The following is a 56,253-nucleotide window of genomic DNA, read 5'->3' as shown; positions in this document are numbered from 1 at the left end:
GGTGGTTTCCGGGTCGAGGTCGTGCACCGAGCTTTCCGTATTGTCTTCGTTGATGGAGAGCGCGAGCGGCATGCCATGCATATTGCCGGAAGGCGTCGTATAGGGAGTATGCAGGTCGGCGTGCGCGTCGATCCAGATCACGCCCAGCTTGGCCTTTGGCTTTGCCATGCGGATGCCCGCAATCGTGGCGCCGGCAATGCTGTGGTCGCCGCTGAGCACCACGGGAAAGAAGTTGCTCTTCATGGTATCGCACACCGCCTTGCTCACCTTGTCGTACATCGATGCAATCCCCTTGATGCGCTTGGCGTAGGGCGATTCGATGGGCTCGTACAAAAGTTTATTTTCTACCGGGATCCGGTCGGAAGGAAAATGAATAAAGAAGTTGCTCATGAAGTCGAGCGCGGCAATCTTGATCGCTTCAATGCCCAGCGATGCGCCGCGCGTACCCGCCCCGATCTCGGACGGAACTTCAATCAGCTTAATGTTTTTCATGCAATCGTTTTTCGTCAGATCATGCGCACAGGGTCCGTTTCAGCGCACCGAAAATACAGATAGGATCTCAGATCTCGGATCTCTGATCGCTGATTTGATACACGGTAAACAAAAATGTCTGATCGGCATCAGCCAGATCAGACATCAGAGAGATCGAGATCCGAGATATTATTCGTGTGCTGCCAGCACCGGCACCGTGCTGCTGAACACCAGCTTCTTGGTGTGGTTGGGGTTGAACAGCTTGTCGATAAAGGAGTGCGAGCGCGGGATCGTGATCACCATATCGATCTGCTTGTCGGAAACGAACTGGTTGATCGTTTCGTGGAAATCGTAGGTGCCGATGAAGTAGAACTCGGGATTGAACTCGTTGAAGAGCGCCTTCATCCGCGACTTCTGCTCGAGGTAGTGCTCGTCGAGCGATACATAATGCTCGCTGTTTACGTTCACAATGTGGAGCGCCGGGCGGAACAGCTCCAGCACCTGGCGGATGGGCCCCACGGGTGTGCTGAGGTCAACATCCCGGAAGTCGGAGGTGAGGGCCACATTACGGATCTGCTTGAACTCGGCCTGCGGCGGAATCACCATAACGGGGCAGGGGTTCTTATCCACGAGCTTCAGTGTATTGCTGGTGAGGAAGATCTGCTCCAGCTTGCTTTTACCGGTAAGCCCCATTACAATCAGCGAGGCCGCCCAATGGCGGGCAAAGCGGGAAAGCGACTCAGGGAAATCCGAGCCGGGCTCGGCATGACAGGCGAGGGTGATTGCGCCGGCGGCGTCGAGCTCACTCTTCATTTGCTCGAGACGGAAATAGGCTTCTTCTTCCTCGCTGGCCTTCTCGTACATGTGGTAGAGCACCAGGCTTACTCCGGAAATGCCCGAAAGCATGTTGATGGCGTAGCGGGCGGTGGCAAGGGCGTTGTCGGAAAAATCGACAGGGACGATCACGGTTTTCATGTGCAGCATATTTGGTAGGTCGTAAAGTATAAAAAGATAGGCAAAATTCGCAAAAGTTCGCGAGGTACTTATCATTTTTTATTTACATATAACAGTATTCTGGCTACCTGTTTTGTTTCCGCCGGGAAGACCGGTCTCCGGCGGCGCTCCACATACCATGAAAAATGCCCGCGGCTGCGGGCATTTTTGCAAAACGGTGGAAAGACACAATACAAGGTGGCTGAATAGCCGGTTGTTTCCGGCCGGCTATTCGTGCGCTGTCACTACCGGGACCGTGCTGTTCAGCGCCAGCTTCTTGGCGCTGTTGTGGTGAAACAGCTTCGACACGCCCGTATGCTTGTGCGGGATGATGATCACCATGTCGATGGCATGGTCGGTCACGAACTGGTTGATCGACTCATTGAATTCGTACAGGTTCATAAAGTGAAATTCCGGGTCGAAATCCCCGAAAAGCTCCTCCATTCTTTGCTTTTGCTTCTGTACTTCCTCGTCAACGGTGATATACATGTCGCTGTTTACATTGACCACGTGCAGCCGGGCCTGGAACAGTTCCAGCACCTGGCGGATCGGCCCGAAAGGCACCGTCACGTCCACGTTATGAAAGTCCGATGTGAGCGCGATATTATAGATCCGGTGAAATTCCATTCCGGGAGGAAGGATCATTACCGGGCAGGCATTATTGTCGACCACATCGAGGATGTTGCCGGTCAGCAGCAGCTTCTGCTTCCGCTCGGGACCGGTAAAGCCCATGATGATGAGACTGGCCGAACAGTGACGCGCAAAACGGGTGAGCGCCTCCGGAAAATTGGAGCCCGGCTCGGTATGGCAGCCGACCTTCAACCCGCTTTGTTCCGCAATTTCAGCCTTGAGTGTGTCCAGCAGCACCTCCGGTGTTTCGTGGGTGCCGGGATGTAACATATGATACAAAGTGATGGTTACCCCAGGCAATCCCGAAAATAATCGGGCAGAGTAACGCGCCGTTTCGTACGATGTCTCCGAGAAGTCTATCGGAATTAGAATGTTTTTCATGATTGGCTTTTTTGATTGGATTTTTGACAGGTTTTTTTGCTTTCAAGTTACAACATCATAATGGCGAGCAAATGTTATAATTAAGCGTTTACACTTACTGCTGAGCGGTATTTTGAGACGGGCGGCAAGCCCATCCGTGGGAATATAGATTAGAGGCGCTCTAATGTCGGCGAAAACGTGGCGGGCGGCAGGGACAAACGGCCCGTTTGGCCCCGTTCCGTTATATTTGTCAACTTAATTTGCTGAAGAGTGCGACTAAAATCCCTGGAAATCAAAGGATTCAAATCCTTTGCGGATAAGACGATTGTCAATTTTGACGAGAACATCACCGGCATTGTCGGGCCAAACGGCTGCGGCAAATCCAATATCGTGGACTCGATCCGCTGGGTGATCGGCGAGCAGAAGATCTCGCACCTTCGTTCCGAAAACCTCGAGGCCCTGGTGTTCAACGGCTCCAAGACGCGCTCGGCTTCCGGCCTTGCCGAAGTGAGCCTCACCTTCGAAAACACGAAGAACCTGCTCCCGACCGAGTTCAACACCGTTACCATCACCCGTAAATTCTACAAAAGCGGCGAGAGCGAATACCGCCTCAATGATGTTTCCTGCCGCCTGAAGGATATCCAGAACCTGTTCATGGACACGGGCGTCTCCACCGACTCCTACGCCATCATCGAGCTCGGCATGGTGGACGACCTGATCAAGGACAAGGACAACTCACGCCGCCGCATGCTCGAGCAGGCCGCCGGCATTTCGATCTATAAGACCCGTAAGAAGGAAGCCAAACAAAAGCTGGACGCCACCGAGCAGGATCTCAACCGCATTGAAGACCTCCTGTTCGAGATCAACAACCAGTTGAAGACCCTGGAAAACCAGGCGAAAAAGGCCGAAAAATATTACGAGATCAAGAAAGACTACCGCGAGCTTTCGGTGGAGCTGGCCAAGGCCGCCCTCGAAGGCTTTAACCTGGCCTTCCGCGACCTCAACGAAAAGCACGAGGCCGAAACCGACAAGCGCATCGCCCTCGAAGCCGACATCGCCACCCGCGAAGCCGGCCTGGAGCAGGAGCGCGTAGACTTCATCGAGCGCGAGCGCGAGCTGCACAGCCTCCAGCAGCAATTCAACGAGCTGGTGCAGCAGGTGCGGACCAAGGAGAACGAAAAGAACCTGTCGGCACAGCGCCTTGAGCACCTGCGCGAGCGCGCCACCGGCCTGGAAAGCTTCCTGCAGCGTGCCGGCGGGCAGATATCCGGCATCGAGGAAAGCATCCAGTTTACCACCCGGCAGATCGGCGACGAAGAGGAGGCCCTGCAGAACCTGGCAGCCCAGCTCGAAGAATACCGGACAAGCGTGGACGCGAGCCGTGGCATCCTCGATGAAAAACGAGCTGCCCTCAACAACCTGCGCACGGCCTACCAGCAGGTGCAGCGCTCGCAGTTTGACGCGGAGAAAAAAGTCGCCATCGCCGATACCTCCATCCAGAACCTCCAGCGCGCTATTTACCAGCTTGAGGAAGAGCGCGCCGGCCGCGACGAACAGATCGCCCAGCTGGAAGGGGAGAAGGAGCAGCGCCAGAAGGAGCTTGACCAGCGCAAAGCCGACCTGGAGGGCCTGCAGCAGCATCATAACAATACCAAGGAGCAGATCCTGAAAACCCAGCAGGTGCTGGAAGGCCTGCGCAGCGAACTCGCCGAAGAGCAGCGCAAGCTGGACTCGAAAAAGAACGAGCACGCCCTGCTGAAGAGCCTCATCGACTCGATGGAAGGCTATCCCGAAAGCATCAAGTTCCTGCACAAAAATCCCAACTGGAACCACAGCGCACCCATTCTTTCCGATATCATTTACGTAAAAGAAGAATACCGCGCCGCCGTGGAAAACGTGCTGGAGCCCTACCTCAACTACTATGTCGTAAACGACCTGCAGGAAGGCCTCCAGGCCGTGCACCTGCTCGACAACAATAAGAAAGGAAAGGCCAACTTCTTCCTGCTCGACCGCGTAAATGAATCCGGCGGAACGGGCCACGGTGCGCCCGCCGGCACCATCCCGGCCATGGATGTGATCGAGGTGGACGCGCAATACCGCGCACTGGCCGCACACCTGCTGGGCAATGTCTTCATCGCTTCCGACGAGTCGGCCCTGGAGCAAAGCAACGGTTCGGTCATCCTCGAGAAATCGGGTAAATACGTAAAAGGAAAATTCACGCTCACCGGCGGATCGGTAGGTCTTTTTGAAGGCAAGAAGATCGGCCGCGCCAAGAACCTCGAGAAACTCGCCAAGGACATCGTGGCCCAGCAGGCTGTGGTGGACGGCCTCCGGGCACAGATCCAGGAACGCCAGAACGAGGTGGTGGCCTTCAATGCCGATCTCCGCGAAAACGTGATCCGCGATACGGAGCGGGAGATCCAGCAGCTAACCAACCAATTGTTTGCCGTGCAGAACCGCCTTGAGAACACGCAGCACGCGCAAAGCACCAGCCGCGTGCGTCTCGAAGACCTGCAGGGGCAGCTCGACACCACCCACCAATCCGTTGACGGCGTGCGTAACGAACTTGCCGAGCTCAATGAGCACATGTCGGACTACGCCAACCAGCTCCAGGAAGCGGAAACGGCGTACCGCGATATCGAGAACGAATACAACAACGTCAACACCCAGTATAACAACGCCAACCTCAACGTCACGCGCCAGCAGAGCAAGATCTCGGCCCTGAAGCAGGAGCTGCAGTTCAAGAGCAACCAGCTGCAGGACCTGCATACGCAGGTGCAGAACAGCACGACGCAGCTTGCCGAAACCACCGGCCAGCTGACCGGGCTGGAAACGAGCCTCAAAGACACCGAGGAAACACTATACGAGCTGATGCGCCGCCGCGAGGCCGAAGAGCAATCGCTCAACGAAAAAGACCAGGCTTATTACAATATCCGCAACCAGCTGTCGGCAAAGGAGAGCGAGCTTCGGAGCATCGTAAAGGAAAAAGAGCAGATCGAGCAGCTGCTGAGCGCCATGAAGGACAAGCTCACCGATGTGAAGCTGCAGCTGGCAGGGATGAAGGAGCGCCTCAACGTCGAATTCCGCATCAACCTCGAAGATATCATTGACGAGCCGCGCAGCACCGAAACACCCGTGGAGGAGCTGCAGGAAAAGGCCGACCGCATGAAGAAGCGTCTCGAGAACCTTGGCGAGGTAAACCCCACGGCCATTGAGGCTTTTGACGAGATGAAAAAGCGCTACGATTTTATCGTGGAGCAAAAAGACGACCTCGTGAGCGCGAAGGACAGCCTGCTGCAAACGATCGCCGAGGTAGAGACGACGGCCAACCAGAAGTTCCTCGACACTTTCAACATGGTACGCGAGAACTTCATCCGCGTGTTCAAAACACTCTTTACTGAAGACGACCAGTGCGACCTCATCCTGGAAAACCCCGACAACCTCGCGGAGACGGGCATCGACATCATGGCAAAGCCCAAAGGCAAGCGCCCGAGCTCGATCGGCCAGCTGTCGGGCGGTGAGCGGACGCTCACGGCGACGGCGCTGCTCTTTGCCATCTACCTGATCAAGCCGGCGCCCTTCTGTATCCTCGATGAGGTGGACGCCCCGCTCGACGATGCCAACGTGGGCAAGTTCACCAACATGATCCGCGAGTTCTCCAACAACTCGCAGTTCATCATCGTAACGCACAACAAGACCACCATGAGCACCGTGGACGTGATCTACGGCGTAACGATGCAGGAGCCCGGCGTGAGCAAGCTGGTGCCGGTAGACTTCCGCAGTGTGGCCGCCGTCACAAATTAATTATCCAGGCGATTTTGAATCCAGGGCGCCCCGCATTCGCGGGGCGTTTTGTATTTTTCAGGTTACCAAAGCCCAACGCATGAAAAAGTTATTGCCGCTCCTGTTGCTCTTTGTTGCCGGAAAAGCCCGTGCGCAAATGCCCGATAACGCCGGCTGGTGCCCGCCCGGCGCCACCTGGACCTATCAATACAATTCAATGCAGCTGGCGAACTACTATGTATTCCGCTACGTGGGTGATACCACCATCGAGGGGCTTTTATCCAAGGTGCTGTCGGTAACGAATGTGGCGTACGGATACCTGGGTCCCAACGGGCAGGGGTATGTAAGCGGCGCCTCCTACAAGGGCAGCGAATACTACCGTCAGTCTGGCGATTCCATTTTCTGGTGGGCGGGCGGACAGTTCCGGCTGATCTACCGGCTTCATTCCCAGCCGGGCGAATCCTGGGTAACCCGAAACCCGAGGGAGACCTGTACCGGCTACCCGCAATACCCGGCGCAGGATACGATCAAGGTGCGGTCGGTGCGCAAAGACACGATCAACGGGCGCATTTACGACGTGGCCACAATGCGCAGTGATTCCGGATATTATATTCTCGGTTATGGAGGCCGCACTCCGGACCAGTTTCGTGGCGAAATCAACAGTGGTATCGGCTCGCTCCAAACCCCTTACCCGATGCTGAGTGAAGAAAAGTGCGCGATGCTGGCGACAGGCGGCGGCCCCATTACCGACGCAGCCAAGTTTTTACGCCTTACCTGCTATTCGGACAATATCCGCGGAACGGTACCGGTAGTTAACGGCGCCGCACAGGACTGCGCCTATATCGCCGCACTGGCAACTTCTGTTTCGTCCGTTACCCTGAAGGAGCTCGGGATCCGCAGCTGGCCCAACCCGGCAGGCGACGCGGTGTACCTCCAGGGCGTTCCAACGCGCGCAAATTATTACCTGGTGACTATCGACGGTAGAACGGTCCGTTCCGGCACGCTCCAAAACGGTCCGCTTCAGCTCATTGGACTTGCGCCCGGCGTCTACCTGCTGCAGGTGCAGGCCCGCGACAAACGAGCCGTGCTGAAGCTGGTTAAGCGATAAATTCGCGCATGCGCACCATCGCCCTGCTCTTCTTCTCGAACATCTTCATGACCTTTGCCTGGTATTATCACCTGAAAGACCGCGGTATGCCGCTCTGGAAGGCCATCCTGATCAGCTGGGGTATCGCTTTCTTTGAATATTGCCTCACCGTGCCCGCCAACCGGATGGGGGCGGGCGACGGCATCAACCTGTTTCAGCTCAAAATGATCCAGGAGGTCATCACCCTGGTCATCTTCTGCGGCTTTGCGGTTTGGGTAATGAAAGAGCCGTTTCATTGGCGCTACCTGGTTTCTTTTTGCTTCCTGCTGGCAGCTGCCTATTTCATGTTTAAGAAATAGGCTTCGGCTGCGCCCGGCCGGGCCGGTTTTTAGGCCGGCAGTAGCATTGTCATCCTGAGCGCAGCGCAGCCAAACGATGCAACGCTTTGTTAAGAACAGCCCTCTATTTCTTGGCGCCGGGCTTCCGGCTTAAATTTGATTTCCATGAAAATATTCCTCCTGTCTCTATTTGCAGCGATAACGCTTGCCGCCGGCGCCCAGGAGCGTCCCGAAGGCCTCTTCATTAACTCGAAGGCACCGGATATCAGCGGCAAAGACCAGAACGGCAACAACGTCAGCCTGAAAGACCTGCGCAAGAAAGGTCCGGTAGTAGTAGTGTTTTACCGCGGGAACTGGTGCCCGTACTGCAATAAGGAACTGAAAAACCTTCAGGACTCGCTGCAGCTGCTCACGGAGAAAAAAGCGACCGTGATCGCCATTTCACCCGAAGCTTCCGAAGGCGTCCAGGAAACTGTAAAAAAGACCGGCGCCGGTTTTTCCATCCTGAGCGATGCCGATGCGAAGCTGGCAAAGGCTTACCAGGTGGCCTACACCGTAGATGAGCGCATGGTGAAGCGTCTTCAGGCCTCGCAGATCGATCTCGTAAAGATCAACAACACCAAAGAAGCGCCGGTGCTCCCGGTTCCAGCAGTATATATCATCAACCGCGACGGCACCATTACATACCGTTATTTCAATGAGAATTACCGCGAGCGCCCGTCGGTGCGCGTATTGCTGGAAAATATCCGATGAGCCGCGAAACGTATTTTAAAGCATCACTCGATACAACCGCTAAGGTGACCACGATACTGGTCACCTTGCTGTTTGCGGCGGTTGCCTGGATCACGCTCGACGTTGTGGGCAGAGCTCAAAAAGCCCCGATGGTGGCGCTGCCCGCACTGGTGCTGGTCTACGGGATCTCATTCGCGCTGAGCCCGCGCGGCTACCTGGTGAGCGAAGATGCCGTGACGGTGTTGCAACGCTTTGGCAAAAAGCGACTGCCGCGTGCTTCAATTGAACGTGCCGAACCCGTTGCCCGGGAAGACCTTCTGTGGACGATCCGGACCTTCGGCGTCGGCGGGCTTTTTGGTTATTATGGAAAGTTTGCCAACCGGAAGCTTGGTTCCATGAGCTGGTACCTCACCCGGCGCGACAAAGCCGTATTATTACGGATGAAGGATGGAAGAAATATCCTCCTGAGTCCCGACGACCAGCAGGAGTTCATCAATGCGATCGCTTACTAGTCTTTTTTCGCCGGAACCAGCTTCCCGATCTTGCCACCACCGCCTGCAAAATAGACCGCTGTTCCTTTCTTTGCTTTGCGGCAAACATGAAATCCTTCTTTCGAAATCCAGGTCCAGTTACGGCCACCGTCGCTCGAATAGTCCACGCCGTTGAGCCCGCAGGTCACCAGGTCCCTTTTCGACAGGTATTCCACGCAGCTGCGGTAGCCGTGGGGAGCTGTTTCGGGCGCCTTCCAGGTCTTTCCGCGGTTCGTGGTGTAAAAGCAGTTGAGCGAATCGGAAGCCGCTTTGGTAAAGTCGCCACCGACGACTACGAAGTTTTTGCCGCCTTTGCGCGTATTGACGTCCTGCACCGCGATCGAGTTGGCACCGGTGCTTTCAAGTCCCTGGGTGATGGGCAGACGAATGGCCTGGTCCCGGATAAAGACCCGCGAGCTGCGGCCTCCGGTGATGAGCACCGCTTCGTCGCGGTCGAGCACGCGCACGTTGGTGCCGGAGGATGCAAACATCGCTTCGCCGCTGTCCACCTCCGGGCGGCCCTGCGCCGGCACTTCCTGCCAGCTGTCGCCTTCGTCGAAGGTGCGCGCCACGAAGAGGCGGCCACCGATCGGGTCGCCCACCACGATGCCGGCCTGCTCGTTCCAGAATTCAAGCGCATCGAGAAACATGCCCTGCCTGTTGCTTTCGTACACGACCTTCCAGGTTTCGCCGCCGTCGATCGTTTTCAGAATATATGCCGGTGAATCCACCGCGATGATGACGGCCTTGGTAATCGAAAAGGCTTCGATATCGCGGAAGTCGCGCTTCTCAAAGCCCTTTACCACCGACCACTTCCAGGTTTTTCCGCCGTCGGTGGTGCGCCCGATGGTACCGCCCGATCCGCTCACCCAGGCAATATTGTCATCCACGACGCTGAGGCCCCGGATCGAGGTTTTGGTTCCTTTCGTCAGCACGTCGACTTTAGGCTGGGCGGAGCACAGGGAGGTCAAACAAAGTGTAAGCAGCAGCAGGGTGAGGATTCGCAACATGCGCTAAAGATAACTTTTTGCGCATGCGTCGGCCGGCTGTGGCCGAATACAATTTCTTTTCGCAACCTTTGCCGCCCAACCACCTGAACGTCAAACTGTGCTTATGAACCCGATGTCCCTTTCCACGCAGTTGCGGCCGCGACCTGCGCAGCTGATTCTCCTGCTGGCCGTGTTGCAGGCCTATTGCGCTACCTTCCTGCTGCAACGCGAAGGCTTTCACCGGATCAACAGCCTGCTGTTTTTCGGTGCCGGCATCGCGATCACCTTCCTGATCCTGAAGGTTCCCGGCATTGCGTATAGCCCGAAGCCGGTGCTCAACCGGGGCCGCGGCCTGCGCTTCCTGGGCCTGGCGCTCCTGCTTCCCGTGTCGGTTTTCGTTGCCCGGAAGATCATGGCGGGAACGCCGGTAAGCATCGAACACGCCGATATGCTTCCGATCATCCAGGTGCAGGGCAACCGTTTCCTGGACGGCAATTTCACGCAGATCTACGACCCGATACCGGAATTCTGGGGCGGCATCCAGCCCATTTACCTGCCAGCATTCTGGATCCCGCACGTTTACGCTACCGTGCTTGGATTCGACATTCGTTGGATCACCTTCACCGGCATCTGGGCCTGTGTTGCACTCTGCCTGTGGCCCGGTCATGCGCGCCGGATCGTTACGAGCGTGGTGCTGGTGTTCGGCCTGCTGATGGTACTCAACTGGCTGCATTTTGAAAAAACGAACAATGTGATCCGGCTCACCGAGGAAGGCGTCGTGTATTTCTACTATACGCTGCTGGCCGTTGCAATTATGCGTGGCAACCCGTACTTCATCGGTTTCTGCGCCGCGCTCTGCTTCCTGAGCCGGTATTCGGCGATCGGCTGGTTTCCTTTCGCAATCATTTACCTCCTGCTGCAGAAGAAATATGATTTCCTCTGGCGTTTCTGCGCCGCAGGCGCCATCACGGCATTTTTCCTGCTTTACCCGGTAGGCTTCAAGCCACTCCTGGTGCACCTGAACCTGCCGGATCAATACGTGAGCCACGCGCAGAACGTATGGAAACAGAATCCCGAATATTTCCAGGGCCTGGGCATGAGCAAGTTTTTTGGTGCCGGTGGCGTCAGCCTCAATCATGCCTTGCTGAAATGGGGCACTTTCCTGGTGCCGCTTGGATTCCTGTTTTATGTACGCCGCCGAAGAATTTCGCACAACATGGCACTCCTGGCGGGACTTCAGCTGAGCATCACCTTCTTTTACAATTTCATCGACGTACCCTATCTCTACCTGTTTTATACACCGGTGTTTGTAAGCCTCGCCATCGGTGCCTGGCTGCACGGCTACGGCACCGACCGGCTCGCCGCCGAGGCGTTGCCTGAAAGCGCCGAATCGCCCAAAAGCCTACATTTGTAGCCTTACCAACCAAGTATATATGGCACCCGTTAACCGCAATATTCTAACGCTCGACGAGTTTACCCTTCAATCGATCCGCACCCTTCCCAATGCCACGGGCGAGCTGTCGACGCTGCTGCGCGACATCGGACTGGCGGCCAAGCGGGTCAACGTGGAGGTAAACAAAGCGGGCCTGGTAGACATCCTCGGCGATGCGGGCGCGGTGAATGTACAGGGCGAAGAAGTAAAGAAGCTGGATGTGTATGCCAACAACCAGTTCTGGGGCGTACTGCAACGCGGCGTTTCCTGCGCGGGCTTTGCCTCCGAGGAGCTCGACGAATTCGTAGCCTTCGACGACGAAGTGAGCATGAACTCGAAATATGTATGCCTTTTCGATCCCCTCGACGGCTCGGGCAATATCGATGTGAATGTTTCCATCGGCACCATCTTCAGCATTTATCGCCGCGTGTCGCCGAAGGGTACGCCGGTGACGCTCGAAGACTTCCTGCAGCCCGGTAACAAGCAGGTGGCGGCCGGCTACGTGGTGTACGGCTCTTCTACGATGCTGGTATACGCCACCCGCCGCGGGGTCAACGGCTTCACACTCGACCCGTCGATCGGCGAGTTTTGCCTCAGCCATCCGGATATCCAATGCCCACCGGTGGGCAAGATCTACTCAGTAAACCACGGCAACTTTTTCCAGTACGACGAGCCGGTGCGCAAGTACATCAACCAGTGCCAGAACAAGACGAAGGATAACGGCGGCCCCTACACCCAGCGCTATATCGGGTCGATGGTAGCCGATGTGCACCGCAACCTGATCAAAGGCGGCATCTTCATGTACCCCGGCACCACCGACAAGCCGAAAGGCAAGCTGCGCCTGCTCTACGAGTGCAACCCCTTTGCCTTCATCACCGAAGTGGCCGGCGGCACCGCCACCAACGGCAAGCAGCGCATACTCGACGTGGTACCCACCGAGCTGCACCAGCGCTCGCCCTTCTTTGTCGGCAGCAAAAGCATGATGGAAGACCTGGAAGCCTGCCTGAGAACGGAAACAGAGAAAGTGGGTTAAGTAGAAGAAGGTTCGGAACCGCGAAGAAAATAAGAAAAGAAGCTGATACGCTAAGAAAGGTTCCCGGGTTCTGGGGTTCTGAGGTTCTGAGGTTGGGTCTAATTGCAAAAGTTAGTCAAATGATTTAGGAAGGTCCCGCTGCAGGCGGGACCTTTTCCATTCTGTTCCTTAGCGAAACGCTTCTTCAACTTCTTTTCTTTGCGGTGAAAAACCTTCTTTTCCTTATCTACCTTTACCCGCATGAACAAGATCATCGAGGTGCGCGACCTGGTAAAGAACTATGGATCCTTCCAGGCGGTGAAGGGCCTTAGTTTCGATGTGTATGAAGGGGAGATCTTCGGGCTCCTGGGGCCGAACGGCGCCGGCAAGAGCACAACCCTCGAGATCATCGAGACCCTGCGCCCGAAGACCTCCGGCACCGTTACCGTGGCGGGCCTGGACCTCGACCGCCAGCCGAACGAGATCAAGAAGATCATCGGGGTGCAGCTGCAAACCAGCGGCTTTTATCCCAACCTCAGTCTCACCAACCTGGTGTCGCTGTTCAACGGGTTGTACAACAAAAGCGTGGACCCGCTGGAGCTGCTTGACAGCGTCAACCTGCGCGACAAGGCAAAGGCGAAATTCAAGGAGCTGAGCGGCGGGCAAAAGCAGCGCTTTTCCATTGCCACCACGCTGATCAACGATCCGAAGATCATTTTTCTCGACGAGCCTACCACCGGCCTCGACCCGCAGGCAAGACGCAACCTCTGGGACCTGGTACGCAGCATCCGCGACCGCGGTACAACCGTGATCCTGACCACGCATTATATGGACGAAGCCGAATACCTCTGCGATCGCGTGGCGATTGTGGAAGCCGGCCAGATCGTGGCCCTTTCCTCACCCGACCAGCTCATCGATCAACTGGTGGAGTCGGGCTTCGAGCGGCAAAAGGAAGTGAAAAAGGCCAACCTGGAGGACGTTTTCATTCACCTCACCGGTCGCTCGCTGCGCGAATGAATCCGGAAATGAAATACTTTTCCGGTCCGCGTTTTACCGGAATTTAAAATCATACATCTAACACCTTTTTTATGAGCTTATTCGATCGCCTGCAGGGCGCCAAATCTGAAAAAATAAACGCCGAGAAAGAAGCCGGCGCAAGCTTCCTGAAAGAAAACAAGCAAAACGAAGGCATCACCGAGCTGCCCTCCGGCATTCAGTACCAGGTGCTGCAGGAAGGCACCGGCAACAAGCCCGAGCTGCGCAGCGAGATCAAGGCGCATTACGCCGGCCGCCTGCTCAGCGGAAAGGAGTTCGACTCATCGTACCGCCGCAACCAGCCCTTCACGGCACGACTGACGCAGCTGATCAAAGGCTGGCAGGAAGTGCTGCCCCTGATGCCGGAAGGCAGCAAATGGCGCCTCTGGATTCCGTCGGATCTCGCATACGGAGACAATGGTGTTCCCGGCATCCCCGGTGGCGCTACCCTTGAGTTCGACGTGGAGTTGCTGCAGATCCTGCGCTGACCGCTTCTTACATTCACCCGTAGTTATACAACAAGCCATGGAAACGAGCACGGACCTTCGCTACCCGGTCGGCAAATACGAGCCGAAGCCTTTCTCGACCAACCAGAAAGAGGAGTGGATCGCAGATATCAAATTCCTGCCCAACCTGCTGGAGGCGGCAATCAGCAATCTCGACGGGGCGCAGCTGCAGACGCCTTACCGCGAAGGCGGCTGGACCGTGCACCAGGTGGTGCATCATGTGGCCGACAGCCATATGAACGCTTATATCCGCTTCAAGCTGGGCATGACCGAGGAAAACCCGACCATCAAGCCTTACGAAGAAAAAGATTGGGCGGTGCTCGAAGACGTGCGCCAGCTGCCGGTGAATATTTCAATTACCCTGCTCTTTGCCCTGCACGAGCGCTGGACCGTATTCCTCAAATCAATTCCGGACGAAGCCTGGGAAACGCGCACCGTGTTTCACCCGGAGCACCAGCAAAAGTTGACCCTTTGGTTCCTGCTGGGCATGTATGCCTGGCACAGCCGGCACCATACAGCGCATATCACCGCGTTGCGGGAACGGATGGGATGGTAGGGAAGAGGTTCCGGGGTTGTTGGAATAGCATTTAAATCTTGTATCCGAATTTTTGAATTGTGCTCATGGAGAAATGGAAAGTACTCGAGTCGACCTATTTGCATAAAGAGCCCTGGCTCACCATCCGCAAGGACCGTTGCGAGACGCCCGGCGGCAAGCCGATACCGGCGTTTTACATAAACGAATATCCCGATTGGGTGAATGCATTCTGCATCACCAAAGAAGGCAAAGTGCTGCTGGTGCAGCAATACCGGCATGGCATCGGCACCATCGAAACCGAGCTGCCTGGAGGTGTTTCCGAAAAAGGCGAATCGATGGAGGAAGCCTGCCGCCGCGAGGTGTTTGAAGAAACAGGCTACACCTTTGAAAGCTGGAAATGCCTGGGCAAGGTGAGCGCCAACCCGTCGACCACCACCAACTTCACGCATTTTTTCCTGGCTACAGGAGGTGTAAAAACCGGCGAGCAAAACCTCGACGAGTCCGAAGAACTGGAAGTGCTGGAGGTGAGCATGGACGAAGTCAAAGCCCTCGTGCGCGGGAACAAAATGATGCAAAGCCTGCACGTCAACGCGGTGTTCTACGCCCTGATGGAGCTCGGGGAGATTAGGTTTTGATCATGCTTTTGTAAAACGTGCGCGGTCTACCTCAGCCACGAGAAAGATGCTCCCGCAAACAAGCACCAGGTCGTCCGGGGCTGCCGCCGACAAAGCGGCTTCGATCGCATCATCGACGTGTTCGAAGGCATCACCCTGCAGCCCTTCCGACGCGGCTGATGCCTGCAGCTCCGATACCGGCAGGGCCCTGGGGATATGCGCCTGCGTGAAATAATACCGGTCCGCGGACGGCAGCAGGGGCAGGATCGTTTCCGCTTCTTTGTCGCGCACCATGCCAAACACCAGGTGCAGGCGGTAATAACGCAGCGTCCGCAACTGGCGGCGCACCTGCTCCAGCCCGTCTTTATTGTGGGCCACGTCAAGCACCAGCAGGGGCTCCTGGCGCAACTGCTCCCAGCGTCCCATTAATCCCGTCAGTCGCTTTACCTGGCTGAAGCCTCCCTGTATCGCTGCATCACTGATCGTGAAGCCCTGTCGCCGCAGCTCCTGCAGCGCTGTCCATGCCGTGCGGGCATTCTCCTCCTGGTAAACCCCGGTGAGATCGAGGCTGAGCGTTGCCACTTCATCGGCGTAGCGGTCATAGATCTCGATATCACGGGTGGCGCCTGCTTCTCCAACCGTGCGCACCCCCCAGCGATGGCCCGCGATCAGGGCCGGTGCCTCCAGCTCACGGGCACGGCCGGCGATCACTTCAGACGACGCGCCCTGCCACTGGCCGATCACCACCGGCACCCCTTTCTTGATAATACCCGCTTTCTCCGCCGCGATGGCTTCAAGCGTATCGCCCAGCAGGTTCATATGATCCCAGCCGATATTGGTAATAACCGAGAGTAAAGGGGTGATAATATTGGTGCTGTCGATACGCCCGCCGAGTCCCACTTCAATCACGGCAATGTCTACCTCCTGCTCCGCAAACCAGCTGAAGGCCATGGCTACAGTGATCTCAAAAAACGACGGCTGTATGGTTTCAATCAGCGAACGAACGCGTTCTGTAAAACCGATCACAAACGGCTCGGATACCATCTCCCCGTTGATACGGATACGCTCGCGGAAGTCGTATAAATGCGGTGATGTGTACAAGCCGGTTTTGTAGCCCGCTTCCTGGAGCACCGCGGCGAGCATATGACTGACCGATCCCTTTCCATTGGTGCCACCGACGTGGATGCTTCGAAACCGGTTCTGCGGGTTGCCGAGCGCGGCGCACAGCGCCAGTGTATTGGTCAGGTCTTTCCGGAAAGCTGCGGGGCCCACCCGGTGAAACATCGGTAATTGCGCAAAAAGATAGTCGAGCGTTTCAGCGTAAGTCATGCTGCCGCTAAGGTAGGAACGTGAAGCGTCAATCCTTTGATGTCGTACGAAGCGACAGCCTTTGGCCGGCATTGCGAGCAGCGCGAAGCAACATCCTGATTCACGCAGGGTGGTCGTAGCCGGCAGAATTTGCGAGTTGAAGTTTTTTCGCGCATGTACCCTTCCTCAGGCCATGGAGTTTGCTTCGCTGCGCCCGCAATGACGCTGCGCGTCGCCTTGCACGCAGTGAATTCCCGATTCCCGAATTAGTTCCCTACCGTAAAACTAAATTGAATATCCTGGCGAAAGCCGCCGTCGATCTTGGGGAAGCGGAGCTCGCGGGCACGCTGCAGGGCGATCTGTGCCTGGCGGCTGGAGCGCGGGAGCGTGGAGCCGCGCGGGTTGTAAACTGCCGACACGAGCTGTCCCGCGGCGCTCACCGTAACATCGAGCACCACCTTTCCGCTTTCGCGGAAGTCGTCCTGCATCGTCTGTGTCGGCATCGAGATCACCTGGGCACCGAGGCGGCGGGGAGTGCCGGTATAGGCTTTGCCGTTCGGGTCTCCGCCGGGGCGGCCCTGGTCGCCGTTGCCACCTGCTATGCCTTCGTTGGAGCCGGGCTTATACGTATCGGCGCCATTGCCCCCGGTGCCGGTGCCACCGGCAATCTGGCCCATCACGGCCTTGGGTCGCGGCGCGGGTGGGGCCGGTGTCGGCTTGATGGCGGGGGTAGGCTTCACAGCATTATCGTCATTGATTTTTGTCGCGTTCGGACGGGCGGCCACCGGGTTTTTGATGACGGGCGCGTCGGAAGGGGCATTGTCATCGGTTTCCACCAGCTTCGCGTCGCTGTTGCTGGCCACTGCCTGCGGGGGGGTATAGGAGGCCGCAGCGGCAGGCGAAGGGTCGCCCGGCAACTGGGGCTGGTCGGTGCCGGAGCCCTGGTCGCCATTACCGAGGTTCACTTCGATATACTCTTCCGCAACCGGCTGGCTGATAGTAGGAATGGGCCAGCGCAGCAGGATGAAAAGTAAAAGCAGGCCGCCGCCGACCCCGAGCGTGAGCAGGAGGGCATTGCGCTTGCGTTGCTGATCGAGTTGAAGGTTCATGGCAAATGCGTTCTGCATACAAATCTATTGCTTGCGGGGTTTGACCGGATAACGGTGGAAAAGTTAACCAAATTGCCCGCGCCCGGAGATTTCGCGCGGGCGTTTTAACAATTAGTAAACGCGCTGGTAAAATTCGTAAAGGAGGTTGCGTACCCAGGCGATTCCTCGCCGCCCGTCACTGCGATGGGGACTCGCAAATTCAAGGACCATCAGGAGGCAACACCGATGAAACTGTGTAACTGAAAGCGCGCATTGGAGCCTTGCCGGGAAACGAAAATGCAAGGTACCGGTACAGATCCGGCTTGCAAGGGTCCGGAAGGTCCTTGCAGGAGTACAAATCCGGCTTGCAAGCTACCGGAAGTGGCTTGCAGGGGTCCGAAAGTCGGTTGCAGGGGCCTTGATCGTGCTTGCAGGCCCCCGAAACTGACATGATGTGGTACAAAACCGCTTTGCAGGCAGGCAAGGCAGACATGTCAGGGGCCGACCGTTGCCGGAAGCCTTGTGAAAATTCGATGTATCAGTCCCGAAAACCCGGTCAGTAATGCGCGAAATCGTTTGAATAGTCGCCTTTTATCCGCTCCATCGGCGGGTTGAAATACCCGTATTTGAGATGCGGGAATTCTTCCTGGATCAATTCCAGCAATTGCTTCACCCCGAGGCATTCGCCGGTATCGCCGGCACCGATCTTACCAAGGTACCAGTCCGGGTCGATATTGAAGGAGCGCCACTGGATCATCTTGAGGCCGGTGTCGCGGATCAGCTTGCGGAGCGCTTCGTATTCAGCAACCGAATCCGTCATGCCCGGGAATACGAAATAGTTGATCGAGGTCCAGCCGCCGAATTCGGTCACGATCTTCAGGCTTTCCACGATATCGTCGAAGTCGTAGTTGTTGGGCCGGTAATAGGGCATATAGATCTCGCGGCGGGCCGAGTTGGTGCTCACGCGGATCGAGTCGAGACCCGCCTCGCAGAGTGCGCGCACCGCCGCCGGCTTCGAGCCGTTGGTATTGATGTTGATCGATCCCTTCTTCGTGTGCTTCCGTATTTCTACAATGGCCGCGCGTATCGTCTCCCACATCAGCAGCGGCTCGCCTTCGCAACCCTGGCCGAAGCTGACGATCGGGAAGGGCGCCGACTCAAGGTGGGGTACTGTAAACTCCACGATCTCTTCTACCGAAGGCTTAAAGGTGAGACGGTCCTGCGGCGAAACGATCGTTTCGTCTTCGGGCTGGAAGGAAATGCAGCCGATACAATTGGCGTTACAGGCGGGCGAAGAGGGGATGGGGCATTCCCAGCGTCCCATAAAATAGTTGCGCGCCGCCGGGCAGCTGTAGGTGAGCGCGCAGTTGTTGGCAAGGTGCGCCACGAGGCGGTTGTGCGGGTAAGCCGCAATCAGGTCGGTCACGCCCTGCTGCACCTTGCTGTCGTCGAAACCACCACATTCCTGGCGGATATCCTGCTCGATGCGCACGGCGGGAACGTAGAATTTCTCATCATGCCAGCCCACAGCCACGTAAGAAAAAAGCGGCAGGGTAGGAGCGTCCGGACCGGTTTCGTAGGCCGCCATATAAAAGGACGTATGCGCCGGCGGCACAAAGGCAGCCACGGCCCAGCCCTTTTCGCAAAGACGCATCTCGCCGGTCCTAACGTCAATACCGATTCCGCGACGGCCGGGCAGCTCGTAGAGCTGGCCGCCTTCCGGCAGCCCGATCCATTCGTCTTCCGGGATCGGCAGGGCGTCCCAGCCGGAGCGACCAACAACGTACAGCGAGGTATCCTCGAAAATGTTACCGTTGCCGTCGGAGTAGAGTATATAAGGCGATGCGTTAAGCGACATGGTCGGCAGGTATTGAATGTTTGCGGATCTGTTCTTTGGCGAAGGCATCGGCATCGGCGATCGATTCCGGCGCCAGGCTTTCTGTTACTTCGAGCTGCACATATTTCTTGTCGTTGCGGAAAAGCGTCACGTAGTCGGCGCGTACAATCATATTCTCGAGCTCCGCCCACGGAAGCACGGGCGGCTTGGGCGAGCCGGGCAGCCCGATGCCATCAGGGCCAAGCTCGATCACCGAAGGCTGGAACAGCACTTTCTCCGAAAAGAGGAGCAGCACTGAAAGGCCGGCCCAGGCAAAAAGTCCGTAGGAGGCGATGCCGCTCTGGCTCGTAGCGAGCAGGCCAAAGCCCATTGCTTCGAGGCCGCGCAGGGCCGAATTATATTTTGCGCGCGGGTCGAGCCTGCGGCGGCGAATGCCGTAAACGATCGCCACCAGCGCGATTGCCAAAAAAGGCAGCGTGCCCGCAACACCCTGGAACTGACGCTGCGTCATCCAGGCGGCGGTAGCGGCAAGCAGGTAAAAGCCGGCCACCACGTGCAGCACGCCCGTCATGCGGCGGCGCTTTTCGAGGCTTTCTATGCGAACCGGTATGTGAAAGCTTGTTTCCAAAAGTTTTCGTGTTTCACCGCCGGGCGCTGCCGGCAGATGCTATTCGTTATTTGATTCTTTATTGCGGGTTCGAAGCCACCAGTAAGTTACACAGTTTGAAAAGTACCCGTGCCCCTACGTTGGCGTCCCAGGCATTTTCGGAAGTGCTCACTTCGTTCAGGTCGAACGAGATGATCTGCTTGCCGGCCTCGCGGATCTTGTTGAACAGGTAATAGACCTGCTCCGTCTCGAAACCGCCTTGAACGGGCGTGCCCGTGTTGGGACAAAGTTTCGGGTCGAGGCCGTCGATATCGAAAGAGATATGCACTTTTTGCGGGAGCTGCGCCACGATGTCCTCGCAGATCGACTTCCAGGTTTCGCCCTCGAACTGGCGGTGGCGGATGTCGCGGTCGAAGAAGGTGCGGATACGCTCCGGGCGCTGTCTGATAAACTCAAGCTCGTCGCCGGAATAGTCGCGGATGCCAACCTGCACGAGTTTCGTCACCTGCGGCACTTCCTGCAGCATATTATACATGATGGAGGCATGCGAGTAGACAAAGTCTTCGTAGGCAATCCGGAGGTCGCAGTGCGCATCGATCTGCAGGATGCCGTATTCGCCATGGGTTTCACCAAGGGCCTTGAAGAAGCCAAGGGGTGTGCTGTGATCGCCGCCGAGCAGGGCCACGAGCTTGCCCTTCTCAAGCAGGCCCTTGGTTTGCTGGTGCACCCAGTTGTTCAGGAAGTAAGAACCCTCGTTGATCTCGCGGAGCGACTTGCACATAAACTGGTTGCGGTCCACGATTTCCCCGTTGGAGATATAGTCGATATAGAGCTCGGCTTCCTTGCGCAGGTAGTCGCTCTTCATGAGGATCTTGCGGTCGGTCTCGCGCATAAAGAAACCTTGCTTCCAGCCTTCCGGCACATCAGGGTCGAAGAGATCGACCTGGAGGGAAGCCTTCATGATCTGCTCCGCGGAACGGGCTGTGCCCGAGCCGAAGGAAACCGTTACTTCCCAGGGAACGGGAAGGATGACAAGGCGCGCATCTTCCTCGGTAAAAGGAAGTCCGAAGACGTTATTGTTCGGATTACCGGCGCTGTTCGGGTCAAACGTGGATAGATCAGTCATATTGAGGCCCGTTGAAAAGGGCGGTGCAAGTTAGCTCCCTTTGGCTCCCCGGCAAAAAATGGTAGCCACAGGGGCCTAAAAGCGGGGTTAAAGTAGTTGACCGGGCGACGAAGGCAGCGGGTGGAGCGCTGATTTATTCCGAAGTATCGCATTCGGAATCCGCCGATTGTCATGCCATCGTCAAAGCGCTGTTAAAGCGCGTGAATTGAGGAAAATCAGGATGGGCCGACCCGGCCATAGGGCGTTTTGCGCTAACTTTGCGGCCGAAGCAAATCGCCATGAAAAAGATCCACATCATCCTCCTGCTCCTTGTTGTCGGCGGCATCGTCGGGATGTCGTTTTTCATCAAGGACCTCACCACCTACGAGACCTTCGCCTCGGCTGCCGGGAAGAAGGACCAGTTTGTGGTGGTAAAGGTGCAGCTCGACAAGAACGCGCCGATCGAGTACGACATGGTAAAGGATCCGAACAAAACCGTTTTCTACGCTGTTGACCAGTCGGGCGCCCGTACCCGCGTGGTGTACAACAACGCCAAGCCCACCGATATGGAGCGCAGCGAAGGCATTGATCTCAACGGCTACATGCGCGGCGATCATTTCGAGTGCACCAAGCTCCAGATGAAGTGTCCTTCGAAATACAAGGACGACATGAAGCAGGCCGAAAAGAACCTGCCCACGGCGCCGGCAGCTACCGGCACCCCCGCGAATTACTAACCGCATACTCACAGAATGGACTTTATCGGAGAGCATCTCTTCCCTGGCCGTCTCGGACATTTTTTTGTAATCCTGTCGCTTGTTGCCTCGCTGGCCGCCACTTACGCGTATTTTGTTGCCACCCGTCGCAAGGACGAAGCAGAAAAGGCGCACTGGCGGCAACTCGCCCGTATCTTTTTCTACGCCGAATGCGTGAGCATCGTAGCGATCTTCAGCATTCTCTTCTATATTATTTCCAACCACCTTTTCGAATTCAAGTATGCCTGGCAGCACAGCAGCCGCTCGCTGGAAGCCAAGTACCTGCTCAGCTGCTTCTGGGAAGGACAGGAAGGCTCCTTCCTGCTCTGGAGCTTCTGGCATTGCGTGCTCGGCCTTGTGGTGATCCGCCGCGAAAAGCAGTTCGAAACCCCGGTGATGACCATCGTATCTTTTGCCCAGGTGCTGCTGGCCACCATGATCGCCGGCATTCACATCTTCGGGTGGAAGATCGGCTCCAACCCCTTTGTGCTGCTGCGCAACGAGCTCGACGCGCCCATTTTCGCCCGGGCCGACTACCTCTCTTTTGTAAAAGACGGCAACGACCTCAACCCGCTGCTGCAGAACTACTGGATGGTGATCCACCCGCCGGTACTGTTTCTTGGCTTTGCCTCCACGCTCATTCCTTTCAGCTATGCCATCGCCGGCCTCTGGACCCGCGACTACAAAGGCTGGACGAAGCCCGCGCTCAGCTGGTCGCTCTTTTCCGCCGGCGTGCTCGGCACCGGGATCATGATGGGCGCCGCCTGGGCCTACGAGTCGCTCAACTTCGGCGGCTACTGGGCCTGGGACCCGGTGGAAAACGCTTCGCTGGTGCCCTGGCTGACCCTGGTGGCCGGCGTGCACACCCTGCTCATCTACCGCCACACGGGCAATGCGCTGCGGTCCTCATTTGTGTTCATCGGGCTTACCTTCCTGCTGATCCTTTACTCTACTTACCTCACCCGCTCCGGCGACCTGCAGGAGACCTCGGTGCACGCCTTTACCGGCGAAGGCATCACCAAATGGCACCTGCGTGCTCTGGTGGCGGTATTCCTTTTCCCGACCATCTTCCTCATGGTGCGCCGCTGGAAGTCGATCCCCCACATTGCGAAGGAAGAAGAAGCTTCGTCGCGCGAGTTCTGGATGTTCATCGGCTCGCTGGTGCTGCTGCTTTCCGCCATCACCATCAGTGTGATGACCTCGCTGCCGGTGCTCAACAAGATCGCAGGGCTCTTCACCGACAAGCAGCTGTTCAAGCCGCTGGCGATGGGAGAGGACTCGGCTTTCGCTTATAACAGGATCCAGGTGTTTGTGGCGATCATCATCGGCCTGCTCACCGCTATTTCGCAATACTTCAAATACAAGAGCACGTCGCGCGATTTCGTGCTGCGCCGCCTTCGGTGGCCCACGGTGACCGCAGTGGTGCTGGCAGGCCTCGTGCTTGCATTCGGCGACATCAACTACCGCGAGTACGGCGCCGGCTATATGGCCGCCATCTGGGTAGCCCTCGTGTGCGGCATCTATGCCGTAGTGGCCAACGCAGCCTTTATCTGGACCGGCGCCAACGGCAAGCTGCGTGCTGCCGGAGGGTCCGTAGCGCACGTTGGCTTCGGCATGCTGCTGGTAGGCATCCTGATCTCGTCTTCCAAAAAAGAAGTGCTCTCGCACAACACCACGGGCATCTTTGTTCCGTTGGGTGAGGGTGGCAAGGAGAAGCCTGGAGAGAACCTGACGCTCGTGAAGGACCTGCGCACCGATATGGGTAAGTATTGGGTTACCTACAACCAGGACTCAATGCATCCCCAGAAGCCGCTTGCTTTTTATAACCTGGCCTTCACCAGCAAAGATGGCAAGGAAAGCTTCAACCTGAAACCGAATGCCTTTGTGAATTATAAGGGTAACGCAGGGCTGATGGCAAATCCTGACGCAAAGCATTACTGGAACTACGACGTCTTTACCTATATCACTTCGCTCTCAAATGATCCGGGCAAAGCCCCCGAAGACACCAGCAGCTTCAAGCCCGCTACATTGGGTGTAGGCGATACGGCCTGGTACGGCAAAGGCTTTATCGTGCTCGAGAGCCTGCAGTCGCGCAACAACCTGCCGGGCGGCAACTTCGCGCCCCAGGACAGCGCCACGGTGGCCAACCTGAAGGTGTATGCAAAAACCTCTTCCATCTATACCCTGCAGCCCCTGCTGATCAAAAAGGGAGGCGTGGCAATGCCTTACCCCGACACGGCCACCGCCGAAGGACTGGTGGTGCAGGTGCAGGCGCTGAAGGGCAACCGGGTGGAGCTCGGGCTCAAGGAGTCGGACGCCGTGCTGCGCTATATCACCCTGAAGGCGTATAAGTTTCCGTTCATCAACCTCGTATGGCTCGGCACGCTGGTAATGGTAGCCGGTTTCTTCATGAGCGCGGTGCGCCGCCGCCAGTTGAACCGGGTGGGCGCACTGAAAATGGAGACCTCCAAACTTTAAGATTTTCGAAACAGCGGAACACGTAGTTTCATGGTCTGTTTGCCGGGAGGGCAAACAGTTTCCTTCAGGACCATGAACCGCACCGTTCGCAAATATCTTGTTCTGATGATGGCGCTGGCAGCCACCGCGGTGGCAAATGCCCAGCCGGCTGATTCCGCGCACGCGCAGGCCAAACCTACCTGGGGGGAACGCGATACCATCATCGTGTCGGTGATCAACTACGAAGGCGAGCTGCTGCCTTACCGCGAGCTCGACAATGTTTATGTGTCGCGGATGTCGCCGGAGCGCCTCGCCAAGGCCATCGCGGCTTATAACCGCCTCCGCAACGCGGTTTATGTTACCTATCCTTATGCCCGCACCGCCGGCGTTACCCTCAACGATGTGGCCGCTCACCTTGAAGGCGTAGACAGCCGGGGCGACCGGAAGGCCTATATCAAATCCCGCGAGGCCGAGCTGCGTAAACAGTTCTCCGATCCGCTCGAGAACCTGTCGGTATACCAGGGCAAGGTGCTGATGAAGCTCATTAACCGCCAGACCGGCAATAACTGCTACGAGATCATTAAAGAATACAAAGGCGGACTCAATGCGCGGTTATACCAGACCGTTGCCTTCTTTTTCGGTTCCAGCCTCAAACAGGATTACGATCTTAACGATGCCACCGACCGACAGATCGAGGCGATCGTGAAAGAGATCGACGGTTCCTGGTACAACAACCGCTACCGCCCAGTGGCGAGCAGCCAAAAACCCTGAGGAAATTTTCGATATCCGATGTCCGATGTCGGAATTGTTCCTGCCTGACGGCACGAATGGCCAAACTCATCACAAAAGAGGCTCCTGAACGCCAAGGGATTGACAAAACTCAGCTCAATTCATACGGGTCGGGGTTGCCTGATGCCCTTGGGAGACGTATCTTGCAGCCTCAACAGACAATCGCATTGCTTAAATTAGACATTCTGGCCATCGGCGCCCATCCCGATGATGTAGAGCTCGGCTGTTCGGGCGTACTCATCAGCGAGGCGCAAAAGGGTAAAAAGACCGGCGTCCTCGACCTTACCGAAGGCGAGCTCGGCACCCGCGGAACCGTGGTGACGCGTTATGCGGAAGCGGCCGACGCAGCCCGCATCATGGGGCTCTCCGTGCGCGAAAACCTGAAAATGCGCGACGGCTTTTTTGTCAACGACGAAGCCCACCAGCTACGGCTCGTCAGCGCGCTGCGGAAATACCGCCCGGATATCGTGATCGGAAACATCATGGAAGACCGCCATCCGGATCACGGCCGCGCCGGCAACCTGATCTACGACTCCTGTTTTTTATCGGGCCTCCGCCAGGTAAAGACCACCGACGAGTCGGGTAACGAGCAGGCGCACTGGCGTCCCCGTTACGTGCTGCAATACATCCAGGACCGCTTCTATGAGCCAGACCTCCTTGTGGACGTGAGCCACGTGTGGGAGGCGCGCATGGAATCGATCAAAGCATATAAAACGCAATTTTTCACACCGGGCGAAGAAGGACCGCAGACGTACATCTCGAGCCCCGGCTTCATGGAAGCCGTGATTGCAAGGGCCCGCCTGCTGGGCAAGCGAATTGGTGTGCCTTTTGCGGAAGGCTTCCTATCCAAGAAAAATATTGGAATCAGAAGCCTGGACGCGCTCATTCTCGAAGAGACCTGAGCCTTCCATCCAAGGACAATCTTATCAACTCATTAAAGGCTTATCGATTCATGGAAATTCCAAAGTTCGTCAACAACAACCCCGGCTTCCGGAAAGAGCTCAAACGACGTGTAGAAGCGTACTTTCAGCAAACCGGCAAAAAAATGACCGGCGGCCTGCCGCTCTTTACCAAGGCAGCCATCCTCACGACAATGTTCGTGTTCCTGTTTACCCACCTGGTATTCTTTACGCCGGGGGTGCTCGTTTCTGTTCTTGAATGCATCCTCCTGGGCTGCGTGGTGGCCGGCATCGGCTTCAACATCATGCACGACGGCGCCCACGGCTCATTCAGCCGCTATGGCTGGGTGAACACGCTGGCGGCCTTCTCGCTCAACGTGCTCGGCGGATCGCATTTCATGTGGAATATGAAACACAATGTGATTCACCATGCCTACACGAATGTCGACGGTGTAGATGATGACATCGACATCAAGCCCTGGATGCGGATGAGCGAGTCGCAGCCCAAATACGTTATTCACCGCTACCAGCACATTTATTTCTGGTTCCTTTATTCCCTGCTCTACGTGCTCTGGATCTTCCTGCTCGACTACCAGAAATACTTTAAGCGCCGTATCGGCGCCATGCCGCTCAAACAAATGAGCGTCGGCGATCACCTCATCTTCTGGGGCTTTAAGCTTGTGAATGTCGGGCTTTACGTAGTGCTGCCCATTTATATGGTGGGCTTCATTCCCTGGGTGATCGGCTTCTCGATCTTTTCCCTGGTAGCCGGCTTCGTGCTGTCGATCGTTTTCCAGCTGGCGCATACCGTGGAGCATACGCACTTCCCGGTACCGGACGCCGTTACCAACAAGCTGCAGGACGAATGGGCGATCCACCAGCTGAAGACCACCGCCAACTTCGCCCCGCACAACAAGGTGATCAATTGGTTTGTGGGCGGCCTCAACTTCCAGGTGGAGCACCACCTCTTTCCGAAGATCTCGCACGTGCACTACCCGGCCATCTCGCGCATCATCAAGCAAACCTGCCAGGAGTACAATGTGCCCTATATTGAATATCCCAAGATGCGCCACGCCGTGGCTGCCCACGTTTCGTTTCTGAAGCAGATGGGACGCGGTAATAAGGCGGCGTAAGGTGAAGAAGCGTTTTTCACCGCTAAGAAAGAAGTTGAAAAAGCGTTTCGCTAAGGAATACATCAGAAAGGTCCCGCCTCAGGCGGGACCTTTTGCATAAAAGCTTAGCGTATCAACTTCTTTTCTTATTCTCTTTGCGGTGAAAAACTCTTCGTATCCTTCAATTCCTTCTTACGCCCTCAGAGCGACCGGTACATAATGTGATGCGGTATCCCTACTTCAAAGAACTGCTCGCCTCGCACCGTGTAGCCGCATTTGGAATAGAAATCGAGCACCGCATCACGGGCATGCATGAACAGCTCGGAGAAGCCGCGCTCGCGGGCGATGCCTTCCGCAAAAGCCACGATCTGCGCGCCGACGCCTTTACCCTGCACCACTGTGTCTACCGCCATTTGGCGCAATTGTAACCGCTGTGCGTCTACCGGCGTGAGCACACAGCAGCCGATCATCCGGCCGTCTTCAAAAGCACCAACCAGCAGCTCCTTCGCTTCCCGCTCAGGGTCGATATAGGTCTCCGGGACGCCGATGGGACGCAGCAACACCTCGAGGCGGAGCCGCTTCATCTGCTCGTATTCCGGTGTGTCTACTTCGATAAGGTGTATTTCCATTTACCTATTTTGTGGGGGCAAAACTAATCAAGGAATGAATACCCGATTGACGCCCGAAGCGGTAATGGCCCGTGTGCAAACCGGCAGGCCCTATGTATTGCTGTTGCTCAAAGCCGGGCGCGACCCGATGGAAAGCGAGAACTTCCAGGAACTCCAGATGGGACACCTGATGCACCTGTTCGGCCTCGAAGCCGAAGGCAAGGCGCACATCTTCGGCCCGGTGACCACCGAGGGCGACCTGAAGGGAATCATCGTTTTCGGTACCGCCGACAAAGACGAGGTCAGCGCCTGGATGCAGGGCGACCCGCTTTGCAACCGCGGCATTTTCGTGTACGAGCTGTACGATTGGTTTTCGATTCCGGGCATGAGCCTGCCCGTTTCGTGAACCGGGAACGGTCATCCGTGAGCCAACCCTACTGACGTTTTACAGTCTCGCGAAGCATTATTGCTGGCCTTCAACAGCGGCATTCGGCCGGCTGAGGGTTCACGGCTCACGGCTCACGTTTCCCTATATTTGCGCCACAATTCTAGCTACATGAACTTTCAATTGAGCGAAGAGCAGCTGATGATCCAGCAGGCTGCCCGCGATTTCGCGCAGAACGAATGCCTTCCCGGCGTCATCGAGCGCGACGAGCTGATGAAGCATCCCACCGAACAAATGGAAAAGCTCGCCGACCTCGGCTTCCTCGGCATGATGGTGAGCCCCGAATACGGCGGCGCCGGACTCGACACCGTGAGCTACGTGCTGGCCATGGAGGAGATCTCCAAGGTTGACGCCTCGGTGAGTGTGGGCATGAGCGTGAACAACTCGCTGGTATGCTACGGACTCGAAGCCTATGGCAGCGAGGAGCAAAAGCGCAAATACCTGACCCCGCTGGCGCAGGGCAAAAAGGATGGCAAACTCTATATCGGCGCCTTCCTGCTCAGCGAGCCCGAGGCCGGCTCCGACGCTACCTCACAGCGCACCACCGCCGAAGACATGGGCGACCATTACCTGCTCAACGGCACCAAGAACTGGATCACCAACGGCAACTCCGCCTCTGTATACCTCGTGATCGCCCAGACGGACCCCGCGAAAGGCTCCAAGGGCATCAACGTGCTTATTGTTGAAAAAGGCTGGCCGGGGGTGGTGGTAGCGGCAAAAGAAAATAAGCTGGGCATCCGTGCCTCCGACACGCATACCATCCTCTTCAACGACGTGAAGGTGCCGAAAGAAAACCGCATCGGCGAAGACGGCTTTGGCTTCAAGTTCGCGATGAAGACCCTCGCCGGCGGCCGTATCGGTATCGCCTCGCAGGCCCTCGGTATCGCCTCGGGTGCATACGAGCTGTCGCTCAAGTATGCCCGGGAGCGCAAGGCCTTCGGCAAGGAGATCGCCAACCACCAGGCCATCGCCTTCAAGCTGGCTGATATGGCTACCCGCATCGAGGCCTCCCGCCTGCTCTGCTTCCAGGCAGCCCTCGACAAGGACGAGAAGAAAGACTATACCCTCAGCTCCTCCATGGCCAAGGTATTCTCGTCTGAAACCGCGATGTGGACCACGGTGGAAGCCGTGCAGATCCATGGCGGTTACGGCTATGTGAAAGAATACCACGTGGAGCGCCTTATGCGCGATGCCAAGATCACCCAGATCTACGAAGGCACGTCGGAGGTGCAACGCATCGTAATCAGCCGCAGCATTCTGAAATAATTGGTCAACCACGATATCAGTTAATTGGTAAGGGTCGTTTCAACACGACCCTTACTTTATTTTTGGGGTATGGCGATCAACGTAGCTGCATATAACCTGATAAGGGAGGAATTAGCTGAAAGCGGAGCCACACTGGTAGCCGTTTCCAAAACAAAGCCGGCGTCCGACATCCAGGCTCTTTACGGTCTCGGCCAGCGCGACTTTGGTGAGAATTACGTGCAGGAACTGGTGGACAAAGTGCCGCAGCTTCCGCAGGATATCCGCTGGCACTTCATCGGACACCTCCAGAGCAATAAGGTGAAATACATTGTTCCCTTTGTGCACCTGATACATGGCATCGACAGTGAGAAGCTGCTCCGGGAGGTGTCGAAACAAGCGGTAAAGAACAACCGCAATATCGATGTACTGCTCCAGGTACATATTGCGCAGGAAGAAACCAAGTTCGGGCTTGACGCGGGTGAGCTCGGTGGGCTGCTCAATAATTTCGAAGCGGAACCGCTTCCCGGCGTCCGCATCCGCGGACTTATGGGGATGGCCTCCTTTTCCGGCAACAAAGATGTGGTAGGAGCGGAGTTCCGTTACCTGCGCTCGCTTTTCGATCAGCATGCCGCCCGCACTTCGGAGGGACTCCTTTTTGACCTCCTGTCGATGGGCATGAGCGGCGATTACCAGCTTGCCCTGGCTGCCGGCAGCAACCTCGTGCGGATCGGATCCCTTCTTTTCGGTGCGCGCAACTGAGCGGTGGCCCCGTTTTTGAAGCTGTGCCGAAAACATTTGTATGAAAAAAATGTATTTGTCCGTGGCGCTGGCATTTATGTCGGCAATGGCCATGGCCCAGGATGGGACGAAAAGCGTGGATGTAAACATCAACACCCATAAGGGCGGCGACGCCTGGTACTCCAACCCGATCGTGTGGATCGTCGGCGCGGCGGTATTTATCCTGCTGCTGGTGGCACTCTCGCGCGGCCGCAGCCGTGACTGATGCTCTGAATCGATACGAAAAAGGCCGAAGCGTTACCGCCTCGGCCTTTTTTCTGGTCAGAAGTGCTCCGCATGGCGGAACCATTTATAGAGACGCTTTCGCGCTGTGCACTACGAGCGGCGGAACCAGGCCTCCTGCAATCTGCGGAGGTGGTTCTTTCCCTGCACCACGATCGAATCTTCCGTGGGCCGGGTGATATAGAGCAAGTAGGAGATCAGTACGAGTAAGAGTATAAAAAACCACACGGGGAACATAACACATCATTTTATACTCAATTGAAATCCAAACACTATTCCAGTCCCGCTGTCGTGGAAAAAAAAGGTACGGAACGTGGTCATCCCGCCGCAACCGATGAGTGAAGTCACTTTTGAGGCGCCTTCCGGAAGCCTGGTTTTGTGGAGTTTGCGGAAAAAGTGGGTAACAAAACGCCCGCTCAGTGTTGCGACAACAGGTAGGTTTCCAGCAGCCCGATGCAGGCTTCATTCAGGGCCGGGTCGGTGGTCGACACCGGGTGCCATTCGTCGTGCTCGCGGCGGAGCAGCACCTCGGGCCCGGCTCCATCGAGCGGGGCGAAATGGTAATCGTTTTCATTAAAGAAAACATCGTAATTCCGGCTCTGGCCTTCGATCGTCAACTGGGTCTTGAACAGGTGCTCCATGATAAATACTTTCTAGTAAGGTTTGTGATCCTGGTCTTCGGCATGCAGCTCCGGGCTGTTGGGGCCTGCGGTGCCGCCTTCTATGGTGCCGTCGCTGCGCTCGAGGGCGCCATCGCCGGCAGCATGGGCATTGGCGACCGTTTCGGAAGGCGGAACGGGCTGCTTTTCAGGCTCTTCCTTGGGATCGGGATACATGCATCAGCATACAAAACAAACATGCCAGCAGGGCAAGAAAAAGCCGGGAGCCGTCCGGCAGGGCTTTAATCACCCGCAGAACCGCTCCCGGCTACCAGAAAAGAGCTGGTGTTTACCGGCGTCCGTCGAAGCTCGTACGCATCACCTTCAGCAGGCCTTCCGCCGACCAGGTGGGCGGTACAATGATCCGGCGCACGGTGTGCAGCGGCTCCAGGGAGTCGCGCTTGGTTGACAGCTGGAAGGCCATGCGGATATCGCGCTTCTTGAGCTCGGGGATGCCTTCCTTGCTCCAGATTCCGAAGGGATAGGCAAAGTAGTGGATTGGCTTGCCGCTGATATCCTCGAGCTTCTTGCGCTGAACGCCAAGCTGCAGGTCCCAGTCGTTTTCTACCATCTTACCCGTGCCTTTGTCGATGTGCGGGGTTGTAAGGTATTTATCTACGCGGTCGTGGCGCCAGGTGTGGCTTTCAACAGCATGCCCCTCGTCGGCCAGCTGGCGGATCTGCTCCTTGGTCATGTAGCGGGGACGGCCGATGGAGATCGTCATAATGAAATAGACGCCTTTAAAGCCATATTTGTCCATCGCGGGTTTGGCGATAGAGAATTGCTCCTCGTCAGTATCATCGAAAGTGAGCATGAAAGGCTTGTCGGGGAGCGGGTCGCCGAAAGCCAGGTAGTTGTAGAGCTGATCCGGCAGTACGCTATGGTAGCCGCTGTCGTGCAGCATTTTCAGCTGATTGCGGAACTCGTTGGCCGTAACGTCGTATTCGCGCGTAGCCTTCGGGACGTCGTAGATATGGTGGTAGCAGAGCACGGGCACCTGCTTGCGCGCCATGATGGTCGCGGCATCGGCAATGGGACGATCAGTGGCGACCACCACCGGCTTGGTGCCGGTAGCGGTGTCGCGCACGGCGGTAGTTCGTGTGCTGTCAGCGGCATTCTTACCGGCATCGGTGCCATTGCAGGCTGCGAGGCCGGCGGCGAGCAGGAGAGCGAGGGAAAGGGATCTGGTCATATGAGTGGGGAATGATAGCCTGCAAAATTGAACGCAAACGCGTCCGCTTTTTCATGATAGGTTAGAAATTTTTTATAAAAATCCGCGGAACACGTCGTAGGCGAAGCGCAACAAGGTGCCGAGTACTACCACCAGGAAGAGCACGCGGATAAAACGGTTTCCTTTTGCTATTGCAAGCCGCGCGCCGAGGTAGCCGCCGCAGGCATTGGCCGCCGCCATCGGGAGGGCGAAAGCCCAAAGGATCTTGCCTTTGATGAGAAAAAGCGTGATGGACCCGAGGTTGGTGGCCAGGTTTGTAAGCTTGGCATGTGCCGAAGCCTGCAGAAAGTCGAAGCCGATGACCAGGATAAAGGCCATGATGAGGAAGGAACCCGTGCCCGGACCGATAAAGCCGTCGTAAAAGCCGAGCAGGAGCGAGCTCAATACCGCCGCCCGTATTTGCACAGGAAAAGGAACATCGCGTGCGGGCCGCTGGCCGAAATCTTTTTTGACAAACGTATAAATCGCAACACCGATGAGCACCACCAACATGATGGGCTTGAAGTGCACATTGGGCACCCGTGTCAGCAGGAGCGACCCGCCGAAGGATGCAAAGAATGCCGTGGCGGTGCTGACAACAGCCAATGGCCAGCGGATGCGCACCTGGCGCAGGTACTGGCGTGTGGCCATCGCGGTTCCGCAGAAAGAGGGAATCTTGACCGTGGCCAGGATCGCCGCCGCCGGTTGGGCGCCGAGTACCACGAAGCTAAGCGGGGTCTGGATAAGACCGCCGCCGCCCACGATCGCATCAATAAAACCTGCGGCAAAGGCGGCCGCACAGAGCAGGATAATCTGAAGGGTAATTTCGTTCAAGCGTTCGGATTGGCTAGTTGTTGCAGGAGCGTATCCAGGAAGGCCACCTGGGCCGGGTTTATGAGCCGCGCGGCTTCTTCATAGAAAAACCAGCCGGCTTTGTCGATCTCGGGCACCGAGATCCACTTGCCGGAGCGCGGCGGCCATTGGGTGCGGAAGGTGTTGGAGCGGATGGCCTCCGGGTCGAGGTCGCCGGCAGCCGCCCAGGCATGCACCAGCTTGCCCGCCTTTTGCCGGATCGTGCCCAGCTCAATAAAAGGCCCGCTGACCTTAAAGCCGGTTTCCTCGAAAAACTCGCGTCTTGCCGCGGCCAGGGGCAGCTCCGGTGCCGTGAACTCACCCTTCGGGATCGTCCAGGCGCCTCCGTCGCGGCCAGCCCAGAGGGGGCCGCCCGGATGCACCAGGAAGAACTCCAGGGCAGCCACGGCGCCACGGTAAAGCAGGATGCCGGCACTGGTACGCATGCCGCAAAATAAGGGCGTGGAATAGTTTTTTGAACAAACGCCATCAATCGCTTTTCATTGAATCCGGATAACAGCGTTAAAATGCAGGCTTCAGGGCAGTCGATCTATGAAGCGTACCCGGGCATGTACGGGTTCCGGCACCTGCATGGTCTGGCGGCGCTGATCCTCGACGGCCGTCTTTCCGAATTTGCTCGCCACCAATACCAACGCTCCGTGCAGCTCAACCTGCCCTTGCTCCGCCACCTTTCAAAATACGGTCCCGGGGAGCTGCTGGCTTTAACCGAAAAATCTTCCGGTGACTTTCTCGGAGCCCTTGCCGCGGGCAAAATATTTGAGTTCCTCAATGCGTCCGTAATGCGCTGGGTAGCCAACGAGTTGAGCATCGTCGACTATAGCGATGTTATTGTAGAAGATATCACGCTACTCAATTTCATCCGGGCAGAAGGGCTCCGCCAATTCATCCCCGATTTCACTTCCGACCTCCGCACCGCGGTGGAAACCGCCGGCGAGATCGACCGGCTCTTCATGGGGTATAACACTTCCTCCATGATCACCTTTATCGACCTGCTGCGGGCCCGCATTTCGCGGCGCGAAGACCAGCTGCTGGAGGCCGAGGCACTTGCCCGGCTCGGCTCTTTCGACTGGGATATCGTGAACGAAGTCAGCGACAGCAGCCCCGAGTTGCGGAAGATCCTGGGGAACGATGCGCAGATGCCCCTTGCCGAATTCATCGAGCGCGTGCATGCCGATGACAGCGGTCTCCTGCGCAACGCGATCGCCGAAGCATTTGTATCGGGCAGCCTGCAATGCGAGTTTCGCTTTCTGCGTCCCGACGGCAGCCAGCGAACGGTGTGGGCCCGCGGCGTGGTGCACAGCGGGCCGAACGGGCCCGAAAGGATGGTAGGCGTCATCCAGGACGTTTCGGAACGCAAGCGGATGGAAGAAACCCTGCTCCTCAAAACACTCGAGCTCGAGCACTCAAACGAAGAGCTCCAGCAATTCGCGTCCGTGGCGTCGCACGATCTGAAGGAGCCGCTACGCAAGATCGTGCTCTACACCGGCCTGCTGGAAAGCGCCCGTGCGGGGGAGTGGTCGGAAGAAGCACGCAGGCACCTCGAGCGCATTATGGATGCTGCCCGCAGGATGCGCCTGCTCATCGAAGATATCCTGGCCTTTTCCTCGCTCAACCAGCAGCAGGAACCGCAGCTGGTGTCGCTGGAACGCATCCTCGACGAGGTACGCGAAGTACTCGAATCGCGGATCCGGGAAACCGGCGCCATGATCAGCTCCGACGGCTTGCCCGAGGCTACGGTGGTACCGTTCCAGTTCCGCCAGCTGTTCCAGAACCTGCTTAGCAATTCTTTGAAATTCGCCCGGCCCGGCGTGCCGCCGGTAATTTCGATCAGCCACCAACACATCGAGGTGCCGATGCCCGGGCGTGCGGCCGGCGTCCTGCCGGCGCTCCAGCTGCTTTTTTCCGACAACGGGATCGGCTTCCCCGCCCATTATTCCGAAAAGATTTTCGGGCTCTTTAACCGTCTGCACAGCCACAAGGATTACGAGGGCACCGGTCTCGGACTGGCCATCTGCCGGAAGGTGGTGGAAAACCACGGAGGCCGGATCGAAGCGTCTTCCGGGCCGGGGCAGGGCGCAACCTTCCGGATCGTGTTGCCGCAATGAAACCGGGGGTTTCCGTCCTGTTTTTATGATCCGGTTCTCCGCGTAAGTGCTGCACGCCGCCCTATTCATTTAATATCCAAAATCCCAACTCGTAAAACCTTTCTGGCATCTTATTTTGTCTATAAGGGCGTATGCTGGCCTACAAAACACCCCAATGAACCTTGTCGACATCATCCTGGTCTTAGTCGTGGCAGCGGCCGTCTGGTCGGGCTTCCAGCGGGGTTTTCTCGTTGGCGCCCTCGAGTTGTTGGGCTGGACGCTCAGCCTTTTTACCGGTTACCTGGCTTACCCGGCGCTGGCAGTGATTCTCGAACGGTTTATTCCGGGTATCGGCATCTGGCTGCAGCCACTGAGCTTTATTATCATTGTGCTGGCCGTTCGCCTCGTGAGCAGCTGGGTCACCAACCGGATCCTGGAGCGGTTCCGGTCCTTCGACCGCAAGCCGGTCAACCGGGCCCTGGGGCTCCTACCGGGGCTGATCAACGGCGCCATTTATGCCACCCTGCTTGCCGGGCTTTTGCTTACGGTACCCATTTCCGAAACCCTGTCGGCAGCCACGCAGAAAAGTAATATTGCCGGCCTTCTCTCAAACGAAGCCGAGTGGGCCAACCGCCGGCTCGCGCCCATCTTCGACGATGCTATCCGCCGCAGCATGACCCATGTGGGTACCGAGGTAGCGCCCAATGAGACCGTGAAGCTGCACTTCACCGTGAAAGACCCGAAGACCCGCACGGACCTGGAGGCACGGATGCTCGAGCTGGTGAACGAGGAGCGGGCAAAGGCCGGATTGGCACCGCTCAAAGCCGATCCCGAAATGACCGCTGTTGCCCGCGCGCATGCCCGCGATATGTTCGCCCGCGGCTATTTCTCGCACTATACTCCCGAGAAAAAAGACCCCTTCGACCGGATGGGGGCGGCCAACGTGCGCTTTCTGACGGCAGGGGAGAACCTCGCCCTGGGCCAGACCCTCCTGATCTGCCACCGCGGCCTCATGAATTCGCCGGGGCACCGGGCCAATATTCTCCATAATGGCTTTGGCCGTGTCGGGATCGGCGTGCTCGACGGCGGCCTCTACGGGTTGATGATCGCACAGGAGTTTCGCGACTAATGCCGGGGAATACCGGCCCGCTTTGCTACCTTCGGTGTTCAACCAAACGCACATGAACACCCGCTCTATTTTTGGCGTACTGCTGCTTTTATCCCTGGTGGCCTGCCAGAAAGAAGTTTTAGATCCGAACCCTACAACGACCAATAACAACCCGGTAGTACCGGTAACGCCTCCCGGTGGCGGCTCCGGCGGTACGGGCGGGAGTGGTGGCAGCGGCGGGTCGGGCGGCACAGGCGGATCGGGCGGCACAGGCGGATCGGGCGGCGGCGGCAGCACGACGGTCACAGATTCGAGCTATATGCCGCTCGTGCTCACCAATACCTGGAAGTTCCGGGATTCAGCGTCAGGTGGCAGCTCCACGCAAACCGTTTCCACCCGTACACGCACGCTCAACGGGTCGACTTTTACGGGTCTGTCGCTTACTTCCACAGTACCCAACCCGACCGGTGTTGATACGCTTTATTACATGCACAACACAACCGACTACCACTACGCCGTATGGGTTCCCAACGTTGGTCCGATGGATTTCTTTTACCTCAAGGATGCACCGGTGGGTACAACGTGGACCTCGGTTGCCGGAACGCCGAACGGGATCACCGGTACCATCAATGGCCAGGTGGTTGCGCGGGATCTTACCATGACCCTCAATGGCATTACCTACCGCCAGGTGATCCATTCCTACTTTGAGCTCAGCTACCCGTTCATCGGGGTTGCCGGCCGCTATAATTTCTTTTCCGCGAAAGGCGTGGGTGTGATCGCGATCCGCTCCAACGCTACTTCCGGCACCCAGGATATCCGTACCAACTCGGAATTACAGAGCTACCAGGTTCATTGATACGGCCGGTGTGAAAAAAGGAAAGCCGCCCCGAAATGGGCGGCTTTCCTTTTTCTATTTAAAGAAATCAGGAACGTTGATTTTCACGGGTGCGGTGGCAAAGCGTTTCCACGGCAAAGCTGAAAGCAAGGGCGAAGGCGATGCTCTCCCAGAGCGACTGCTTTACGGCAAGCGCGATGACGAAACTGATGAAACAGAAAAGGCAAACCATAACCGTCAGCGCATTCTTTTCCGAGAAGTACTTTTTCATGATGCAGGATTTTACACGAGGCATTTAAGCGACGCGCCAAAGTTACGCCGGCCCGGGGTGAGGGGATAATTCTTGTCGGCAAAACGGGAAAAAATATCGGCAAAGGTTTGTTAAGCTGCTTTCGCCCTGTTAGCGCCTCCCACCGGCGGAGGCCACCGGATGGGGTGCGGGTGGCGGCACAGTTTTCGGATTGGTACCGTCAAACACCAAGACATGTATAACCAAGCCCATTATCTTTCCAGCAACGACCGTTTCGGCGTTCCCGGATCCGTAGAATTCCAGATCACCGAGCTTGCCCGTAAATTAAAACTACCTGTTCAGGATGTACTTACCGCCGTGCAGGAAGTCGGCTTCGATCGCGACGAGATCCGCGAATACATCCGTGACCGTTATGACCGCTGTTAGGCTTGAAACGCGAATGCGCAATGCGCGGTTACGACGAAAGGATGCCGATGGCATCCTTTCGTCGTAATCAGGTATCGGCATTTACGATCGACGATTCCCGTTTCCTGAACCTTACTGCGGAGGGATCAGTCCTTTCGCCTCAGTAGCCAGGCAGCGGAACGCCTGTTGCACGATGTCTTTCTGATCTTCGGTGAGGGTGATCACCGTAGCGTTTTTATCGGTACCGAAGGTAAGCGTGGCAATCCGTTGGTCAACCAGCTTGCGCAGGCTGTATTGCGTTTCTGGAGTGTTGCGGAAAATGAGGTGGAAAAAGCCGTCACAGTTCATGGTGCCGCCGTTTTTATAGCTGTTCTTCAGGCGGGTGCCGGTATAGGTGACCGATACCTGCGACTGGTCGTTAAAGCAGGCGCCGGTGCCGGTAAGGTTGATAAACAGGTCGATTTCCTTGGCGCTGGCCTCACCGGTTACCTGGTAATTGCCGATGCGCAACGCGCCGGTGGAGAGGCGTACCTCTTTCGTATAGGGGTCGCGTTCGGTGCGCAGCTTACAGGCAACCGTACTGTCCTGGGCGGCGGCAAAAAGAGGGGCGGAGAGAAGCAACAGGAAAAGTTTTTTCATAGCATGCTTGTTATCATAAAGATAGCGACACCGGGCTTTATCCCAAGATGCGTCCCGGACGCGCTCCGTTGTATCGTTGTTAACTTTTTTTCCACCGCCGGGCGCAAACCCTTCTGAAAGCCGGTTTTTTTTCCCAACTTTAAACCGGATCTAGTGTTGATTGGATTAAAAACTTTTGCTGTATGTATTTTCGTCTGACCGGACTTTTTTCCGCATTTGCCTTACTGCTGCTGACCGCCTGTGGTAACAGCGAACAGCACGACGCCTCTACCGCGGCTCCGCAGGGCCCGGGCATCCGCGAGGAGGCCGTTAACCTGCGCAGCGGAGGCACCACGCTCCATTCCTTTCTTTATTTCGATTCCTCCAAAACCGGGCGCCGGCCGGCCGTTATCGTAGTGCCGGAATGGTGGGGACTCAATGATTATGCACGCGGCCGTGCCCGCCAGCTTGCCGGCCTTGGCTATGCGGCTATCGCTCTTGATATGTACGGCGACGGCAGGATCGCCGCCGACCCGAAGCAGGCCCAGGAACTGGCGATGCCTTTCTATACCAACCCGGCACTGTTTACCGAGCGCCTCGAGGCCGCTGCCACCTACCTGAAAAGCCGCACCGAGACCGATACCGCCCGCCTCGGGGCCATGGGTTACTGCTTCGGCGGATCGGCCGTGTTGCAGGGCGCCCGGGCAGGCATGCCCTTCCGCGGCGTTGTTTCTTTCCACGGCGATTATCCCGAGCCTGGCCAGCCCTGGGCAAAAGATGCCTACAAGGGCGCGGTGCTGATCTGTCAGGGAGCGGCCGACTCCTTTGTGCCGATGGAGAAATACGAAGCCTTCCGCAAACGCCTCGACAGCCTCGGCATCCGGCATACCGACAAGGTATACCCCGACGCCACCCACGCTTTCACCAACCCGGCTGCGACACCTACCGGGCAGAAGTTCAATATGCCGATCCGCTACAACGGGGCCGCCGATACGGCCTCCTGGAACGACATGAAAGCCTTCTGGAACGAAGTATTCCGCTAATTCGATACCCGTTTGTTTTATAGATTCGCTGCTGCAATTATTTGCGGCAGCTTTTTTTTGCCATGACGGTTAATCCTGCACAACGGAAATTATATATTCCGAAATTTGTACATATAACCGTGCGGGTCTTCCTCTCCATATTGATTTTGCTTGCCGGCATAGGCCGGAGCCGCGCCCAGTGGGAAGCGGCCGACCGCCTTGCACTTTCGGTAAGCGGCGCTCCCTCGCCCGACTCGCTGTCGCGCCTGCTCACTGCCGGCCTGCAAAGCGACCGCGAGAAAACGCGCGCCTTTTTCCGTTGGGTTACCGCCAATATCCGCTACCGGCTCCGTTCGCCGCGCCGCGCTGCGTCCCTGCGCGACACAGCCCTCGACGGGCTGGCACTCGACGAGCGGATCGCCTGGCAGGTACTGCGCGACCGGGAGGGGGTGTGCGAAGGCTATGCCCGCCTGTTCAACACGCTTTGCCGCTATGCCGGCATCCGGTCGGTGCTGGTTACCGGCTATGCGCGCAACGAATACGACCGCAGCGACCGGAGCTTCGGCCCGAACCACTCCTGGAATGCCGTATGGGTGGATAGCGCCTGGCAGTTACTCGATGCCACCTGGGGCGCCGGCTATTTCCGCAATGGCTCCGATGAGTTCGTTACGGCTCTTGACGAAACCTATTTCTTTCCCGACCCTGCGCGGTTTATCGGCAGCCATTTTCCGGAAGATCTGCGCTGGTCGCTGCTGCCGCAACCACCCGCCCCCGGAGAGTTCCGGCATGGGCCATTCCGAACGCAGGCGGCGCTGAAGTACCGCATTGCCGCCATCAGCCCGGTAGTGGGCGTGCTGCGTCCCGCACCCGGCGACACGGTGCGCCTGCAGGTGTCGTTGCAAACCGAGCTCGCAGCGGGGATGATCGCTTCCGGCTCCGCACTGGAGCCAGGCCCCGGGTCTACGCGCCTCAACGAAGTTTTCCTCGAACCCCGCGACCGTTACCCGTCGCGGAAGCTCACCTACACCTGGGTGGCCACGCCGGGGGTGGAATGGCTGCACCTCCGCTGCAACGACGACGTGATCCTGCACTACCGGGTAGAGCTGGCACTTCCGTCGGCCCTGCTGTCGCACTGATGCTTATTTTTGAAATGCCTGTAACCGGTCCGACCCGGCTGTAGTCCTAATATCCGAACACGATCGGGAATGGGCTGTAACCCGGGAATGCATGCGGTAGTCCCATTCACAGACGGTCGGAAATCAATAACCCTCAAAAACGATTTTATATGGACCACAACCTGGTGCCTATTACGCTTTTCATCACGACTACTGCTATGGTTTTCGGGATCTTTTACCTGCGTACCCGCGAGAACCTCGCCATCCTCGAAAAGGGCAAGGACCCCCGCTCACCACGCCCATACAATAGCCTGAAGGCAGGCCTGTTCATCATGGGCGCCGGACTGGGCCTGCTGATCGCCTACCTCATCGATACCTACGGAAGTAAGAACATGAACCCCGAGCCGTTGTATTTCTCGCTGATCGCCCTCGGCGGCGGCGGCGGCCTGCTGGCTTCTTACTCGATCGAGAAAAAGGCGATGGATAAGAACCCGGACCTGTTCCGGTGAGTTCGTCAATCGTGAATCCGCGATGCGCGGAAAAAGAAGAAAGGATGCCTTTGGCATCCTTTCTTCGTAGTCAGGCATCAGCATTCACGAATGACGATTCACGACTCACGGCTCAAGCAGCTGCTTTGCCCGTGTCACCACGGGGTCGCCGCTATTGGAGACTTCGTAGAAGCCCTGCGTACGCCAGCGGAGGCGGGCCAGGTAGGCACGGATGCGCCGCTGCACCTCGCGCTTGTCCTTTTCGGGCACCACGCGCAGGTTCACGCTGTCTTTGACGGCATACTCCACCAGACCGCGCCAGGCTTCCTCGCTGCCGGCAAAGCCGCGGGTGAATTCGCCCGGCGTCCGGAACGCCGACAGCTCTTTGCGGTGATCCATATAGTAGAGGTAAACGTAATTATTGAAGCGCCCGTCGAGGTAGAGCTTGGTGATATTCTGGGTGAAAGAGCTCGTATCGATCGGCACAAAAGCATCAGGGGTGATGCCTCCGCCGTTGTAAACGGTTCGCCCGCCCTTGGTTTTGAACACCTCGCTTTTCTTCTGGTGGATCGAATCAGGATTGATCATCTCACCGCTGCGGTAGCGGTCGATGACCTCTTCCATATACACCTTACGGCCTTTGTCGTAGGGGCGCTGTATGCTGCGCCCGAGCGGGGTGAAATAGCGTGCCACCGTAAGGCGGATGGCCGAACCGTCGGAAAGGGGGTATTGCTCCTGCACGAGGCCTTTGCCAAACGTGCGGCGGCCCACAATGGTAGCACGGTCGAGGTCCTGCAGGGCGCCCGCCAGGATCTCGGATGCCGAGGCAGTAAGCTCATCCACCAGTACCACCAGCTTGCCGGTTTCGAAAATGCCGTCCTTAGAGGCCCGGTAGTCGCGCCGGTCGGAGTTGGTGCCCTGGGTATAAACAATGATCTGGTCGCCGGCGATAAACTCATCCGCGATGTTGACGGCCTGCTGCACGAGCCCGCCACCGTTGCCGCGGAGGTCGAGCATGAGGGCTTTCATGCCTTTACCCTGGAGCTCTTCCATGGCCCGCATGAACTCGCGGTAGGTGGTTTCGGAAAACTTGTTGAGGCGGATATAGCCGGTCTGCCCATCGAGCATATAGGCGGCGTCGAGCGAGGGGAGGGGAATGGTGCCGCGCACCACGTAGAAATACTGGATGGTGCCCGCACGCCAAACGGTAAGCTTTACCTTGGTGCCGCCTTCGCCGCGGATCATGCGGCGGATGTCTTCGGAAGGAAGGGTTTTGCTGACGACGCTTTTGTCGTCCACATGCGTGATGCGGTCGCCGATCTGAAGGCCCGCCTTATCGGAAGGACCGCCCGGCACTACGTACAGCACGTTTACGGTGTCTTCAAAAATATTGAACTCAACGCCGATGCCCTGGAAATTCCCGGTGATGTCTTCGTTGGCCTCGGCCACGTCGCGGTTGGGAATATAAACGGAGTGGGGGTCGAGCTGGTTCATCAGCCCGTCCATGGCGTTGTCCTGAAGTGAGTCGATCTTTACCTTGTCGACATACTTATTGCGAATCAGGTCGATGGCTTCCTGCAGGGTGCTGCGCTGCTCGCGGGCGAACAGTCCTTTCGACGAGCCCGTTTGCTGGTGCAGGCGGAACCCGAAAAACATACCGATGATCATCACGATCGAGAAGATCAGCGGCAGCCAGACCTGCAATTTTTTATTCCTCATCTTGTCGGTTACATTTGCTAAACGGTTGCAAATTAGGCCAATTCAGCCCTACTGCGCCGTTGAGTGAAGATTTTACAACAACCTTTAAGCCTCCTACGTCATGGTCACCACCCTTATCGCGGATTGCGGCGCCACCAAGTCGGAATGGAAACTGCTCCACGACGGTAAAACCAAATCGGTGCTCACCCAGGGCATCAGTCCTTATTTCCTCTCCAACGAGGCGCTCGTAGACCTGCTCCGCGGCGAGCTGCTGCCGAAGCTTAAGGGGAAAACGCCCGAGCAGGTTTTTTATTACGGTACGGGCTGCGCCAACCCCGACAATGCCCGCCGGGTAAAGGCCTGCCTGAAGCAGGTATTTGACGGGGCCCGGATCGAGGTGGAAACCGACCTACTGGCCGCGGCACGCGCTGTATGCGGCTCCGGGAAGGGGCTCGCCTGCATCCTCGGCACCGGCTCCAACTCCTGCTTTTACAACGGAAAAAAGATCACCCGCAACAGCCCGGGGCTTGGCTACGTGCTCGGCGACGAGGGCTCGGGCGCCTACCTGGGCCGCAAGGTGCTGCAGTATTTCCTGTACAATACGTTTGACGAAGACCTCCGCTCGCGTTTCGATGCCCGCTTCACCACTACGGCCTCGGAAATCCTCGACCACGTGTACAAACAGCCCATGCCCAACCGCTACCTCGCGTCTTTTGCCATCTTCCTGGCCGAAAACCGCGACCACTACATGATTGAAAACATCATTGAAGACGGACTCAACGATTTCTTTTTCCAGCACCTGAACAAATACCCCGAGATCTGGAAATACCCCGTGGGCTTTGTCGGATCCGTGGCCTGGGGCTTCCGCGACAAGCTGAAAGAACTGTGCGCCTCCTATGAATTCGAACTCGGAACCGTGCTGCAGAAGCCGATGGACGGACTGGTACGGTATCATAAGGAAATGGCATGAAAATGTAATGCGGTAATGTGATAATGTGTTAATGTGGTGATCGGAACGCACAGGGTTTGCGGCCAGTGCGGAACTTTGTACTTGCTTTTACCACATTACCGAATCACCGCATTACCACATTGAACTGATGCACGACATTGAACCATTTTATAATTGGCGGCACATCTACACCAGCGAGGAAGACGAGCGCTCGCCCTTTTACCAGCGGCAATACTCCGAGTTCGAGTTCAGCCAGACGGTGTACAATTACTATATCCACCCACAGTGGGATGAGTTCGGATCGCGCACGCTGTATATGAAAGTGCTGCAGGCCGATTACGAAGAAAATTACGTGGTACTCGAGCTGATCGGCGAATGGAACGACGCGATTGAAAACGACATCATGACTCTTAAGCGGGATGTCATCGACAAGTTCGAGGAAGAAGGTATTTATAAGTTCATCCTCATCGCCGAAAACGTGCTGATGTTTCATAGCGGCGACCGCGACTATTACGAGGAGTGGCATGAGGAGGTAAGCGACGAGAACGGCTGGGTGGTTTGCCTCAACATGCCCGAAGCCACGCAGCACGATTTCAAAAAAGCAAAGATCAACTATTACGTGGAGCTGATGGAAATCTCCAACTGGCGTACCTACAAGCCGTTCCACCTCTTCAAAAAGATCGACGACGAGCTGGAGAAGCGGTTGTCGCTTTGATGAGAGAAAGAACGCTGATTTTTTATGATCCTTATGATTTACGCGGATAACGTTGCCGGCGTCAGCCAATCATAATAAATCATAACCAATCTGCGTATTCCGCTGCGGGATCTGCGTTCTTTCTCTCGGGCGCGCCGCCCCTTTTCGTGTCCCAAATACACATTACTGCACCGATTTCATTTTCACTACGTTCTGTTTTTTTAATGATCGGGGTGTACCTTTGCGCAAATTTTCAATCCCCCTCTGACTGATTATGAAATGGTCGCACTTCTTCACATCTGCTGTAGGTAGGAAATTCGTTATGGCGCTCACGGGGCTTTTCCTCATTTCCTTCCTCGTGGTGCATGTGGGACTCAACGCCTGCATCTTCAACGACCTCAAGTGGTTTAACGAAAACGACAACGGGTCGATGTTCAACCGCGCGGCCTTTTTCATGGGCAATTCGCTCGTGATCCGCATCCTTGAATTCGGTCTTTTTGCCGGTATCATCCTGCACGTTGTTCAGGGTTATATGATCGAGGCGAAGAACCGGGCCCGCCGCAAGCAGGGTTACAACATTGCCCTGGGCAACCGCGGCTCCAAGTGGTACAGCCGCAGCATGGCCATCCTCGGCACACTCATCCTCATTTACCTCGTCATCCACGTGGCCCAGTTCTGGGTGCCTTCGCGCATCACCGGTCTCGAGGAGATATCCTACGAAGGCCATCCCGTGATGGTGCACAACCTGTACGGACGCATGTACGAGGTGTTCCAGCAAGAGTGGGTAGTGATCCTTTATTTGGTGGGCGTTGGCGCACTGGCCTTCCACCTCTTTCACGGATTTCACAGCGCCTTCCGCTCGCTGGGCGTCAACAACAAAAAGTACCTCGCGCTGCTGCGCAGTCTTGGCTACGGCTTTACGGTGATCGTGTGCGTCCTGTTCGCGCTGATGCCGCTCGCCATGTATTTCGGGTGGGTATCGCCTTTCAACTAACCGGTGCTCCGTTGGCGGCGCCCGGCAACGATGCGCTGCAACAAGCACCAGGATTCCCACAAAACGCCCGCCGCAATGAACAAAGCCGCGCGAAGCGTGTAAAATAGAAGAACGAAATTTCGAACCCAGAAATAAGCACTATGCTCGACGCAAAAATCCCTGCCGGCCCCCTCGAGAAGAAATGGGAAGATTATAAAAGCCATGTGAAGCTGGTGAACCCCGCCAACAAGCGCAAGCTGGAGGTGATCGTTGTGGGCACCGGTCTTGCCGGCGCCTCCGCCGCCGCCACCCTCGGCGAGCTGGGTTACAAGGTAAAGGCTTTCTGCTTCCAGGATTCCCCCCGCCGCGCACACTCCATCGCGGCACAGGGTGGTATCAACGCCGCCAAGAACTACCAGAACGACGGCGACTCCGTGTTCCGCCTTTTCTACGACACCATCAAGGGTGGCGACTACCGCGCCCGTGAAGCCAACGTATACCGCCTCGCCGACGTAAGCCGCAACATCATCGACCAGTGTGTGGCCCAGGGCGTTCCCTTTGCCCGCGAATACGGCGGCCTGCTCTCGAACCGCTCCTTCGGTGGCACACAGGTGCAGCGTACCTTCTACGCCGCCGGCCAGACCGGCCAGCAGCTGCTCATCGGCGCCTACCAGGCCCTCGAGCGCCAGGTGGCCCTCGGCAACGTCAAGATGTATACCCGCCATGAGATGCTCGACCTGGTGATGATCGACGGCAAAGCCCGCGGCATCATCGCCCGCGACCTCGTTTCGGGCGAGCTGGAGCGTCACTTCGGCCACGCCGTTCTTCTGTGCAGCGGTGGCTACGGCAACGTTTTCTACCTCTCCACCAACGCCATGGGCTCCAACGTAACGGCAGCCTGGAAAGCACATAAAAAAGGCGCCTTCTTCGGCAACCCCTGCATGACGCAGATTCACCCGACCTGCATCCCCGTAACGGGCGAGCACCAGTCGAAGCTGACGCTCATGTCGGAATCGCTCCGCAACGACGGCCGCATCTGGGTGCCGAAAGCGAAGGGCGACAACCGCAAGGCTTCGGAGATCCCCGAAGAGGAGCGCGACTATTACCTGGAGCGCCGCTACCCGGCCTTCGGTAACCTCGTTCCCCGCGACGTGGCCTCCCGCGCCGCCAAAGAGCGCTGCGACGCCGGCTATGGCGTGGGCTCCTCCAAGCAGGCCGTTTACCTCGACTACGCCGACGCCATCCAGCGCTACGGCAAGATCGAAGCCTCGAAGCAAAGCCTCACCAATGCCGACGCCGCCACCATCACCAAGCTTGGTAAGGAGGTAGTGAAGGAGAAGTACGGCAACCTCTTCGACATGTACGAAAAGATCACCGGCGAGAACCCCTACGAGGTTCCGATGCGCATCTATCCCGCGGTGCACTATACGATGGGCGGCCTCTGGGTCGACTACGAGCTGATGACCACCATCCCGGGCCTCTATGCCCTCGGAGAGGCCAACTTCTCCGACCACGGCGCCAACCGCCTCGGTGCCTCCGCCCTCATGCAGGGCCTGGCCGACGGCTACTTCGTGATCCCCTACACCATCGGTAACTACCTGGCCGACGAGATCCGCGTCAACGCGATCCCGACCGACCACCCGGCCTTTGAAGAAGCCGAAAAGAATGTGCGGGAGCGCCTCGAAAGCCTCATGAACATCAAGGGTAAACACACGGTGGAAAGCATGCACAAGCGCCTCGGTAAGATCATGTGGGACAAGTGCGGCATGGCCCGCAATGCCCAAGGTCTTCGCGAAGCCATCGAGGAGATCCGCGAGCTGAAAAGAATCTTCTGGAGCGATATCCGCATTCCCGGCAAGATCAACGACTTCAATCCCGAGCTGGACAAAGCGGGCCGCGTTGCCGACTTCATCGAGCTGGGTGAGCTGATGTGCCTCGATGCGCTGCAGCGCGAAGAAAGCTGCGGCGGTCACTTCCGCGAGGAATACCAGACGGAGGAAGGCGAGGCCCTGCGCCAGGACGATAAGTTCATGTACGTGGCCGCGTGGCAGCTCAAAGGCGAGCACGAGTGGGAGCTCCACAAGGAAGAACTGCGCTACGACGTAGTGAAGCCGAGCCAGCGCTCCTACAAATAACCTGGTCGCGCTCCGGCGCGGTCATCCTGAAAGCAACCTATTTGACGTTCCTTTAAACCCTGAAGAATGGAACACTACAATATGAATTTGACGCTCAAAGTATGGCGTCAGGAAAATAAGAACACGGCCGGCGGATTCAAGACCTACGAAGTGAAGGATATCTCTTCCGAAATGTCTTTCCTCGAAATGTTCGACGTACTCAACGACCGCCTCATCGAGCAGGGCGAAGACCCGATCGCTTTCGACCACGACTGCCGCGAGGGTATTTGTGGCATGTGCTCGATGCACATCAACGGCCGTCCCCACGGCCCCTGGCATGCCACCACCACCTGCCAGCTCCACATGCGTGCATTCAAAGACGGCGACACCATCGTGGTAGAACCGTGGCGCGCACAGGCATTCCCCGTGATCAAAGACCTGGCGGTTGACCGCTCGTCGTTCGACCGCATCGTGCAGGCCGGCGGCTTCGTTTCGGTAAACACCGGCAACGCGGTAGACGGCAACACACTTCCCATCGAAAAAGAAAGGGCGGACGCCTCCTTCGCGGCGGCGGCCTGTATCGGCTGCGGCGCCTGCGTGGCGGCCTGTAAGAATGCGTCGGCATCCCTCTACACCGCCGCCAAGGTGGCCCACCTGGCGCTGCTGCCCCAGGGCGAGCCCGAGCGCAAGCTGCGTGTGCTGAGCATGGTTGACCAGATGGACAAGGAAGGCTTCGGCTCCTGCACCTTTACCGGTGCCTGCGAGGCGGTTTGCCCGAAAGAGATCTCGGTGACCAACATCTCGCTGATGCACAAGGAGTACCTGTTTGCAGGGCTGGCGAGCGAGAAATAAGGTTTTGAAGGAAAAAGTAGCGTTTTGAACCGCTCAGAAAAGAAGTTGAATAAGCGTTTCGCTAATAAGGAATACAATTGAAAGGTCCCGCCGCAGGTGGGACCTTTTAAATTTCTCCTTAGCGTACCAACTTCTTTCCTTATTCTCCCTTAACATTTCATTCCCCTGAAAAGTCGGAATTTTACCCTGCTTTAAACTGCCCTCCCTTTGCCCCGAACACACCGGATTTTCCTGCTCTTGCTGCTGCTCCTCGGGGGAGTGGCGCGCGCGCAGCTGCCGGCCTCCAACCTGCGGCAGAAAACGATGGCCCTGGCGGGCGATACCCTCCGGATCGATAGCCTCAGCCTCGTGCCGGGTACCTTGCGGGTGGAAGGAGTGCCTGACTCCGCGTACCGCGTCGACCTGGTGCGCTCGGTGCTTTTCTGGAAGCAAAAGCCCGCGGGCGACTCGGTGCAGCTGCGCTACCGGGTATTTCCTTTCCGGCTCAATGCCTATGCCCGTCACCTGGATTACGACAGCATCCGTCATTTTTCCTACCTGCGGCCCTTTACATTCGACGAGGGGCGCGAGCAGGAAGGAAAGGGACTATTTCAGTTTGGAAACCTGCAATACAATGGTTCGTTTGGCCGGGGTATTGCCTTTGGTAATGCGCAGGATGCGGTGGTGAATTCGAACTTCAACCTGCAGCTAAGCGGCTACCTGGCGGATTCAATCGAGATCGCGGCCGCCATTTCCGACAACAATATCCCGATACAGCCGGATGGCACCACGCAGCAACTCAATGAGTTCGACCAGGTGTTTCTTCAATTCAAAAAACGAAACTGGCAACTTAACCTCGGCGATATCGACCTGCGGCAGAACAACCTGTATTTCCTCAATTTCTACAAGCGCCTGCAGGGCGTCACGTTCCAGACAAATTACAATGTCGGGGCACGCAACAAGGCCACCTCGCTGGTGAGCGGATCGATTGCGAAGGGAAAGTTTCACCGGAACATCATCGATGCGCAAACGCGCCCGGAGCTGCAGCTGGAAGGCAACCAGGGTCCGTTTCGCTTACAGGGTGCCAACAACGAATTCTTCTTCATTGTGCTGGCCAACTCGGAACGCGTATTTCTCGACGGCGTGCTGTTGCAAAGAGGGGAGGACCAGGACTATGTAATCAACTACAACACAGCGGAAGTCACGTTTACACCGAAGCACCTTATTTCAAAAGACTCACGGATCCAGATCGAGTTTGAATATGCCGACCGCAACTTTCTCAACTCGAACCTGTATGCCTACCAGACGCTCAACCTGAATGACCGCCTGCAGGTACGGATAGGCGCCTTTCAGAATGCCGATGCGAAGAACTCGGGCATCAACCAGACGCTTGACGACAATATGAAGCGCTTCCTGTCGAATGTGGGTGATAGTGTGGACAAGGCGTTTTACCCGGCCATTGTGCGCGATACATTTTCGGCGAACCGGATTCTGTACGAGCGGGTGCTTGCGGTGAGTGGCGCAGATTCCTTTTACCGTTATTCAACCGACCCGGCGGTGGCGATGTATGCGCTTTCTTTTACCGATGTAGGCATTGGCAATGGCAACTATCGCCCATTGCTCAACGGCGCCAACGGCAAAGTGTACGAATACGTGGCGCCCGATCCGCTGACGGGGAAGCGCCAGGGATCTTTCGAGCCCGTAACGCGGCTCGTGACGCCCCGGAAGCAACAGGTGGTAAGCCTTGCGGCCGACTGGGCCATCGATGCGCGCAATACGCTTAAAACGGAGGTGGGCATGAGCGATTACAGCGCCAACACGTTCTCCACCAAAGATGCCGCCGACGACCGCGGCTTTGCCGGGCGCGTGCAATACGCCAACACCAGCCGCCTGAGCAGCGCCCGTGGCCTGCAGCTGAATACAGCTGTCGACCTCGAGCACGTTCAGGCACGCTTCCGCCCGCTGGAACGCCTGCGCTACGTGGAGTTCAGCCGCGAATGGGGCCTGCCGCTCAACACGGCCTTCGTGGCCGCCGACGAGACTATAGCGCGATTTACCGCGCAGCTGAAAGATAAGCGTGAGCACAGCCTCAGCTACCAGCTGATGTCGTACAACCGCGGTGCGCACTACCGTGGCCTGCAGAACCTGGTGCAGCACAACTTTATACTTGGCGGCTGGACTTTCGCCAACCAGTTTTCGCTGACGGCCTTTAACGACAGCCTGCAGCATGGCCGCTTCCTGCGCCCGGTGGTGGATGTGAGTAAGACGCTTAATAGTTGGGGCAACCTGAAACTGGGCGTGCGGTATGCGCTGGAGCAAAACGAGGTGCGTAGCCGCGAGAAAGACACGGTGGTCAACACCAGCTTTTCATTCGACACCTGGACGGCCTACCTGAAGACCGACGAGCGTCGGAAGAACCGGTATACGGTTACGTTTTTTACACGTGCCGACAAGTATCCCTTTGCGCAAACGCTGGTGAAGGGCGACCGCAGCTACAATGTCAACTTCGGCGCGGAGCTGCTTGGCAACGAGCACCACCAGCTGGTGCTCAACACCAGCTTCCGCCAACTGGAGGTGTTCAACGATAAGGTATCCAACCAGAAAAAAGACCGCACCGTCCTCGGGCGTGCCGAGTATTCGATTAATGAATTCAGGGGACTGATCACGGGCAACGTGTTGTACGAAGTGGGCTCCGGACAGGAGCAGCGCCGCGACATCACCTATTATGAAGTTCCGCCGGGCCGCGGCGAATATGCCTGGAACGATTATAACGGCGACGGCATCCAGCAGCTCAACGAGTTCGAAATATCGCAGTTTCCCGACCAGGCGAAGTGGATCCGCATCTTCATTCCCACCAACGAATTCATCAAGGCGAATTACACCACGCTTAACTATTCGCTCCAGTTTACCCCGCGCAGCCTTTTCGAAGGCACGCAGAAGGGTAGCTTCGTATCGCGCTTTTCCTGGCAGACGGCTTTGCAGAAATCGAAAAAGGGCATTGCGAAAGGCGACGTGGATTTCAATCCGTTTAAATACAACCTGCAGGATACCGGCCTTATCACGGGGCAAACGGCGCTGAACAATACGGTTTCGTTTAACCGCTTTTCCACGAAGTGGGGCGCCGACCTGAGCAACCTGCAAAGCAATAGCAAGAACCTGCTCACGTATGGTTATGAAAGCCGCCGGGTGAACGACTGGCTACTCAAATTACGCTGGAACCTGAGTCCTTCGTTTACCGCCAACCTGAACACCAAGGCGGGCAGCACCAGCCTGTTTACGCCCAGCTTCGACAACCGGAATTACCAGATCGATGTGCAAAGCGCGGAGCCTTCGCTTACCTACCTGTACCGCAGCACCTTCCGCCTGCAGGCGGGCTACAAATATGATCTCCGCAACAACAGTGCGGTGTATGGCGGCGAGCGTTCGCAGATCCATTCGGTGAACCTTGAGACGAAGTACAACGTGCTGCAGAACAGCTCCATCAACGGGCGCTTTACCTTCAGCAACATCGCCTACCCGTTTCCGGCCAATACAACCGTGAGCTACATCATGCTCGAAGGCCTGCAACCGGGGCGCAACTACCAGTGGGCACTCGATTTCTCGAAACGCATCCTGAAAAACATCGAGATGAATTTCCAGTACGAAGGACGACAGGCCGGTGCGAGCAAGACGGTGCACATCGGCCGTGCGAGCGTGCGGGCGCTGTTCTGAGGAAAGGTCTATTCGTCTATTGGTCTATTGGTAATTGGTAATTGGTAAAGAATCTGAACATTCGGACTTTCTCACGCATTCGTAGCGCATGCTTACCAATAGACCAATTAACCAATCACAGCGCGAGCTCCATCTGGATGTTGGCACGCTCGTAAGGGGAGGGGCGCCCTGTTACTTTCCGGAATCCCAGCTTGTAATAAAGATTGACCGCGGGCTTCAGCTGGGTATTGCTTTCGAGGTAAAGCCGGCCGGCACCAAGTTCCTTTGCTTTCTCAATCACGCGGCGGCCAAGCAGGTAGCCGATGTTCCTGCCCTGCGCTTTGGGCGACACGGCCATCTTGGCCAGCTCCCATTCGAAGTGCGGGTGCGGCATCAGTGCGCAAACGCCCACCGGCTCGTCTTCGTAAAGGGCCACGAAGATGAAGCCGCCCGGCTCCAGGATCTTTTTCTCCGGGTGGTCGAGCGCTTCGTAGTCGGCGGCTTCCATCCGGAAATACCGCGTGATCCATTCCTCGTTGAGATCGCGGAAGGCCGCCTTGTATTCAGGTTTATAATCAACGATCCGGACGGCACCGGACTCGCGCTGCTTGCGGATCTCCTGCACGCGTCGGAAAAGGCTTTTCTGCTCCAGCAGGTGCTCCCACTCGGCGATGGCTGCCCATAGGTTATGGTCCGTTTCGGCCAGCGCTGCCTCGATGGCATCGTTGACATCGGCAAACTGCGGCTGCAGGCGGCTGAAAAGTGCCTTGCCCGCCTCGGAAAGATACACGTGGTTCTTGCGCCGGTCGGTGCCGCTGGCTACACGCTCCTCTACGTACCCGTGCTTCGCCAGGTCTTTCACGATCTGGCTAACGGATACGTGGGTGTGGCCGATCTCCTGGGCGATGCCGGTGATCGTTTGCCCGTCGCGCTCCGTGAGCACGTAAAAAACAGGAAACCAGCGGGGCTGAAATTCATTGCCATAAAGCTGGTAGATGGATGCGGCTTCGTCGGAAACGCGGTCGCTCAGGCGCCGCAGCCGGCTACCCAGGGCCATCTTACCGATCCGGCTGAAAAAGTCACTCATTCCGTAAACATTTATGTAAGTGCTTACAAAAATAGGTGAATCGGTATTCCCGGGTACAAAAAAGGGCCCTCTTGCGAGGGCCCCTGTGGCAGGTTACTTATTTTGGTTGACAACACTCAAAATTCGGACGGTTACCTGCCACCAGTCTAGGTTAAAAGTCTTGCGACTTATACCTTCCTATTAAATTCCCGGACCAGCGCCGCCTAAACGGAAAACTCCCGCCGCGGATGGGGCAGGAGTTTCAAAATGTGGAATTCCCTACTCGGGTGGATCGGTATATTAGTGTATTGGTCTATTTGTAATCTCATACCTACCAACCAGGTATAACCGTCTTTCGGACGCAGTTTCGCTAATTACCAATAGACCAACAGACCAATATTCAATTATACATTGAAGCGGAAGTGCATCACGTCGCCGTCCTTGACGATGTATTCCTTTCCTTCGATACGGAGTTTGCCCGCTTCGCGGCATGCGGCTTCAGAGCCATACTGCACGTAGTCGTCGTAGCCGATCACCTCGGCCTTGATAAAGCCTTTCTCAAAATCGGTATGAATCACGCTGGCTGCCTGGGGCGCCTTCCAGCCTTCATGGATGGTCCAGGCGCGCACTTCCTGCACACCCGCGGTAAAGTAGGTATAGAGCTTCAGGAGCTTGTATGCCGAACGGATGAGGCGGTCGAGCGCTGGCTCCTTCATACCGTACTCTTCCATAAAGAGCTGCTTGTCTTCCTCGGCTTCCATCTCGGAGATCTGCGCCTCGATGGAGTTGTTCATCACGATCACTTCAGCGTTCTCGCCCTTGACGGCTTCTTTAAGCGCCTCCGAGTACTTGTTGCCGGTATGCATCGAGGGTTCATCGACGTTGGCCACGTACAGAACCGGCTTGATGGTGAGCAGGAACAGGTCGGCGATGGCCGGCATTTCCTCCTTGCCAATCACCAGCTCGCGGATGTTGCGGCCCTGCTCCAGATGTGCCTTGCAGCGCAGGAGCACTTCCAGTTCGGCCTTCATCTTGGGATCGGTCTTGGCCAGTTTCTCGGTGCGCTGGATCTTCTTCTCCACGCTTTCGAGGTCTTTCAGCTGGAGCTCGGTATCGATGATTTCCTTGTCGGAAACCGGGTTGATGGCGCCTTCGTCGCGCAGGATGTTTTCATCTTCAAAGCAGCGGATCACGTGGATGATGGCGTCCACCTCGCGGATATTGCCGAGGAACTTGTTGCCAAGCCCTTCACCCTTGGAGGCGCCGCGCACGAGCCCGGCGATGTCCACGATCTCGATCTGGGTGGGCACCACGCGGTTGGGCTGCACCAGCTCGGCGAGCTTGGCCAGGCGGTGATCGGGCACATCCACAAGACCCACGTTAGGGTCGATGGTGCAGAAGCGGTAGTTCGATGCCTGTGCTTTGGCCGAGTTGCTCACGGCGTTGAAAAGGGTGGACTTGCCTACGTTCGGAAGTCCGACGATGCCTGCTTGTAAAGCCATACGGAGAGAATTTTTCGATCTCGGATCTCGGATCTCTGATCTTTTTGAGGGCGCAAAGATACGCGAATCGGCAGGCCGGAAGTACAGATCTGCGATCTGCGATCCAAGATCTGACATCTTGGCTTTATCTTCCGCCCATAATTCACTTCCCCTATGGCGCTAAGCAGGATCTGGTCGGCATTCATCATCATCGCCGTGGTTGTGGCGGGCTTCCGCGCTATCGTGGGCGACAGCACCATCTTTAACCGTATGGTCACCGGTAAGTCGTCGGACGCCTACGACAGCGTAGCCTATGTGACCGTGGGCTCGCCGGCCACCCAGAACCTGTCGCCCCGCTATTTCGACCTGCTCAGAGAATACGGCTATACCCGCCGCGATTCGGCGCACAAGGCCACCGTGCTGCTCACCGACAATCCGAAGGCCGATTCGGTGCGCCTCCTCCAGGCACAAAACCGCGAGCTGAAGGTGTATACCTATACCGGTGTGCAATCGAAGTTGGAACGGAAAGTTGATGGCATCGTGGAGACCGCCAAGAGCGCGGTGCTGACCATCATCCTGCCGCTGGTGGGGGTCATGGCGCTCTTTATGGGCCTGCTGTCGATTGCAGAAAGGGCAGGAGGCATCCGGGTGTTGTCGCGGATCATCGGGCCGTTCTTCTCCCGCGTGTTTCCTGGTATCCCGAAAGGACACCCCGCCGTCGGCCATATGATGATGAACTTTTCGGCCAACCTGCTCAACCTCGATAATGCCGCCACGCCCTTCGGCCTCAAAGCTATGGAAAGCCTCCAGGAGCTCAACGAAGACAAAACCCGCGCTTCCGACGCGCAGATCATGTTCCTGTGCCTCCATGCCTCGGGACTGACGCTGATCCCCACTACAATCATCGCCTTCCGTGCCGGCCTTGGCGCCAAAACGCCTACCGACATTTTCATCCCCTGCATGATCGCCACCTTCTGCGCCACGATGGCGGCACTATTCCTGGTGGCCTTCCGGCAGCGCATCAACCTGTTTCAGCCGGTGATCCTTGCCTGGGTGGGCGGGCTTTCGCTACTCATCACCGCCCTCGTGCTCTATGTGCACGGCCTCGACCAGAAAAGCGCCGACACCTTCTCAGGACTGCTCAGCAACGGCATCATCCTGCTGCTGTTCCTGGTGGTGGTGCTCGGGGGACTGTATAAAAAGATCGACGTCTTCGACGCCTTCGTGGAAGGCGCCAAGGGGGGCTTCGACATCGCCATCCGCATCATTCCCTATATCGTGGGTATGCTGGTGGCGATCTCCATGCTCCGCACCAGCGGCTGCTTCGACCTGCTGATCAACGGGATGAAAAACCTTTTTGCGGCTTTGGGCACCGATACGCGCTTTGTAGATGGCCTGCCCACCGCGCTCATCAAGCCCCTGAGCGGATCGGGTGCCCGCGGGATGATGCTCGACACCATGAAGACCTTCGGACCGGACTCGTTCGCCGGGCGGCTTGCCTGCATCCTCCAGGGTTCTTCCGACACGACCTTTTACGTAGTAGCGGTTTACTTCGGCTCCGTAGGCATCCGCAACAGCCGCTATGCCGTTGGGCTCATGCTCCTGGCCGACCTGGTGGGGATTGTTGCGTCGATATTGTTGTGTTACCTGTTCTTTGGATAAGACCTCACCCCCGGCCCCTGTCCGAAGCGGAGCGGGGTGTCTCTGTTGGACATTTATTACTGTTTGACACTTAATGCTGATTGAACATACAAGAAAAGAGCGGATGCCT

55 protein-coding genes (1 of these 55 running past the window's edge) are annotated in these 56,253 nt (G+C 57.0%); 34 read left to right on the top strand and 21 right to left on the bottom strand.

The annotated features are described in order from the left end of the window. From EPD60_RS01660 to EPD60_RS01650, 3 genes are all read right to left on the bottom strand, one after another. Nucleotides 1–492, bottom strand: partial view of an arginase gene (locus tag EPD60_RS01660; protein ID WP_131446188.1) — the 5' portion only. The gene continues 456 nt to the left of window position 1, outside the view; the window shows 492 of its 948 coding nt (coding positions 1–492); it begins with the start codon at nucleotides 490–492; its stop codon lies off the left edge, out of view. Nucleotides 493–660: 168 nt separating this feature from the next. Continuing rightward, a complete protein-coding gene (locus EPD60_RS01655) occupies nucleotides 661–1,446 on the bottom strand; it encodes a universal stress protein (protein ID WP_165871367.1) in 786 nt (261 codons plus the stop codon). A 246-nt stretch (nucleotides 1,447–1,692) separates the two neighbouring features. Continuing rightward, a complete protein-coding gene (locus tag EPD60_RS01650; protein ID WP_131446184.1) occupies nucleotides 1,693–2,475 on the bottom strand; it encodes a universal stress protein in 783 nt (260 codons plus the stop codon). Nucleotides 2,476–2,724: 249 nt separating this feature from the next. Between EPD60_RS01650 and smc the strand changes: the two genes are divergently transcribed. From smc to EPD60_RS01625, 5 genes are all read left to right on the top strand, one after another. Next, nucleotides 2,725–6,258 (top strand): chromosome segregation protein SMC, encoded by a 3,534-nt coding sequence (smc, locus tag EPD60_RS01645; protein ID WP_131446182.1) that lies wholly within the window; start codon nucleotides 2,725–2,727, stop codon nucleotides 6,256–6,258. A 79-nt stretch (nucleotides 6,259–6,337) separates the two neighbouring features. Beyond that, nucleotides 6,338–7,345, top strand: a complete 1,008-nt coding sequence (locus EPD60_RS01640; protein WP_131446180.1) for a T9SS type A sorting domain-containing protein — start codon at nucleotides 6,338–6,340, stop codon at nucleotides 7,343–7,345. Nucleotides 7,346–7,353: 8 nt separating this feature from the next. After that, nucleotides 7,354–7,683, top strand: coding sequence for a DMT family protein (locus EPD60_RS01635; protein WP_131446178.1), 330 nt, complete (start codon nucleotides 7,354–7,356; stop codon nucleotides 7,681–7,683). Nucleotides 7,684–7,827: 144 nt separating this feature from the next. Further along, nucleotides 7,828–8,415 carry a peroxiredoxin family protein gene (locus EPD60_RS01630; protein WP_131446176.1) on the top strand — a complete coding sequence of 196 codons (588 nt, stop codon included), beginning with the start codon at nucleotides 7,828–7,830 and terminating at the stop codon, nucleotides 8,413–8,415. Next, complete coding sequence (locus EPD60_RS01625) at nucleotides 8,412–8,906, top strand: PH domain-containing protein (protein ID WP_131446174.1); 495 nt, start codon at nucleotides 8,412–8,414, stop codon at nucleotides 8,904–8,906. Before EPD60_RS01630 ends, EPD60_RS01625 begins: the two co-directional genes overlap by 4 nt. Here the strand turns inward: EPD60_RS01625 and EPD60_RS01620 are convergent. Further along, a complete protein-coding gene (locus EPD60_RS01620; protein ID WP_131446172.1) occupies nucleotides 8,903–9,934 on the bottom strand; it encodes a sialidase family protein in 1,032 nt (343 codons plus the stop codon). The genes EPD60_RS01625 and EPD60_RS01620 overlap by 4 nt on opposite strands. A gap of 103 nt (nucleotides 9,935–10,037) precedes the next feature. Between EPD60_RS01620 and EPD60_RS01615 the strand changes: the two genes are divergently transcribed. From EPD60_RS01615 to EPD60_RS01590, 6 genes are all read left to right on the top strand, one after another. Then, nucleotides 10,038–11,327 carry a hypothetical protein gene (locus EPD60_RS01615; protein WP_131446170.1) on the top strand — a complete coding sequence of 430 codons (1,290 nt, stop codon included), beginning with the start codon at nucleotides 10,038–10,040 and terminating at the stop codon, nucleotides 11,325–11,327. Between the two features lie 19 nt (nucleotides 11,328–11,346). Continuing rightward, complete coding sequence (gene fbp / locus EPD60_RS01610) at nucleotides 11,347–12,378, top strand: class 1 fructose-bisphosphatase (RefSeq protein WP_131446168.1); 1,032 nt, start codon at nucleotides 11,347–11,349, stop codon at nucleotides 12,376–12,378. 240 nt (nucleotides 12,379–12,618) lie between these two features. Continuing rightward, on the top strand, nucleotides 12,619–13,374 hold the full coding sequence (locus EPD60_RS01605; RefSeq protein ID WP_131446166.1) for an ABC transporter ATP-binding protein: 756 nt from the start codon (nucleotides 12,619–12,621) through the stop codon (nucleotides 13,372–13,374). A 71-nt stretch (nucleotides 13,375–13,445) separates the two neighbouring features. Next, entirely contained in the window at nucleotides 13,446–13,880 is a 435-nt protein-coding gene (locus tag EPD60_RS01600; RefSeq protein ID WP_131446163.1) for an FKBP-type peptidyl-prolyl cis-trans isomerase, read from the top strand. A gap of 37 nt (nucleotides 13,881–13,917) precedes the next feature. Next, the gene (locus EPD60_RS01595; protein ID WP_131446161.1) at nucleotides 13,918–14,454 is read left to right on the top strand and encodes a YfiT family bacillithiol transferase; all 537 of its coding nucleotides are present in this window, start codon (nucleotides 13,918–13,920) and stop codon (nucleotides 14,452–14,454) included. A gap of 65 nt (nucleotides 14,455–14,519) precedes the next feature. After that, complete coding sequence (locus EPD60_RS01590) at nucleotides 14,520–15,068, top strand: NUDIX hydrolase (protein WP_131446159.1); 549 nt, start codon at nucleotides 14,520–14,522, stop codon at nucleotides 15,066–15,068. Here EPD60_RS01590 and EPD60_RS01585 read toward each other — a convergent pair whose 3' ends face one another. The 5 genes from EPD60_RS01585 to EPD60_RS01565 all read right to left on the bottom strand — a co-directional run bounded on the left by EPD60_RS01585 (nucleotide 15,069) and on the right by EPD60_RS01565 (nucleotide 21,013). Continuing rightward, nucleotides 15,069–16,376: a bifunctional folylpolyglutamate synthase/dihydrofolate synthase gene (locus EPD60_RS01585; RefSeq protein ID WP_131446157.1), complete on the bottom strand. Its 1,308-nt coding sequence runs from the start codon at nucleotides 16,374–16,376 to the stop codon at nucleotides 15,069–15,071. A gap of 245 nt (nucleotides 16,377–16,621) precedes the next feature. Continuing rightward, nucleotides 16,622–17,482, bottom strand: a complete 861-nt coding sequence (locus EPD60_RS01580; protein WP_131446155.1) for a hypothetical protein — start codon at nucleotides 17,480–17,482, stop codon at nucleotides 16,622–16,624. 517 nt (nucleotides 17,483–17,999) lie between these two features. Continuing rightward, the gene (locus EPD60_RS01575) at nucleotides 18,000–19,301 is read right to left on the bottom strand and encodes a radical SAM family protein (protein WP_131446153.1); all 1,302 of its coding nucleotides are present in this window, start codon (nucleotides 19,299–19,301) and stop codon (nucleotides 18,000–18,002) included. Further along, a complete protein-coding gene (locus EPD60_RS01570) occupies nucleotides 19,291–19,908 on the bottom strand; it encodes a hypothetical protein (RefSeq protein WP_131446151.1) in 618 nt (205 codons plus the stop codon). The genes EPD60_RS01575 and EPD60_RS01570 overlap by 11 nt, the downstream gene beginning before the upstream one ends. 58 nt (nucleotides 19,909–19,966) lie before the next feature. Further along, on the bottom strand, nucleotides 19,967–21,013 hold the full coding sequence (locus EPD60_RS01565; RefSeq protein ID WP_131446149.1) for an agmatinase family protein: 1,047 nt from the start codon (nucleotides 21,011–21,013) through the stop codon (nucleotides 19,967–19,969). A 278-nt stretch (nucleotides 21,014–21,291) separates the two neighbouring features. Here EPD60_RS01565 and EPD60_RS01560 point away from each other — a divergent pair, with 278 nt between their 5' ends. The 5 genes from EPD60_RS01560 (at nucleotide 21,292) to EPD60_RS01540 (ending at nucleotide 27,022) form a co-directional block, all read left to right on the top strand. Next, nucleotides 21,292–21,726, top strand: a complete 435-nt coding sequence (locus tag EPD60_RS01560; RefSeq protein ID WP_131446147.1) for a cytochrome c maturation protein CcmE domain-containing protein — start codon at nucleotides 21,292–21,294, stop codon at nucleotides 21,724–21,726. Nucleotides 21,727–21,741: 15 nt separating this feature from the next. After that, nucleotides 21,742–24,222 (top strand): cytochrome c biogenesis protein CcsA, encoded by a 2,481-nt coding sequence (ccsA, locus tag EPD60_RS01555; RefSeq protein WP_131446145.1) that lies wholly within the window; start codon nucleotides 21,742–21,744, stop codon nucleotides 24,220–24,222. 72 nt (nucleotides 24,223–24,294) lie between these two features. Next, a complete protein-coding gene (locus tag EPD60_RS01550) occupies nucleotides 24,295–24,972 on the top strand; it encodes a DUF4294 domain-containing protein (protein WP_243647740.1) in 678 nt (225 codons plus the stop codon). 185 nt (nucleotides 24,973–25,157) lie between these two features. Next, nucleotides 25,158–25,892, top strand: a complete 735-nt coding sequence (bshB1, locus tag EPD60_RS01545) for a bacillithiol biosynthesis deacetylase BshB1 (RefSeq protein WP_243647739.1) — start codon at nucleotides 25,158–25,160, stop codon at nucleotides 25,890–25,892. Nucleotides 25,893–25,942: 50 nt separating this feature from the next. Next, nucleotides 25,943–27,022: a fatty acid desaturase family protein gene (locus EPD60_RS01540; protein ID WP_131446141.1), complete on the top strand. Its 1,080-nt coding sequence runs from the start codon at nucleotides 25,943–25,945 to the stop codon at nucleotides 27,020–27,022. 179 nt (nucleotides 27,023–27,201) lie between these two features. Here EPD60_RS01540 and EPD60_RS01535 read toward each other — a convergent pair whose 3' ends face one another. Then, complete coding sequence (locus EPD60_RS01535; protein ID WP_131446139.1) at nucleotides 27,202–27,630, bottom strand: GNAT family N-acetyltransferase; 429 nt, start codon at nucleotides 27,628–27,630, stop codon at nucleotides 27,202–27,204. Nucleotides 27,631–27,664: 34 nt separating this feature from the next. On the opposite strand from EPD60_RS01535, the gene EPD60_RS01530 reads away from it, so the two are divergent. The 4 genes from EPD60_RS01530 to EPD60_RS01515 all read left to right on the top strand — a co-directional run bounded on the left by EPD60_RS01530 (nucleotide 27,665) and on the right by EPD60_RS01515 (nucleotide 30,302). Then, complete coding sequence (locus tag EPD60_RS01530) at nucleotides 27,665–28,015, top strand: YciI family protein (RefSeq protein WP_165871366.1); 351 nt, start codon at nucleotides 27,665–27,667, stop codon at nucleotides 28,013–28,015. 150 nt (nucleotides 28,016–28,165) lie between these two features. Then, a complete protein-coding gene (locus tag EPD60_RS01525; protein WP_131446135.1) occupies nucleotides 28,166–29,320 on the top strand; it encodes an acyl-CoA dehydrogenase family protein in 1,155 nt (384 codons plus the stop codon). A gap of 69 nt (nucleotides 29,321–29,389) precedes the next feature. Then, entirely contained in the window at nucleotides 29,390–30,058 is a 669-nt protein-coding gene (locus EPD60_RS01520; RefSeq protein ID WP_131446132.1) for a YggS family pyridoxal phosphate-dependent enzyme, read from the top strand. A 40-nt stretch (nucleotides 30,059–30,098) separates the two neighbouring features. Continuing rightward, a complete protein-coding gene (locus tag EPD60_RS01515) occupies nucleotides 30,099–30,302 on the top strand; it encodes a hypothetical protein (protein ID WP_131446130.1) in 204 nt (67 codons plus the stop codon). A 110-nt stretch (nucleotides 30,303–30,412) separates the two neighbouring features. On the opposite strand, the gene EPD60_RS16775 is transcribed toward EPD60_RS01515, so the two are convergent. The 6 genes from EPD60_RS16775 to EPD60_RS01490 all read right to left on the bottom strand — a co-directional run bounded on the left by EPD60_RS16775 (nucleotide 30,413) and on the right by EPD60_RS01490 (nucleotide 33,486). After that, the gene (locus EPD60_RS16775; RefSeq protein ID WP_165871365.1) at nucleotides 30,413–30,556 is read right to left on the bottom strand and encodes a hypothetical protein; all 144 of its coding nucleotides are present in this window, start codon (nucleotides 30,554–30,556) and stop codon (nucleotides 30,413–30,415) included. A 179-nt stretch (nucleotides 30,557–30,735) separates the two neighbouring features. Next, on the bottom strand, nucleotides 30,736–30,960 hold the full coding sequence (locus tag EPD60_RS01510; RefSeq protein WP_131446128.1) for a hypothetical protein: 225 nt from the start codon (nucleotides 30,958–30,960) through the stop codon (nucleotides 30,736–30,738). A 12-nt stretch (nucleotides 30,961–30,972) separates the two neighbouring features. Beyond that, a complete protein-coding gene (locus EPD60_RS01505) occupies nucleotides 30,973–31,155 on the bottom strand; it encodes a hypothetical protein (protein WP_131446126.1) in 183 nt (60 codons plus the stop codon). 112 nt (nucleotides 31,156–31,267) lie between these two features. After that, nucleotides 31,268–32,170 (bottom strand): polysaccharide deacetylase family protein, encoded by a 903-nt coding sequence (locus EPD60_RS01500; protein WP_131446124.1) that lies wholly within the window; start codon nucleotides 32,168–32,170, stop codon nucleotides 31,268–31,270. A 72-nt stretch (nucleotides 32,171–32,242) separates the two neighbouring features. Continuing rightward, the gene (locus tag EPD60_RS01495; RefSeq protein WP_243647738.1) at nucleotides 32,243–33,022 is read right to left on the bottom strand and encodes a sulfite exporter TauE/SafE family protein; all 780 of its coding nucleotides are present in this window, start codon (nucleotides 33,020–33,022) and stop codon (nucleotides 32,243–32,245) included. Beyond that, entirely contained in the window at nucleotides 33,019–33,486 is a 468-nt protein-coding gene (locus EPD60_RS01490; RefSeq protein WP_131446122.1) for an NUDIX hydrolase, read from the bottom strand. Before EPD60_RS01490 ends, EPD60_RS01495 begins: the two co-directional genes overlap by 4 nt. 81 nt (nucleotides 33,487–33,567) lie before the next feature. On the opposite strand from EPD60_RS01490, the gene EPD60_RS01485 reads away from it, so the two are divergent. The 3 genes from EPD60_RS01485 to EPD60_RS17110 all read left to right on the top strand — a co-directional run bounded on the left by EPD60_RS01485 (nucleotide 33,568) and on the right by EPD60_RS17110 (nucleotide 37,109). Continuing rightward, on the top strand, nucleotides 33,568–35,166 hold the full coding sequence (locus EPD60_RS01485; RefSeq protein ID WP_131446120.1) for a sensor histidine kinase: 1,599 nt from the start codon (nucleotides 33,568–33,570) through the stop codon (nucleotides 35,164–35,166). A 154-nt stretch (nucleotides 35,167–35,320) separates the two neighbouring features. Then, nucleotides 35,321–36,274 carry a CvpA family protein gene (locus EPD60_RS01480; protein WP_131446118.1) on the top strand — a complete coding sequence of 318 codons (954 nt, stop codon included), beginning with the start codon at nucleotides 35,321–35,323 and terminating at the stop codon, nucleotides 36,272–36,274. A 52-nt stretch (nucleotides 36,275–36,326) separates the two neighbouring features. Further along, complete coding sequence (locus EPD60_RS17110) at nucleotides 36,327–37,109, top strand: hypothetical protein (RefSeq protein WP_207896516.1); 783 nt, start codon at nucleotides 36,327–36,329, stop codon at nucleotides 37,107–37,109. 67 nt (nucleotides 37,110–37,176) lie between these two features. Here EPD60_RS17110 and EPD60_RS01470 read toward each other — a convergent pair whose 3' ends face one another. Next, nucleotides 37,177–37,359 (bottom strand): hypothetical protein, encoded by a 183-nt coding sequence (locus EPD60_RS01470; protein WP_131446116.1) that lies wholly within the window; start codon nucleotides 37,357–37,359, stop codon nucleotides 37,177–37,179. A 213-nt stretch (nucleotides 37,360–37,572) separates the two neighbouring features. On the opposite strand from EPD60_RS01470, the gene EPD60_RS01465 reads away from it, so the two are divergent. After that, nucleotides 37,573–37,764, top strand: coding sequence for a DUF3606 domain-containing protein (locus tag EPD60_RS01465; protein WP_165871364.1), 192 nt, complete (start codon nucleotides 37,573–37,575; stop codon nucleotides 37,762–37,764). Nucleotides 37,765–37,875: 111 nt separating this feature from the next. On the opposite strand, the gene EPD60_RS01460 is transcribed toward EPD60_RS01465, so the two are convergent. Then, nucleotides 37,876–38,382 carry a hypothetical protein gene (locus EPD60_RS01460; RefSeq protein ID WP_131446112.1) on the bottom strand — a complete coding sequence of 169 codons (507 nt, stop codon included), beginning with the start codon at nucleotides 38,380–38,382 and terminating at the stop codon, nucleotides 37,876–37,878. Nucleotides 38,383–38,564: 182 nt separating this feature from the next. On the opposite strand from EPD60_RS01460, the gene EPD60_RS01455 reads away from it, so the two are divergent. From EPD60_RS01455 to EPD60_RS01445, 3 genes are all read left to right on the top strand, one after another. Continuing rightward, on the top strand, nucleotides 38,565–39,404 hold the full coding sequence (locus EPD60_RS01455; protein ID WP_131446110.1) for a dienelactone hydrolase family protein: 840 nt from the start codon (nucleotides 38,565–38,567) through the stop codon (nucleotides 39,402–39,404). A 146-nt stretch (nucleotides 39,405–39,550) separates the two neighbouring features. After that, nucleotides 39,551–40,519, top strand: a complete 969-nt coding sequence (locus tag EPD60_RS01450) for a transglutaminase domain-containing protein (RefSeq protein ID WP_165871363.1) — start codon at nucleotides 39,551–39,553, stop codon at nucleotides 40,517–40,519. Between the two features lie 149 nt (nucleotides 40,520–40,668). After that, nucleotides 40,669–41,007: a DUF6249 domain-containing protein gene (locus tag EPD60_RS01445; RefSeq protein ID WP_131446106.1), complete on the top strand. Its 339-nt coding sequence runs from the start codon at nucleotides 40,669–40,671 to the stop codon at nucleotides 41,005–41,007. 105 nt (nucleotides 41,008–41,112) lie between these two features. Here EPD60_RS01445 and EPD60_RS01440 read toward each other — a convergent pair whose 3' ends face one another. Beyond that, the gene (locus EPD60_RS01440; protein WP_131446104.1) at nucleotides 41,113–42,705 is read right to left on the bottom strand and encodes a S41 family peptidase; all 1,593 of its coding nucleotides are present in this window, start codon (nucleotides 42,703–42,705) and stop codon (nucleotides 41,113–41,115) included. A gap of 100 nt (nucleotides 42,706–42,805) precedes the next feature. On the opposite strand from EPD60_RS01440, the gene EPD60_RS01435 reads away from it, so the two are divergent. The 6 genes from EPD60_RS01435 to EPD60_RS01410 all read left to right on the top strand — a co-directional run bounded on the left by EPD60_RS01435 (nucleotide 42,806) and on the right by EPD60_RS01410 (nucleotide 51,956). Then, nucleotides 42,806–43,654, top strand: coding sequence for an N-acetylglucosamine kinase (locus tag EPD60_RS01435; RefSeq protein WP_131446102.1), 849 nt, complete (start codon nucleotides 42,806–42,808; stop codon nucleotides 43,652–43,654). A gap of 127 nt (nucleotides 43,655–43,781) precedes the next feature. Next, nucleotides 43,782–44,348, top strand: coding sequence for a hypothetical protein (locus EPD60_RS01430; RefSeq protein ID WP_131446100.1), 567 nt, complete (start codon nucleotides 43,782–43,784; stop codon nucleotides 44,346–44,348). Between the two features lie 253 nt (nucleotides 44,349–44,601). Continuing rightward, a complete protein-coding gene (locus tag EPD60_RS01425; protein WP_131446098.1) occupies nucleotides 44,602–45,321 on the top strand; it encodes a succinate dehydrogenase cytochrome b subunit in 720 nt (239 codons plus the stop codon). A 140-nt stretch (nucleotides 45,322–45,461) separates the two neighbouring features. After that, entirely contained in the window at nucleotides 45,462–47,435 is a 1,974-nt protein-coding gene (locus EPD60_RS01420; RefSeq protein ID WP_131446096.1) for a fumarate reductase/succinate dehydrogenase flavoprotein subunit, read from the top strand. 66 nt (nucleotides 47,436–47,501) lie between these two features. Then, nucleotides 47,502–48,266 (top strand): succinate dehydrogenase/fumarate reductase iron-sulfur subunit, encoded by a 765-nt coding sequence (locus EPD60_RS01415; RefSeq protein WP_131446094.1) that lies wholly within the window; start codon nucleotides 47,502–47,504, stop codon nucleotides 48,264–48,266. Nucleotides 48,267–48,473: 207 nt separating this feature from the next. Then, nucleotides 48,474–51,956, top strand: a complete 3,483-nt coding sequence (locus EPD60_RS01410) for a hypothetical protein (protein ID WP_243647737.1) — start codon at nucleotides 48,474–48,476, stop codon at nucleotides 51,954–51,956. 115 nt (nucleotides 51,957–52,071) lie between these two features. Here EPD60_RS01410 and EPD60_RS01405 read toward each other — a convergent pair whose 3' ends face one another. Then, the gene (locus EPD60_RS01405) at nucleotides 52,072–53,022 is read right to left on the bottom strand and encodes a bifunctional helix-turn-helix transcriptional regulator/GNAT family N-acetyltransferase (RefSeq protein ID WP_207896515.1); all 951 of its coding nucleotides are present in this window, start codon (nucleotides 53,020–53,022) and stop codon (nucleotides 52,072–52,074) included. A 383-nt stretch (nucleotides 53,023–53,405) separates the two neighbouring features. Continuing rightward, the gene (gene ychF / locus EPD60_RS01400; RefSeq protein WP_131446092.1) at nucleotides 53,406–54,503 is read right to left on the bottom strand and encodes a redox-regulated ATPase YchF; all 1,098 of its coding nucleotides are present in this window, start codon (nucleotides 54,501–54,503) and stop codon (nucleotides 53,406–53,408) included. Between the two features lie 153 nt (nucleotides 54,504–54,656). Between ychF and EPD60_RS01395 the strand changes: the two genes are divergently transcribed. After that, the gene (locus tag EPD60_RS01395) at nucleotides 54,657–56,144 is read left to right on the top strand and encodes a nucleoside recognition domain-containing protein (RefSeq protein WP_131446090.1); all 1,488 of its coding nucleotides are present in this window, start codon (nucleotides 54,657–54,659) and stop codon (nucleotides 56,142–56,144) included. The last annotated feature ends 109 nt before the right edge of the window (nucleotides 56,145–56,253 follow it).

This window comes from Flaviaestuariibacter flavus (assembly GCF_004337505.1).
Lineage (GTDB): Bacteria > Bacteroidota > Bacteroidia > Chitinophagales > Chitinophagaceae > Flavisolibacter > Flavisolibacter flavus.
Note: the sequence above shows the minus strand (reverse complement) of the source record. Positions and strands in the feature narration are given on the sequence as shown.

Excerpts from the sequence above, each read along its gene's own strand:
- EPD60_RS01655 (WP_165871367.1), bottom strand. The coding sequence starts at position 1,446 with ATGAAAACCGTGATCGTCCCTGTCGATTTTTCCGACAACGCCCTTGCC.
- EPD60_RS01650 (WP_131446184.1), bottom strand. The coding sequence starts at position 2,475 with ATGAAAAACATTCTAATTCCGATAGACTTCTCGGAGACATCGTACGAA.
- EPD60_RS01640 (WP_131446180.1), top strand. The coding sequence starts at position 6,338 with ATGAAAAAGTTATTGCCGCTCCTGTTGCTCTTTGTTGCCGGAAAAGCC.
- EPD60_RS01635 (WP_131446178.1), top strand. The coding sequence starts at position 7,354 with ATGCGCACCATCGCCCTGCTCTTCTTCTCGAACATCTTCATGACCTTT.
- EPD60_RS01630 (WP_131446176.1), top strand. The coding sequence starts at position 7,828 with ATGAAAATATTCCTCCTGTCTCTATTTGCAGCGATAACGCTTGCCGCC.
- EPD60_RS01625 (WP_131446174.1), top strand. The coding sequence starts at position 8,412 with ATGAGCCGCGAAACGTATTTTAAAGCATCACTCGATACAACCGCTAAG.
- EPD60_RS01620 (WP_131446172.1), bottom strand. The coding sequence starts at position 9,934 with ATGTTGCGAATCCTCACCCTGCTGCTGCTTACACTTTGTTTGACCTCC.
- EPD60_RS01615 (WP_131446170.1), top strand. The coding sequence starts at position 10,038 with ATGAACCCGATGTCCCTTTCCACGCAGTTGCGGCCGCGACCTGCGCAG.
- fbp (WP_131446168.1), top strand. The coding sequence starts at position 11,347 with ATGGCACCCGTTAACCGCAATATTCTAACGCTCGACGAGTTTACCCTT.
- EPD60_RS01605 (WP_131446166.1), top strand. The coding sequence starts at position 12,619 with ATGAACAAGATCATCGAGGTGCGCGACCTGGTAAAGAACTATGGATCC.
- EPD60_RS01600 (WP_131446163.1), top strand. The coding sequence starts at position 13,446 with ATGAGCTTATTCGATCGCCTGCAGGGCGCCAAATCTGAAAAAATAAAC.
- EPD60_RS01595 (WP_131446161.1), top strand. The coding sequence starts at position 13,918 with ATGGAAACGAGCACGGACCTTCGCTACCCGGTCGGCAAATACGAGCCG.
- EPD60_RS01590 (WP_131446159.1), top strand. The coding sequence starts at position 14,520 with ATGGAGAAATGGAAAGTACTCGAGTCGACCTATTTGCATAAAGAGCCC.
- EPD60_RS01585 (WP_131446157.1), bottom strand. The coding sequence starts at position 16,376 with ATGACTTACGCTGAAACGCTCGACTATCTTTTTGCGCAATTACCGATG.
- EPD60_RS01580 (WP_131446155.1), bottom strand. The coding sequence starts at position 17,482 with ATGCAGAACGCATTTGCCATGAACCTTCAACTCGATCAGCAACGCAAG.
- EPD60_RS01575 (WP_131446153.1), bottom strand. The coding sequence starts at position 19,301 with ATGTCGCTTAACGCATCGCCTTATATACTCTACTCCGACGGCAACGGT.
- EPD60_RS01565 (WP_131446149.1), bottom strand. The coding sequence starts at position 21,013 with ATGACTGATCTATCCACGTTTGACCCGAACAGCGCCGGTAATCCGAAC.
- EPD60_RS01560 (WP_131446147.1), top strand. The coding sequence starts at position 21,292 with ATGAAAAAGATCCACATCATCCTCCTGCTCCTTGTTGTCGGCGGCATC.
- ccsA (WP_131446145.1), top strand. The coding sequence starts at position 21,742 with ATGGACTTTATCGGAGAGCATCTCTTCCCTGGCCGTCTCGGACATTTT.
- EPD60_RS01550 (WP_243647740.1), top strand. The coding sequence starts at position 24,295 with ATGAACCGCACCGTTCGCAAATATCTTGTTCTGATGATGGCGCTGGCA.
- EPD60_RS01540 (WP_131446141.1), top strand. The coding sequence starts at position 25,943 with ATGGAAATTCCAAAGTTCGTCAACAACAACCCCGGCTTCCGGAAAGAG.
- EPD60_RS01535 (WP_131446139.1), bottom strand. The coding sequence starts at position 27,630 with ATGGAAATACACCTTATCGAAGTAGACACACCGGAATACGAGCAGATG.
- EPD60_RS01530 (WP_165871366.1), top strand. The coding sequence starts at position 27,665 with ATGAATACCCGATTGACGCCCGAAGCGGTAATGGCCCGTGTGCAAACC.
- EPD60_RS01525 (WP_131446135.1), top strand. The coding sequence starts at position 28,166 with ATGAACTTTCAATTGAGCGAAGAGCAGCTGATGATCCAGCAGGCTGCC.
- EPD60_RS01520 (WP_131446132.1), top strand. The coding sequence starts at position 29,390 with ATGGCGATCAACGTAGCTGCATATAACCTGATAAGGGAGGAATTAGCT.
- EPD60_RS01515 (WP_131446130.1), top strand. The coding sequence starts at position 30,099 with ATGAAAAAAATGTATTTGTCCGTGGCGCTGGCATTTATGTCGGCAATG.
- EPD60_RS16775 (WP_165871365.1), bottom strand. The coding sequence starts at position 30,556 with ATGTTCCCCGTGTGGTTTTTTATACTCTTACTCGTACTGATCTCCTAC.
- EPD60_RS01510 (WP_131446128.1), bottom strand. The coding sequence starts at position 30,960 with ATGGAGCACCTGTTCAAGACCCAGTTGACGATCGAAGGCCAGAGCCGG.
- EPD60_RS01505 (WP_131446126.1), bottom strand. The coding sequence starts at position 31,155 with ATGTATCCCGATCCCAAGGAAGAGCCTGAAAAGCAGCCCGTTCCGCCT.
- EPD60_RS01500 (WP_131446124.1), bottom strand. The coding sequence starts at position 32,170 with ATGACCAGATCCCTTTCCCTCGCTCTCCTGCTCGCCGCCGGCCTCGCA.
- EPD60_RS01490 (WP_131446122.1), bottom strand. The coding sequence starts at position 33,486 with ATGCGTACCAGTGCCGGCATCCTGCTTTACCGTGGCGCCGTGGCTGCC.
- EPD60_RS01485 (WP_131446120.1), top strand. The coding sequence starts at position 33,568 with ATGCAGGCTTCAGGGCAGTCGATCTATGAAGCGTACCCGGGCATGTAC.
- EPD60_RS01480 (WP_131446118.1), top strand. The coding sequence starts at position 35,321 with ATGAACCTTGTCGACATCATCCTGGTCTTAGTCGTGGCAGCGGCCGTC.
- EPD60_RS17110 (WP_207896516.1), top strand. The coding sequence starts at position 36,327 with ATGAACACCCGCTCTATTTTTGGCGTACTGCTGCTTTTATCCCTGGTG.
- EPD60_RS01470 (WP_131446116.1), bottom strand. The coding sequence starts at position 37,359 with ATGAAAAAGTACTTCTCGGAAAAGAATGCGCTGACGGTTATGGTTTGC.
- EPD60_RS01465 (WP_165871364.1), top strand. The coding sequence starts at position 37,573 with ATGTATAACCAAGCCCATTATCTTTCCAGCAACGACCGTTTCGGCGTT.
- EPD60_RS01460 (WP_131446112.1), bottom strand. The coding sequence starts at position 38,382 with ATGAAAAAACTTTTCCTGTTGCTTCTCTCCGCCCCTCTTTTTGCCGCC.
- EPD60_RS01455 (WP_131446110.1), top strand. The coding sequence starts at position 38,565 with ATGTATTTTCGTCTGACCGGACTTTTTTCCGCATTTGCCTTACTGCTG.
- EPD60_RS01445 (WP_131446106.1), top strand. The coding sequence starts at position 40,669 with ATGGACCACAACCTGGTGCCTATTACGCTTTTCATCACGACTACTGCT.
- EPD60_RS01440 (WP_131446104.1), bottom strand. The coding sequence starts at position 42,705 with ATGAGGAATAAAAAATTGCAGGTCTGGCTGCCGCTGATCTTCTCGATC.
- EPD60_RS01435 (WP_131446102.1), top strand. The coding sequence starts at position 42,806 with ATGGTCACCACCCTTATCGCGGATTGCGGCGCCACCAAGTCGGAATGG.
- EPD60_RS01430 (WP_131446100.1), top strand. The coding sequence starts at position 43,782 with ATGCACGACATTGAACCATTTTATAATTGGCGGCACATCTACACCAGC.
- EPD60_RS01425 (WP_131446098.1), top strand. The coding sequence starts at position 44,602 with ATGAAATGGTCGCACTTCTTCACATCTGCTGTAGGTAGGAAATTCGTT.
- EPD60_RS01420 (WP_131446096.1), top strand. The coding sequence starts at position 45,462 with ATGCTCGACGCAAAAATCCCTGCCGGCCCCCTCGAGAAGAAATGGGAA.
- EPD60_RS01415 (WP_131446094.1), top strand. The coding sequence starts at position 47,502 with ATGGAACACTACAATATGAATTTGACGCTCAAAGTATGGCGTCAGGAA.
- EPD60_RS01405 (WP_207896515.1), bottom strand. The coding sequence starts at position 53,022 with ATGAGTGACTTTTTCAGCCGGATCGGTAAGATGGCCCTGGGTAGCCGG.
- ychF (WP_131446092.1), bottom strand. The coding sequence starts at position 54,503 with ATGGCTTTACAAGCAGGCATCGTCGGACTTCCGAACGTAGGCAAGTCC.
- EPD60_RS01395 (WP_131446090.1), top strand. The coding sequence starts at position 54,657 with ATGGCGCTAAGCAGGATCTGGTCGGCATTCATCATCATCGCCGTGGTT.